The following is a 57,671-nucleotide window of genomic DNA, read 5'->3' as shown; positions in this document are numbered from 1 at the left end:
TTGACGTCCTGATCTCCGGTAGCGTGAGTAATGTTGGATAAAGTTTGGACAGTCGGCGTTTTGCCCGTGAAATAAAAGGAACCCACAGTTACTCCTCCAATAACCAAGTCCACTTTGGCCGTACTAGCATTGCTTGAAGCCCCCCGTACTGAGATATTATGCGTAGGGTTGGCAAAATACTGTGAGTATGATGCATAGTCAGCAGTGGCATACAGAGCAGCCCCGTCAAAAGGTGTACTGATCTTGCCCGCATAAGTGCCGCCAATGTTCATGTTCTCAGCTTCAACCTTTGTCCCCGTATTGCTCCCCGTGTTGGGGGTAAACTGCCAGGCATCCAAATTAAATAGATTGCCGTTTCCTGTCCCAGTAAACACCAGATAAATGTTGCGAACCCCAGTTGCATTATTGATCGTGGTCTCTACTTCTCTCCAGGTCTGCATACCTCCAGTTGAAGGTACTTTTAAGGTGCCGACTAAAGGGCCTGTCTCACTGTCAAGACGTACTTCAATACTACCACCGACACTTGTGGCAACATTGGCTTTGAACGTCTTTGCTCCGGTAGAGCCAAAATCAGCCTTCCCGACAGCGACCCAGTCCCCATTGTGAATATTGGTCACATTCAGATTACTGACCGGACCGCCAGTGGCTTGAGTGGGCTCGGTCGTAATACCCGCCTGCCACGCGATGGTTTCCGCTTCAACTCTGGTATATGGATTTAGATTGGATAGCTGAGCTATTCCAGTCATATTCCCTTGTACCTCCTGGATGCTTCCATCGGTATTGTACACCAGCTTATTAATGTGAGGAGAGCGATAGCCTTTTCCATTTCCAATTTGTGCCTTGCTGACCGTTTGGGCATGATACACGACGTACCACTCATTTTTAAAGTTAAATACAGCATGGTGGTTGTTGCCGCCAACGCCGAAGAATGTATAGGGGTTTTTCAGGAAATGGCCTTTATAAGTGAAGGGGCCCATCGGGTTATCGCCGACCATATAGCCGATTTCACCTGCAGGGTACTGTGGCGGGTGTGTCCCGGCAATGTTAATGCAGTAGGAATAATAGTATTTGCCATTGTACTTATGAATACCGGAATCTTCAAATAAGTAAGGTGCATCAATGGTGGTTGTGCTTCCAACAACACTTATCATATCGGCCCCCAACTTGATCACTCTAGCTGTTTTAGGATTAGCAATGGAAGCGGGATCGGATTCGTTAGGAATTCCCCCACCGCTATACAGGTATCCTGTGCCATCATCATCCACCAACACAGCCGGATCAAAAAGCCATGTCACGCCAGCCATTCCAGGCGTACTATGTGTCACAAGCGCTTTACCGAGGGGGTCTGTCCAAGGTCCGATCGGCGTGTCTGCTGTCAGGACTCCAATTCCTGCCCCACCATTGGCAAAATAAAGAAAGAATTTATCTTTGCCATTCAATTTTTTATGCGCAATTGCTGGAGCCCAGGAGTTAGAGGCCCATTTGGCAATGCCTCTACCGTTGTTCTTGTTGTTGGCACCTGCGACCGGTATCGTTCCGTGATCCGTCCAATTCACCATGTCCGCGGAGGAAATGACCTGGATGCGATCCAGTGCACTGAAGTCATTGTCTTTAATCGATCCATCATTGTTATAAACATACGTATCACTTGACATGTAGACATACACCCTTCCACCATATACCAATGAATAGGGATCAGCTCCCAATTTATGATCCACTAGAGGGTTGGAATTTCCAGGGAGTTTAGCCAGTGGTCGATTGGCAGCATCTACACTTAGCACGAGAGAGACACCAAGCAATAAAGTGAAGGAGAGAAATAAAGCTAGACATTTTCTAATCATAACAATAACCTCCGTTTTTTTATATGGTCCAAAGCCGAGCTATTCGTAAATTTATCAAACTCAAGAATATACTCAGACCTCTACCCGTAAGGAGAACTGCTGTGAAGAGGGCACGAGAAATAGACATGAAATCGCTTACATTTATTGAATTTAAAAGTGAACTACGAGAGGAGAGTCACCATATACTGGTCTCTGTTCATTTATTGACAACTCCAGTTATGTGTTGGAGAAAGTATAGTAATCATAAACATTGGGTTATTAAATATTAATATGTAAATTGATTGCAAATAATGGTTTTATTTGGCGCAATCATAGCATGTTCTATCAAAAATAACAATATCATTCTATTTTCTAAAAAAAGCGAATCGAAAGGAACGTAAATTACGATACCAATGGCATGCTGGACCTTTTGCAAAATCGAGATATCCGACCTGTTATTCCAAGCAAGCTCAATCGACGGGTGAAACTTTAAGTTGGCATTAGTTAAACACACTATGTCCATACGTTGTATGCTGAACATGACTGGATAAAATATACGAGTAATTAGTATGAATGATTGCAGCAGAAGAGGCAGCCCTGCAGGGATGCTTTTGCCTGTCCAGGGGAGATTGCATTAATGCAACACTGATATCCAATCCAGTATCCTAAATTAGTGCAATAAATGTTGTAAAGTTAGTATGGGCAGTTACCTGATTCATTCATTATTATAAATGCTGTAATCTACATTACCTAGACTGGGGTGACAAAGTTGAACGAAAGTAAAAAGAAGACGGATCGGCAGTCTGCTGATGGTAGGTGTGTTGACATGTCGGCCGTGTTGAACGGGTGCAGCAGCAATAGCGAGCGGTCACAAGCCGGGTGACACAAAAACTACATGTGCCAGGCTGGAGATAAGAACGGTAAATACGATCAACCGGTAACAATTACGTATTTGTGACCATGGGGTCCAGATGTTAAGTTCAAACCAGGAGAAATCATACCAAATGGACAAAAGAAAAGCTGGGAATCGAGTTGAAAAATCAGTAGGTTTCTCCATCCACAAACAATGCATTTAAGACAAAACTGCGTTTGTCTCTTGTATCAAGCGCTGACTTGCTGATATTATTTCATATCGCGGCGAATTTAATTTGGTTCGAGAACTGATTGAATCTCTGACAAATTTGTGGAAGCCGGCGAATTGTTTGATCAATATGCTGACGAGACATGGAAGGAATGTCGAGGGACAAGAACATGGCCCGATTACCAATTATCCAACAAATGGTAGTCATCTTGAACTTTCGAGTTCGTTATCCGTTTCACGGATCGACTTTATCACAAATTCAGAGAAAGCTTTTACTGTTGGAGATAACCACTTTTTCTTTTTAATCAGCATATGGGAGTATATCGGATCGAACTTTTCGGAATGACTTACGATTTTAAGTTTTCCTCTATTAGTGTATCCCAATTGCGATGCAGCCCCTGTATAACTTCCGATTTTGATAATCGTCTGAAATGTAATAAGGTGTCTAATTTCCATCGATGTTCTCCTTAGGTCTAATTTCTATCGATAAAAATGATAATGATTTTGAATATTTCAATTTTATTAATGAACAGATCCATCATACAATAGAATCCTTCTGATCGTAAAATAATCTACAAGGGAGGAAACAATGAATGGAACCGTTCAAAATTTCAATTCCAGAGCAACAACTGCATGATCTGTCTATGAGACTAAAACAGGTTCGATGTCCTTCGAATTTCTCTGTAGAACCATGGGCTCTGGGGACAGACCGTTCCTTTTTGAAGAGATTAGTTGATTATTGGAGCACGGAATACAACTGGCGTGAACAGGAAGCATGGTTAAACCGTTTCCCGCAGTTTATGGAACATGTGGATGGCTTCGATATACACTTTGTACACGTTCGGGGTGAAGGCACATCCGCACGACCACTGTTGTTGACTCATGGATGGCCAGGATCATTTGTAGAGATGTTAGAACCAATCCCTTATCTAACAACCCCATCACTATATGGTGGACATGCTGAAGAGGCTTTTGACGTGATTATTCCCTCATTGCCAGGCTTTGCATTTTCAAGTAAACCCACACGACCGGGAGTGGGGTCCAAATACGTAGCTACGCTTTGGGCAAAACTTATGGATCGTTTGGATTATGAAAGGTATTTGGTTCAGGGAGGGGATATTGGAGCAGGGGTCTCAACATGGTTAGCATTCATGTACCCTGAACGGGTGATGGGACTTCATCTCAATTATATTCCAGGAAGCTACAAGCCACCCCTCACTCCGAATACACCATCTGTTAGCGAAGAAGAGCAAGCTTACTTAGACATCGTAGCTGAGTGGTTGGACCGAGAAGGTGCTTATAGCGCCCTTCATAGAACGAAGCCGGAAACACTGGCTTTTGCACTAAGTGATTCCCCAACCGGTCTTGCCAGCTGGATGGTAGAAAAATTTCAAGGTTGGAGTGACTGTGACGGGGATATCGAAAGGTCTTTCTCACTTGATCATATCCTCACTAACATATCGATTTACTGGTTTACCAATTCGATTGCTTCTTCCATGCGAATATATACTGAAGGTACCAAAATGCCACTGCATTTCACCGAAGATCAGCGTGTTACTGTTCCAACAGGGGTTTCCTTATTTCCCAAGGAGCTGCCCACGCCTCCCCGAAGCTGGGTAGAACGCGCCTATAATATTACGTACTGGGAGAAAGCGAATAAAGGCGGTCATTTTGCCGCTATGGAAAATCCTAAATTGTTTGCCGAACATCTAAATCATTTTTTTCATTCCATAAGCATCTGATAGTCTCTATCCTTGAGAGGGTTATGAACAACCAGTACATTTTTTACCAGACATACATTTACCCCTTAAAGGGGAATGGACACAAAGTTGGCCCTCAAACTTTGTCTTAGAGATTACCACAGTGAAACTGGAGTTGACCTGACTACTAAGATCATGTGAAAAGGGGCAAATTTTAATTTTGTGTTACTGTAAAATATGTAAATGCAAAGCGGTAACACAACTCAATATTCTTCTACAAAATCACATATTGATTCATTCCGCTACGGTAGGTTCACATATTAGTCCATATAAAATGAGAAAAATATCGGGGTGTATACACTTAAATAGATACATTTATCCATACTTCTCTTAATTATAATTCAGCCAAGTATATTCACAACCTCAACCATACTACACAGCTTCGATATTGTTATATGAATAAAACTGATCGAAACCGTCAGTATCACTCACTAATCTCAAGGCAAAGGAGCATAGATGATCCAACAAAATAACCAGTACTCTTGAATGAACTTACAGGGCAAAGAGAGCTTGGAATAATTCAATGCGCAATAAAAAGCTCATGTCGTTGGCTTTGCGTCTAGTTATCGAAGAAAAAAAGGACATTGACCATTTAATTAGTCGCTTATTTAGCAGCTTTTTATATTTTGGAACGACTGCCCGAACTAAAGATGAGAGATTTTATTATATTTCCGGAAAGTGTACAGTTCATACTTTGGAAAACCTGACAAGGCCTTGATCGATATGTGGGTGAAAAGGAAAACTGAAGAGGGGGTTATTCGAAAAAATAAATGCGGTGAAACTTGGGGACACAGTCTAATAAAGCAATTTAATCGCTCTGTAAGCTTGCTAATGCTCTCAAAAGAGGGCATCGCATTTCCTTTCTCAATTTGACTAATGTAACCTCTGGTTCCAACATCTCTAGCTAGATCCTTCTGACACATTTATAAACCTTTTTGTAAGTTCTTTTTCTTCTTCCTAGTAAATAAGAATCTGTGTAGCCACGGTATTGGAAGAGGGAGAGGGCTTGGTAATTACAATCGAGCCCTTTTTATTTACAGGTGCAGGGTATGTCGTTGAGCAAACGGATGGATGGCCTTTATGTGTACCCGACAATAGCTTTGTGGCACAACATGAGCATACCATAATAAGGTGTATCAGCCGAAAAATATAAGAATAATCAAAATCTATAAAGAATGAACTGTACCCTGTCAGTCAGACATGAAGAAGAAACTATGTCTACTTGGCAGGGTACTTTCATTGGTTTCTCTGACTTAAGGAGGAAGAATTGATGTGGAAGAAATGTAGTTTGTTTTTATTAGTTCTAGCATTTGTGTCGATTTGCATTTCTGAAATGCCTGCGTCTGCTGCCAGCTCTACAATTACCAAGCATATAGGAAATTCTAACAATGAAATTTGAAATGGAAGGAGAAGATGTCAAAACGTGCTATGACAGATGAAGCCAAAGCATTGAATCCTTGTTTTTCAATCTTCTATGCCGTGAATATGAGAAAAGGCTGAACCAGCTTGTGAAAGCTTTTTATATTATTTTGTGCTGCTATCCTTCCACTGAGAAAGCTAGGACAGAATCAGGATTTTGAGGCTTCTTTAAGGATGTTATTACATAAGAGCGGATCTTAATACAATCTTAATGCTGTAGGCAAATTCGTAATACGGTACTGATTTTGCTCATGATATACTATGGATTGAGAGAGAATATAGTAGAGGGTGGGCACAGGATGGCAGCAAAACAGAACGATGCCGGGTCCATACTTGATCGAATTACTGACTTGCCGGTAAGAAAAAGTAGAGGAAGACTGAAAATTTTTGTTGGATATGCACCAGGTGTTGGGAAGACCTGTGCAATGCTTAGCGACGCTCACGAAGAGCAAAAAGAGGGTATAGATATCGTAGTTGGATATATTAAAAATTATGCCCGGCCATACACTGCGGCGTTGTTGGAAGGACTTGAACTTCTTCCTTACATCAAAATTTCAAATAAAGAATCCTCAACTAAGGAATTTGATCTGGACCAAGCGCTCCAGAGAAGTCCTGACCTTATTTTATTGGACGATTTGGCCCATACCAACGCGGCAGGATGCCGACATAAAAAAAGATATCAGGATGTGGAGGAACTTCTTCGCGCAGGAATTCATGTATATACGACGATGAATGTTCAACAGATTGAAAGTCTAACGGATATTGTCTACTCCATTACTGGCATTTCCGTTGACGAACGCATACCGGACAGTGTATTTGACAGTGCTGATCAGGTGGAATTAGTCGATATTGAACCGGATGATTTAATAGGACGTTTGAATAGGGGAAAGATTTACCCTGAGGAGGAGAATACACAGGCTCATTTATTTACCAAAGAGAAGCTGACGACTCTACGTGAAATTGCTTTGCGTAATACAGCAAGTCAGTTAAACCGAATCGCGGAGCAAATCAGTGAGCAGGCGAAAAGAAATGAATTTGATACGAAAGAACATATTCTGGTCTGTCTGTCTTCGGCTGCTTCCAATAAGAAAGTGATCCGAACAGCAGCAAGAATGGCGGCAGCTTTTCATGGTCATTTCACCGCGTTGTTTGTGGAAACACCAGAAGCGAGAGAATTGACATCAAAAAATAAAGCGGAGTTAAGGGAGAACCTTAGGCTGGCTGAGCAAATGGGTGCACAAATCGCAACGATGTATGGAGACGATATTCCAGGACAGATTGCCGAATATGTCAAAACAAGCTGTGTATCGAAAATTGTCCTAGGACGCTCCCCTTACAAGAGGAGAGGGCTTGCAAAATCCAATGTAAGTGATAAACTAACGGCCTTACTTCCTAATATTGAAATCTATATTATCCCCTATACTCAGTCTTCCTTCTATAAAAGATTGCCTTTTTACGAAAAATACCCATTGCTGTCGTTGGCAGATACTATCAAGACCATTGCTATCTTGGCTGTGTGCACAATTATTGGCTTGTGGTTTAAGTATTTGGAATTCCGAGAAGCTAACATTATCACCGTGTACATTCTGGGAGTTTTGTTAAATGCAATTGTGACCAAGGGCAGAATGTATAGCGCCATTTCTTCGGTTATGAGTGTACTTGTGTTTAATTATTTTTTTACCGAGCCTTATTATTCTTTACAGGCTTATGATTCAGGCTATCCGGTCACCTTTCTGGTCATGCTGGCTGCTTCTTTCATGACGAGTACACTGACTATGCGAGTAAGAGAGCAGGCTCGGCAATCCGCGCAAAAAGCTTACCGTACCGAGGTGCTTCTGGAAACAAGCCGGAAATTGCAACAGGCCAAAGACTCTCCGGCTATTATTAATGAAATGGCACATCAAATGGTAAAGTTGTTGGACAGAATGGTCATTTTCTATTCAGTTGACCAAGGGGTACTGTTGGCGCCGCAGTTTTTTCCAAAGAAAGAATCTGCAGTTGATCCAGGGGTCTACACAGGAGGCAACGAACGTGCAGTTGCAGAGTGGGTATATAAAAACAACAAGCGTGCAGGAGCAACGACGGATACTTTTTTTGGCGCTAAGTGTCTATATCATGCGGTGCGTGGAGGAGAACAGGTTCTTGCGGTGGCAGCTATTGTAATGGATGAGGAAGAACCTTTAGAAGTTTTTGAAAATAGCCTAATGCTTGCCATGCTGGGAGAATGCGCGCTGGCGCTAGAGAAAGAAAAACTGAACGAAAGACAACAAGAGATTTCCATGCAAATCCAGCAGGAGCAACTCCGTGCCAGTCTGCTTCGGTCCATTTCTCATGATTTACGCACTCCACTTACCAGCATCTCAGGCAATGCGGGGATTCTTCTTGGAAACCCAGAGGTACTAAACGAGGAACAGAAAAAAGGTCTATATACGGATATATATGACGATTCCATGTGGTTAATCAATTTGGTAGAAAATTTGCTGTCTATTAGTCGAATCGAAGGTGGTACTCTAAATCTGAATTTTCAGGCAGAATTAATGGAGGAAGTCATTTCGGAGGCTCTGCTTCATGTGAATCGCAACAGTGTGAAGCATGTCATTCAGACGGAACTGGATGATGAATTGATGATGGCTCGAATGGACTCCCGACTTATTGTTCAGGTATTGATCAATATGATTGATAATGCAATCAAGTATACCCAAGATGGCTCTCACATCACAATTTCAGCAAGACGCGAGAGACATATAGTCATTGTAGAAATCTCAGATGATGGCCCCGGTATTTCTTCAGAAGAAGTCAAGGTTAGACTGTTTGAGATGTTTTATACGGCAGACAACATTCATGGGGACGGACGTCGTGGATTAGGATTGGGGCTTTCTCTGTGCAAATCAATTGTGAATGCTCATGGAGGTACTATTGGTGTTAAGGACAATATCCCTAAAGGGACGGTTTTTTATTTTACCCTGCAAGCTGAGGAAGTGAATGTTCATGAATAAACCTTTTATTCTTGTTGTGGAGGACGATAAACCCATCCGCAAGCTGATTACGACAACGCTGGAGACACAGGGGTATAAATATCATACGGCTGAAACAGGGGAAGCATCGATTTTAGAAGCAGTATCCAAGCAGCCGGATCTAATGATTCTGGATTTGGGGTTGCCGGATATGGATGGTGTAGATATCATAAAAAAGTTTCGTGCATGGTCGAATATGCCTATTATTGTGGTCAGCGCACGCAGCGAAGATCGGGATAAAATAGATGCGCTGGATGCCGGAGCGGACGATTATCTAACAAAGCCCTTCAGTGTAGAAGAACTGCTGGCCAGACTTCGAGTCAGTTTACGAAGAATTCGAAATGACAGTGATAAGCTCCTGAAGGATGCTTCCATCTTTATTAATGGAAATTTGAAAATTGATTATGCAGCAGGATGCGTATGGATTGGTGAAGAAGAAATTCACCTGACCCCAAGCGAATATAAACTGCTTTGCCTGCTGGCAAAACATGTAGGCAAAGTACTGACCCATAATTTTATCCTGCATGAAATCTGGGGCAACCACAGCTATGACATTCCTGCCCTGCGTGTGTTTATGGCAACGCTGAGAAAAAAAATAGAAAAAACATCATCACAAACTAAGTTTATTCAAACACATATCGGAGTTGGTTACCGTATGCTTCAGGTTGGAGATGATGGCTAGGTAACAATACCATTATGTAATTAGAGATCATGCTCTTATGGAGCATGGTCTCTTTATTTTTCATCTGCCACTAAATCTTAAGATGATCTTTATACCTATATGAAAACCCTAATCCTAAACTAATGGTGAAAATGTTACGCTGAACTCTGAAGTAAAGAGGATAAGGAGGTTCGGCATGTGAGATGGGCACTACCTTGTTCGTCTGTTTCATCGGCTAAGCTGTCAACTGAGTGAAAGGGAAAGAGGTATGGGGAATGAATGAAATTTTAACAAGTGCGGGTCTGATCTCAATTGTGCTGGCGGTGCTGTATTCCGTTAAAAAAATATATGATTTTATCGATTTGCAGAAGGTGACACGGAAGGATCTCTATGAGAACTATGATATCTATAAAGCAGCTCAGAAGTTTGCTCTCGGTACACCCGTCGATGAGATCAGAGAAATCCTGACAAACAGCTATGAGTTAGACGATAACCAGGTTGAAGAGACAATGTTTTTGGCTCTTCCTCATCGGAACGATACCGATGGTGGTTATCTTGCCTTTATCAAGGCTGTAAATCGGGTGCTGGAACAAGAGGTTTATAGCTAAACTCCGAAAGAAGGAAAAATATGAATCGTCAGGCCGCGTTACCTGGTGTTTGCTCCCAATCTGGCCGGAGAACAATTTCTACAAGCGCTGAGTGAAGAAGAAAAATTATTTGTTGCTTTGGCATCCAATCCTGATCAACAACACCATTTGTAAGAATTAGGAGTAGAAAATGTTATTGAAAGCTTAGAAGGCTTATTCCACTTGTTGAAGACGGAGTGAGCCCTTTTTACATGCAGAAAATTCAACTACAATAAGCAATTAAAACCGGCAAGTCATATATGCAAAGAGGAAGGGAGAATAAGTTCTATAAATTCCATGAAAGCGTTTGACATATTTGAATATCAATCTATAATTATGAACAGAATTGGACCTCACTGAGATGCAAGTATCCTGATTTTTTCAATCTGAATCGGATTAAGATGTCGCCAATTTTCAAATAGGTCGCTGCCTATGAGGAATACGATAATTGATAGAGCTGTTGTTCATAAACAGCAAGCTTCATAACCAGGGGCTTGCTCTTTCATTTACCTAAGGAGAATGGGTCGGAATGACACTTAAAAAAAGAATCTTTTTATTGTTTTTTCTCAGCGCGTTTATTCCCTTTATCAGTATATTTGCAATTTCTTACTATACCATTGATTCCATTTTTGCGAATAAAATCAATGATGGAATTCGGAGCAATCTACAGCAGGTAACTTCATCACTGGAAAATTCAATTACCAACCTGAATCATGTTACTCAGCAATTATCATATAGTGGTACATTAGGGAAAAAACTGGATGAAGTCTTGAAGCCTTCCTCCAATATATTTGAATTGATTGAGGCTAGAGATGAATTAAAGAATGAGTTAAATGTCGTAACGTTTACTAATCCGAATATAGGTCTGACCTTATACTATTTCCAGAAAGAAGGCACTACACAGTTCGCTAACTTTCCCATCAAAGATCGTTTTTCTCCCGAGTCTTTGCCTGTGCTTTCCAAATCATATGGCATTGCGTACTATGGTCCCCATATGAGTATGAACCGATTTGATGATCAGCTTGTTTTATCTGCTATGCGAAAGGTACAGCTGCCTCAAAGGGACGATGTAAATATTTACGTCGAATCCGGCTTTCGTCTTACACAGGATATACTGGGTTACAATCAATACAAAGGAGCTTTATCGCATTTAATCCTGAATGGTGAGGGCAACATTGTTTACAGTGAAATTCCAGAAGCGATGAAGGTCGGAGAGAATTTCTCCAGCATATCGAAAGGTACTGCAAAAGATGGAATATCCCGTGATTACCATTGGTTTAAGGAGGACTCCAGTCAGAATTGGAGCGTCATATCGGTAATTTCGCAGGCTAAGTATCAACAGGAGAAAAACCAATGGTTGCTTCAAATATTACTGGTCGCTTTATTTTTTCTCGGCTTTACCGTATTTCTGGCTTGGCTTCTGTGGAAGATGGTTTACAAACCACTAGGTCTGTTCCATTCGGAAATTAACGGATTGTCTCAGAATCCACAAAAGGCAGGAAGCCAGACCCGCACTCAAATTCCCGAGTTTGATTTTCTGTTGGGAGAATTCTCAAATATGCAGCATCAAATCGGCGACCTGTTCAAGGAAGTGCAGCAGAAAGAGAAGATTCGTGCAGATTTGGAAGTGGAAAAATTGTTATATCAGATCAATCCTCACTTTCTAATGAATACGCTGGATACTGTGCACTGGCTGGCCGTCATGAACGGACAAGGAGAGATTGACAAGTTGGTGCAATCCTTAAACAAGCTGTTGTATTACAATTTGGGTAAATTAGGGCAAGTATCCACGATGGAAGAGGAAATTGATGCGCTAAGACAGTACCTAATCCTGCAGCAAATTCGATATGACTTTGAATTTGACGTGCGTATTTCAGCGGATGATCAAGTTCTTCAAATACCTGTGCCTCGTTTTATTCTGCAACCGTTGGTTGAAAATTCACTTTATCATGGACTGAGTGACGAAGGTTTTATTCAAATTGAAGTTACACTTGCCAAAACGCTGAATATTTTAATACAGGATAATGGAGCAGGCATGACCGAGGAAGCGATTCAAAGACTTCTGAATAATCGTATAGCTGAACATAAAAAAGTAGGGATGGGCATCGGACTCAATTATGTCCACCGCATGTTGAGGGCACAGTATGGAGATCAAGCACAACTGGTGATCGAAAGTGAATTGGGTACAGGGACAAGTATACTGCTCATACTTCCTATCAAAGGAGAAGATGTCTGAGGATGATTAAGGTATTGATAGTGGATGACGATAAATTAGTACGAAAAGGAATAAGCTCCGCGATGCCGTGGAACGAGTTCAATATGGAGGTTATAGGAGAAGCAAGTAACGGGTTGAAAGCACTGGATTTTCTGAAAGCCCAACCGGTCGATCTGATGCTGACAGATCTCGCGATGCCGGTGATGTCAGGTATTGAACTGATGCGAGCTGCAAGGCAGCTCTATCCAGAACTACATATTGTTGTATTAACACTGCATCAAGATTTCGATTATATCCAGGAAGCGCTCAGACTTGGAGCCATCGACTATATAGCCAAAGTTCAGCTCGAGAAGGAGCAATTCGAACACGTGCTGCATCGAATACATACCCGGATTGACGAGCTGGCGAATACAAGACGAAAGCTGCCTCTGCTAAGTGAGACCAATGTCCATTATCGCCATGTGTATGCACTTGTTTCACTGGATCGCAAGTCAGGACAGAGCTGGCCGATTGAACTGACATCCAATGTAGACGAGATCCGATGGGAGGTTGAACGGAACAGCTGGATGTGGACGGCACCCATGGACGTAGAGGATCAGCTGTTCCATAAACTGAAGGAATCCCTGGATCAAGTTCCCCAAGTCGCCTTGCTGGTTATGTCCGATGTACAAGAGCGAACATGGTCGCAAATCCAAAACTGGATTATGAATTATACAGAAACGTCCTTATTCTATGCATACAATCCTTATGATCCTGTCATTTCCGTTTCGATGAATGTGGAGGACTCATTTCCAATAGAACCGCAGGATGAAGACATGGATCGTATTAGGCAAAGTTGGTTCCTATCACCATGGACCCACAATGACAGTTATTACAACCAACTGATTGAACAGTTCAAATCACTAAGACTGCATAAAGGCCAGCTGATGGGATTGCTATACTCTATAGTTATGGAATGGAATCACCTTTTTGCTCAGACTACGTTGGGTAGAATCTCAATGATCCATTCTTTTCAATCCTGGTACGAGGTAGAAGATTGGATCAAGCAGACCTCTGTGGGCATTCGTAAGGCAGATGAACAGACTTCGTATTCACAAGAAATTGTAGACGCCGTGAAAAAAGCGATTATGATCATGCAAAATAATTTGGACCAAGCTTTTACAGCTTCAGGTCTGTCCCAACAACTGAACATCAGCCGAAGCTATTTCAGTCAATGCTTCAAGGATTTGATGGGGAAAACCTTTAATGAGTACTCCCGATTTATACGAATAGAGAAGTCTAAAGAGTATTTATTGAATACAACCAACACGATTTTCTGGATTGCGGAGCGAGTGGGTTATACGGATGAAAAATATTTCAGCCGAATTTTTCGCGAATTGACAGGTCTGCTGCCAAGCGAATATCGACAGCTCGGCAGAGGGGATAAATAGCGTACTCTCCCAGATGACCAATAATCCGGGCGAAAGAAGGGAAAGCGATGATTAAGAAGATGGCTGCATGTGTTCTTGTCGTCAGCTTAATTACAGTGACAGTATATTTCAGCAACCCATACTTCCGGGAATCGCCAATGGGACCAACGAAAACAATCTCGGACACTGCCGTTGCCGATCCATTGGGGAAATATGAATATCCCGTTTCCATCCGACTGGGATATGTGGTAGATCCAACAGGCGCGGATCTCTCTGTAGGAGAAACACTTGAGAAGAATATATGGAAAACGATGATTAAACAAAACCTTAACATTGATGTCCAGGTATTATGGCAGGTGTCGAAGGAAAATCTGAGTCAGAAAATCGATCTGGCTATCGCCAGCAATGATCTGCCGGATGCCATGATTGTAAATCAGCTGCAGCTGAACGAGATGATCAAGGCTGGAGAAATTGAAGACCTAACCGAGGCATACAATAGTAGCGCATCACCGGAAATAAAAAAAATTATTGATAGCACAAACGGATTGGCTATGGAACAAGTGACCTTCGATGGCAAGATGATGGCTGTTCCTTCTGTGACAGCGGAAGACTTCAGCATGCTCTGGATTCGACAGGATTGGCTGGACCGTCTTGGACTGAAGCCGCCGAAAACGGTAGATGATCTGGAAGCTATCGCCAAGGCCTTTGTAGAGAATGACCCAGATGGAAACAGTAAGCGGGATACGATTGGCCTTGCTTCAAGCACTGGACTGTATAACGATTTCAACAACAGTGCTTTTTCTTTTGATCTAACCCCAATCTTCGCAGCATATGGATCTTTCCCGGGATATTGGCTGAGCAAAGATGGAAAACCTGTATACGGTTCGGTTCTACCGGAAACGAAGGAGGCCTTGGTCAAACTGCGTGAAATGTACGCCAAAGGCCTTCTCGATCCAGAACTGGGTATCCGCAAAGAAGCGGAAGAAACAGTTATTAACGGTCAGGCGGGGATGTTCTTTCAAGGTTTTTATGCTGGGTACTGGCCCCTTCCGAGCGCTTGGCAGAACGAGCCGGAGGCGAACTGGCAAGCATACGCACTCCCGCTGGATGCAAACGGAGCATACCATGTGAAGGTGGATAATCCGTCAAGTTCATTCTTGGTGGTACGAAAAGGATATGCTCATCCCGAAGCGATCATTAAAATTAACAATCTGTACCTTCGTGATGAGTTCAAGTACGGTACGCGTTTTATGCTGGGCCGCAATTTCTTTGCTCCGGCAGATGAAGCACGATATGAATCGAAGGCAGCGCAGGATATTCTGATGGGAACCAAAACACCCGCCGATTTCAAGGACAAGTCTGAATACAAATTGCTGGAAAACTTAGTTTCGACAATAAAACAAACCAAATTGAAGCCTTATGATCAATATGGTATTTCCTATTGGAATGAACACAGCGACAGCTTTATGCGGGGTTATTCGCTTCTTGTAGGCGGAAGAAATTTTTTCGATCCAAACATCCATAAAGTTCAAAGCCTTACATATATACGAACTCCAACGATGGAGAAGGCTTGGGGTGAACTATCAAAACTGGAACATGATACATTTTTGAAAATTATTTTAGGCGCTGAACCGATCGATTCATTTGATCAATTTGTCGAGGAATGGAAGGAACAAGGGGGCGATCAAGTGACTGTGGAGGTGACCGCAGCCCATAATCATCGCTGAAGACCATCTTAAAATTCCATTAATCAAGCCGACGATTCCTGTTTCAGGAGCTGCCGGTTTTTTTGTTCTTCACTTTGATTAGTAAGTAAGGATAGACAAATGTATGTCGGTAGGTAGGATAAATGCTTACAGGCCAACTCAGGCTTTATGATCCCAGATGAAACCGCATACATTTCTCTATCCAAACAGACGTTCAATCCCTATCTCGATTTGTCTTCTCCGAGTCTTATAATGAAAGCGCAAACAACAATGATAGGGAAATATTCAGAACGAAGGGGAATCGAATGTGATGAGAACTAAACGGTTCATAAAAAGCAAAATGTTGACGAGACGTCTGGCCGTGCTGTCGATGTCTGCTCTGATGATTTCAACCCTTGCAGCCTGTGGGGGTTCCTCCAACCCTCCCACTGCGGAGGAAGCGGGCAAGTATGAGGTAACACCGGGAGACCCATTCAGTGCCTATAAAGACGAAATAACCGTAACGATGGGTCGTGTGACTACAGCCAACCCGAAACTGCCGGCTGGAGATACGTATGAGAACAACGCGTATACTCGGCTGGTCAAAGAAACATTTAACGCTCAGATTAAAGACCAATTTGAAGCCAACGGAGAAGATTACAGCCGTCAGGTTTCTCTCGCCATCGCCTCTGGGGAACTGCCTGACATGATGCGTGTCGATTCCAAGGATGAACTCAAAGAACTGGTTGATAATGATCTGATTGAAGATATGTCGGAAATTTACAAGCAGTATGCCACAGATAACATCAAGAACATTTACGAATCTTATGAGGGCCGTGCATTAGATAATGCGACGATAGATGGACGTTTAATGGGACTTCCGGCTACTTCCCTAGATTCCGCGCCAACCATGGTCTGGGTTCGTCAGGATTGGCTGGATTTACTGGGTATCCAACTTGACGCAGACGGAGACGGGGCCATCAAGCTGGATGATGTGGAGAAAACGGCCAAGGAATTCCTGAAAAGAGATCCTGGCCAATCCGGGAAACCGGTAGGTATTCCCTTTGTGAACACCCTTAATACAAGTGACTATAATGGTTCCGCCTATACCATGCTGGGAGTTGCCTCCACCAAGGGTGCATTCCCTCAATACTGGATGAAGGGAAAGGATGGCAGCATTGTTTATGGCTCGACAACAAAGGAAACCAAGCAGATGTTAGGCGTCATGGCAGATTGGTTCAAGAGAGGCATCATCGACCCGCAATTTGGAACACGCACATTTGATGATATTACGGCACTGTACACCAACGGCCAAAGCGGTATTGCTTTTGGACCATGGCATATTCCCGACTGGGGTCTGAGCAGCGTGAAGCAGATGGATAAGAATGCGAAATTCACGGCTTACACTTTGGAGGATGCAGACGGAAAGGTAAACGTGGCACACGCCAATCCAGCCAATCAGTTTATCGTTGTGAGAAAAGGATATGAACACCCGGAACTTGCCGTTAAAATAGTAAACCTTTTCTACGATAAACTGGCAAATGATAAAAATGTGGAAACATCTATGCCAGAAGCCGCCAAGTATCAAGAGAACGGCGTAGACGGTTCTACCAGACCTTTTAATATTGAAGTCAACTCGGCTACCTCGCTGCTGGATGATTACTCTGACGTTGTTCGCGGGATTAAAGGGGAGATTAGTCTGGATCAGGTCCGGACAACCGAATCAAAGAACAATATTGAAAGTATCCAAACCTACTTGAGCGATATGGATACGGATAACCTAACAGCCTGGGCGAAATATCACTCGCGTATCAACGGAGTGGGACTCATCGACAAACTGACACGGGAAAACAAATTCGTCTGGATGACACCCGCTTTCTCTGGCACTACACCAAGCATGAAACAGACATGGGCTAATCTGACCAAGATGGAGCAGGAATCTTTCATCAAAATCGTGACTGGTGCAGAATCTCTGGATTACTTCGATACTTTCGTTAGCAATTGGAAGAAACAAGGTGGGGACCAGGTAATTCAGGAAATTGAAGACGAGGCTGCATCCGAAAAATAAACAATCATGAACTGCTAGAAGGGCCGCGATAAGCAGCCTTTCTTCAGGAAAGGGGTCCATCCATGAAACAGGGAAATGATAGAGCAAAAGTTCGGTTGGGCACGGGTGCCATGTATCATATGATGATGCTTCCGGGAATTTTATTTTTACTGGTATTCAGCTATGTTCCGATGTTCGGTGTCATTACGGCGTTTCAGGATTATATACCAGCCAAGGGGATGTTTGGCTCAAAATTTGTAGGGCTGAAGCATTTTATTTATATGTTTAAGCTGCCGGACATCGCACAGGTTTTTAGTAATACGTTGGTGATTGCCATTGCCAAGATTCTATTGGGAACAATGATGGCTATCATTTTTTCCATTTTGTTAAATGAGATCCGCATCAAATTCGTTAAAAAATCCGTACAGACAATTGTTTATCTGCCACACTTTCTATCCTGGGTAGTTCTAGCATCCGTGGTTGTTAACATGTTCAGTTTGGATGGAATTGTGAATCAAATTTTGGCTTTTTTCGGTCTGGAGAATATTAATTTTCTCGGCAGCAACACCTGGTTCCAGCCGCTGATTATTGGGACAGACGTGTGGAAGGAGTTCGGTTACAGTTCCATCGTCTATTTGGCTGCAATTACTTCGATTGATCCGGGTCTGTATGAAGCGGCAGGAATGGATGGAGCCAGCTGGTGGAGAAAAGTATGGCATATTACATTGCCAGGTATGCTGCCTATTATCCTGCTCATGGGAGTGATGAGTCTGACCAATATTTTGAGTGCCGGCTTCGATCAAATTTATAATCTGTATAATCCGGTTGTCTATGAGTCGGGAGATATTCTGGATACTTATGTATATCGGATTGGACTCGTTGGGCGACAGTATAGCTTCGGTACGGCTGTTGGCCTGTTCAAGTCAGTGATCGGTATTGTTTTGCTATTGTCCGCCAACCATTTGGCCAAGAAATACACCGACCGAAAAATATTCTAAGGAGGCAAAGCCTATGTCATATTCTGTAAGCCTAAAAGATCGAATTGGCCGGTTTGTCATCAATGCCATCGTCATATTGCTGGCATTGATCTGCCTTCTTCCGTTATGGAATATCGTTGCGATTTCATTCAGCAGCAGCGAGGCCGTGTCAGCTAATGCTGTAGGTCTCGTACCGGTCAATTTTACAACAGCAGCGTATACGAAAATTATCGATGATGCTCAGTTCTGGCGTTCCTTTGGCATATCTGTTCTACGTGTTGTGCTCACACTTATTCTCAACATGATTCTTATTATTTTAATGGCATACCCGCTCTCCAAGTCGAAAAGGGAATTTAGGGGCAGAAACATTTATATGAATGTTATGATTTTTGCCATGTTGTTCAGCGGCGGGATGATCCCGAGTTATCTACTGATCAAAAACCTCGATATGCTTAATACAATTTGGTCGCTTGTTCTACCGGGAGCTGTCCCTATATTCAGTGTCATCCTTGTCATGAACTTCTTCTCTGCTGTACCTAAGGCGCTAGAAGAAGCAGCATTCATCGATGGGGCGAATCCGCTCCAGGTTCTGTTCAAAGTGTATGTTCCCGTGTCCATCCCTGCGCTGGCGACGGTAGCACTATTCAGTATCGTGGGAACGTGGAATGATTTTTTTAGCGGTTTGATCTATATGACCCAAGTCAGCAATTATCCGCTAATGACTTATATTCAGTCCCTTAACGTGAATATTGCCGAACTTCTTCAATCCGGCACCAACTCAGCACAACTCAGCAACCTGACTGAAATATCAAACAAAAATCTAAATGCTGCCAAAATCGTAGTCGCTGTCATCCCGCTACTGCTGATTTATCCGCTGCTTCAAAAATATTTTGTGACTGGAATTGTTGTAGGATCGGTAAAAGAGTAATTGTATGATGCGACTTGATTAAGATAAAAACATTATGCGTCTATTGGAAAGGTTGTAATGAACAATGGAAAATAAAAATTGGTGGAAAGAAATCGTTGTATACCAGATATATCCACGGAGCTTTCAAGATAGTAATGGTGATGGAATCGGCGATTTGAAAGGAATTGTTTCCCGTCTGGACTATTTGCAGCAACTCGGTGTCGGTGCGATTTGGCTATCACCAGTTTGTAAATCCCCTCAGGATGATTTCGGTTATGATATTTCGGACTATCGGGATATTGATCCGATGTTCGGGTCTTTGGATGATATGGGGATGTTAATTCATGAAGCTGGGAAACGTGACATTCGAATCATAATGGATTTGGTGTTGAACCATACTTCCGATGAGCACCCATGGTTTCAAGAAGCAAAAAAAAGTAAAGAAAATCCGTACCATGACTATTATGTCTGGAGAGATGGCGTTGAAGGAATGCCACCAAACGACTTGGGTTCCATCTTTGGTGGTTCAGCTTGGGAATGGGTACCCGAGATAGGACAATATTATTTACATCTTTTTTCTGTAAAACAGCCGGATCTCAACTGGGAAAACCCAAAAGTCCGACAAGAGATTTACGAAATGATCAATTGGTGGATAAGCAAGGGTGTAGGCGGTTTTCGGCTTGACGTAATTGACTTAATCGGAAAAGAGCCAGATTTGAAAATTACCAGCAACGGGCCGAATCTGCATAAGTATATCAGGGAACTCAGCAAGGAGACGTTTCAAAAAGCAGGAGACCTGCTGACGGTTGGAGAAACATGGGGCGCTACGCCAGAGATCGCCAAATTGTATAGCAACCCGGACGGCAGTGAGTTTTCAATGGTATTTCAATTTGAACATATTAGTTTGGACGAACAAGAGGGGAAAGGGAAGTGGGATCTTAAGCCTCTAGATTTTCAAGAATTAAAAAAAGTGTTATCTAAATGGCAGACAGAGCTGAAGGGGGATGCCTGGAACAGTTTGTTTTGGAATAATCACGACTTACCCCGAATCGTTTCTCGTTGGGGAGATGACGGAGAATACAGGATAGAATCGGCTAAAATGTTGGCAACCCTTCTTCATGGCATGCGAGGCACACCATACATTTATCAGGGGGAAGAATTAGGAATGACGAATGTTCAATATCCAATTGAAGACTATCGGGATATTGAGTTACTAAATTTCTACAAAGATAGAATTGAGAAAGGATACCCTGAAGATAAAGTTATGGAGTCAGTCTTTGCAAAGGGGCGTGATAACGCTCGAACACCAATGCAGTGGGACGCTTCCGACAACGCTGGTTTTACATTAGGGAACCCTTGGATTAAAGTAAACCCGAATTATAAGGATATCCATGCACAAGAAAGTTTAAATAACCCTGAATCCATATTCCATTATTATCGGAAACTAATCCGATTAAGGAAAGATCATGAAGTGATCATATATGGGGATTATGAGCTGATGTATCCCGAGAATAAAGATTTGTTCGCATACACTCGAACGCTGAAAGGAACCAAACTACTTGTAGTATGTAATTTTCAAAAATACACAACCCATCTCCCACTTCAGAAAGAGCTGGCAGAGACTAAACAGCTGCTAATATCCAATTATCCAAATAACATGTCTGAAGTAGAAATGCGCCCTTATGAAGCGAGGATGTACCTTATCGATACACTCAATAAATGAAAATGAATATCGTACAAAAGTGTATGATCAATAAATTTCTGATCTTAACTGGTTGAAAAATATTTATGAATTGAATTTAGAATAAGGGAAGAAGGATCAAGCAATATGAAAAGGGCATGGTGGAAAGAAGCTGTGGCTTATCAAATTTATCCGAGAAGCTTTATGGACTCCAATGGGGATGGCATTGGTGATATAAAGGGAATGATTCCTTTCATAGTCGAGGTATGAAAGGAATCATGGATTTGTTGATCAATCACACAAGCGACGAACACCCGTGGTTTATCGAATCAAGATCTCTTCGCTAGATTTGATTACTTACAGAATAAAGCTGAGACAAGTGACCTAAAGCCATATATCCAGCGCAATGTTATGGCCAAAATGGATTTAAATGTAGTTAAAGAAAGCCAAGAAACCATTGCCAATCGTATGGATGGGAAAATTCTCAGGGAAGACGATTTTGAGTCATTTAGGCAGTTTATATCTCATGATTTCGGAGAAATCAATAAAGAGAATAAACGTATTATCAATTTCCATCAGTTTAATCGTGAACGGGATACAGCCATTGTTTCCCTCATTTTAGGATCTGGTCTTAGGCTCTCTGAGGTAGCAGGTATTAACATTGAAGATCTGGATATAAATAAAGCTTTAGTGCGTGTTATACGCAAAGGTAATAAAGAACAATATGTATATTTCAGCAAGCGTTACTGGATTTAGAAAATTATCTGCAGATCAGAGAATCTAGATATATCCCAGAAAAAAACGAACCTTTTTTGTTTATTGCAGCTCCCATAGGTCGTAAAGGAAAAAGCAGACGCTTAACTCAGCGATCCATAGAGAAACTGATCGAAAAATATGCTACAGCTTTTGGAAAACCAGCTTTAACCGTGCATTCTCTGAGACATTCATTTGCAACGCGTTATCACCTGGAGAATAATGATGTACCTAGATTAAAAAATCAATTAGGGCATTCATCCATTCAAACAACAATGATTTATACTCATTTAACTGATGAAGAGATGAAGAATGCAGTGAATAATATGGATAAGTAATGTAAACCTCGAAAGAAATCAAAAGTAGTTTTATAACTACTTGTAATGATATATTTTACTGAAACAAGAGAATGAACATGAGAATGTGACAACAAGTTTACCCCTCAGAAGGAAAATGACAACAAGTTTATCCCTTTCAAAGAAAATGGTATCAGAAATATGATATTCAAAAATGCTTTAGGCTTATTCCAACAGAAGTCATATAAGAAATGGGGTAAACTTGTTGTCACTGAACATCAACGGACAAATATCACGTGTCGGATGATAAAAACATTATCTCATTAATTGCTGCGGAAATCGCGGCTTTTTTATTTTATGAGATAAAGTTCTTGTCAAAACCAAATGACAAGAACTTTATCTCATCACCGATTTTGACAAGAATATTATCCCATTTCCAACAAACCAATTCGGGTTATTGTACCATTTCACGATAGGAGCACCCCTTGAGTCACGGGCTTGATCGTTCACAGCCGAAAGTGGAAGATCTATAATCTTAGGATCATCATCGGAAGTATTGAGAAGCACATAGACGAATTGAAGACTTTATACATTTTTACAATAAGATACGTGCCTGTTATCTTCTGTCGCAATTTCTATTTTAGCGGCTTTTTTATGTTATCGGTACAAGTTCTTGTCCCGAGCCAAGGACAAGAACATGTTCCGATTGCCGATTTGATGATGATCTAAACAGATAACTTACAGTCCACTATTCACCACAACACACAAACTGATGTTCATTCGAAGGTCATGTTTGATTTTCGTGTGTAAAACTGGGTGGAGAGTTGGCTATTTCTGATGAGACGAGCGAATACAGGTGGGTTCCAAAGGAAAATGTTCAATTCAGTAAGCCCATTAATATACGGGTGAAACCTTCTTCCAAGATGAGCCACTATACAATCCAACGTTTGCTTTCTTCAGGCACAACAGGCTTGGTTTCATCTGAACGGGCAGGATAGAGCAATAGCGACAAGACCTATCCCAGTAGTTCTTTGGCTCCGTTCATCATTAAGGGCATAGCCTGTTTAACAAATGATTCCGCACTTATTGGGCACCCCTCATTGTTCCAAACGTAAGCAGCCCCATACATCCCCCAACTTAACATGATAGAAGCTGTATTTATTAAGAAGTGCGCGTTTGGACTCGATGGCATCTTGTCTTTGTCTATAAAGGAAAGAAGTATCGTTTGAATTTTTTCCTTTATTTGAATTTCGAATACAAGTCCAAGCGATGTATACCTTCTTTTGCACATCGTGCTTAGACCCTTGTGAAAATCGCACACACCCAGAAAAATACTCTGAATTGTTTCTTCATTTAGAACTTCGTGACCGTTTATTCTACGATTTATGATTGTCATAAATGATTCCATTAGTTTGGCCTCAAGAATTTCGAATTTATCTACAAAGTGCGCATAAAAAGTCGCTCTGTTAACAGTAGCCCGCTCTGCAATATCCCTAACGGTTATCGATTCAAAGTCTTTTTCTTGAATTAATGAAGCAAAAGCGTCTTGAAGGAGTCGCCGTGTACGTATCACACGAGGATCAGCTTCATTCTTTTTAATGGTCATCGTTAAGATCTCCCCTAATAAAACGACATTATAGAAATGGTGTTGTCTATACAACGGTTTATGGTTATTGATGATTGCGTACCATTCGGTTGGTATTATAACATATAAATACAACAAGTGTTGTTCAAACTACTAATGTTGTATTGAAACAAAATGCAGAATGCTGCTTTTCCAAAAGGAGGAGAGAACCATGTCGGTTTCACAACCGTCACTAACGATGGAGCACCAACTTTTTTTTGATGTTATTGGAGAACGCCGGTCAGTTCGTAGCTATGATCCCGAGATCAAGATTTCGCGGGAGGAATTGACCGAAATATTGCGGCAAGCCACGCTCGCTCCTTCAGCCGCTAACCTGCAGCCGTGGCGTTTTCTAGTTATCGACTCGCCGGAGCTGAAGCAGAAGCTGCTTCCGATCGCATTCACTCAACAGCAAGTGGTCGAGGCTTCGGCTGTCATTGCGCTACTCGGAGATTTGGAGTGTTATAAATCGGCCGAGAAAATCTACGGAATGGCGGTCGATGCGGGTTACATGCCTGCAGAGACGGCTAAATCGTTCGTGGAACGCTATACCGGGATGTATTCGAGCATGCCGCCCGAGGCCATCCGCGAAAAAGTTTATACCGACGGCGGGCTAGTATCGATGCAACTCATGCTTGTCGCCCGCGCTAAAGGCTACGACACGGTATCGATGGGCGGCTACAACAAACAAAAGTTCATGGAAGCGTTCCGGATATCAGAACGCTACGTTCCGATTATGCTGATCGCCATCGGCAAGGCGGCGAAGCCCGGTCATCCGACGGTGAGGCTGGCAGTTGATGATGTAGCTTTCTTTAACGAAATGCCTAGAGAATAACAAAATGAAAAAGACTTGGCGCCCGCATAATCAACGGCCAGCAGAGACTTGAGGGATACCATCGTTAATTTCAATTCTTGTTTTGCTCGATTGCTCGGGACGGTAGTACAAAAAGATACCAGCTTGAAGCGCTCGCAAAGATTGAACAGCAGATGCTAATGTTGTAATCGTTCCTTTCGAATAACAACGAAGTTATTGGTGGTATTCAGCTTACAATTAATTATTCCGAGGTTTTCGAGATTAGGTACAGAGGTTAAATTGAGGGTGTTCGTGTAGACAGGATTATTATGGCAAAGGAATTGGAGAGTCCCCATTTTGTTATACTATTAATGAGGCTAAAACAATGGGTTACGAAATAATCTAACTGACAACCATACACACCGTAAAGATGCTACAGATTCAATAAACGACTTGGATTTGTTGCTAGTCAAGATAGTATGAAATTCACTCAGTAATTAGTCCATACAACTAACGCGAAACGTTAGTTGTACAACAGTATGGAGCAGTTTTGCCAGTTGGCAGCTGCTCCATTTTTATTAAGCTAACCAGGTTAGCGCAGCCGGCCAAACGATCGGCTGATCTTTTCATTACGCTTATGGGCAGGTTAGTGGAATTAATGTAAAGAAGGGAACACTTCATAACCGTGGCCTAGAATTGCCGAACCCCATTAGGTAGCGTTTGCGTAAAAGCGAAAGGATAAAGTTCTGAGATACATTCAATGCTACTTCGGATAAACTTGATTCTTTTCAAATAAATTCCTAACCTGATCGGCCATAAATTGTGTGGAATGCGGCATTTGATGACGTACCCACCACTCCACAATGCCAATAAAAGCAGAGGCCATGAATTGGGCTTTTAACTCATTGTCGATAACGGGCTTATTGTCAGTACTTTCCATTTTATTCATAAGATTGACTGAGATGAAATTCAGCAATCGGTCCCGGAATAGAAAGGCTCTTTGATTGGAAAACATAGCAGAGAAAAACTGGAAATTGTCACGCAAATAATCAAAAACCGGTTTGGGCTCTTGTACCATTCCTTGGCTAAGCGGATTGGCCTCCCGTTTCTTGCACAACGAAATCAATTCGTTGATGTGATCTTCAATGCATTTATCCAAAAGGTCGTATTTGTCACTGTAATGCAGATAAACGGTGCCGCGGTTAACATTGGCACGCTCCGCTATCTCGTTAATAGTGATTTGTTCAAAGTCTTTTTCCGAAAAAAGCTCCAGAAACGACTTCGTTATGGACTGCTTGGTTCGGAGAATGCGTCGGTCGGTTTTAACAGCGTTTTCCATTCCTTTCGTTACCTCCTTCAGTTAATCAACAATTCTTAGGGTGTTGTTGTATATAAAACAAATACGCATCCATTAACCATTGAGTAATCGGGGCTTCTGTCTATAATATTAATCAACGACCGTTAAATATTCAACACACGTCACCAAGAAAAATTTTGGGTAAAGGAGCATTTAACAATGGAAAATATACGAGATAAAGTGGTGATTATAACTGGAGCCTCCAGCGGAATAGGGGAAGCTACAGCGAAGTTGTTGGCACAAAATGGCGCAAAGGTGGTATTGGCAGCCAGAAGAGAGGAACGTCTGCATGCGATTGCTAATGAAATTAAACAGGGTGGCGGCGAGGCCGTTTCTGTAAAAGCAGACGTCGTTTCTGCCGAAGATATGCAGAATTTGGCCAAGTTTACCTTAAGTGTGTATGGCCGAATTGATGTATTGGTGAACAATGCAGGGGTCATGCCGAGTTCCAGGCTGAATGAATTAAGAGTAGAAGAGTGGGATCAAATGATCGATGTGAACATCAAAGGCGTTTTATACGGTATCGCAGCGGTATTGCCTACCATGCGGGAGCAGCAGTCCGGTAATATCATTAACCTATCCTCTACAGCCGGTTATCATGTGTCCCCTACAAATGCCGTATACGCGGCCACCAAGTTCGCAGTTAGAGCCATCTCGGAAGGGCTGCGCTTGGAAGAGTCTTCGACTTCGCGTATTAGATCTACCTTGATTGCTCCTGGTCTGACGAAGACCGAACTTTTTGACAGCATTACCAGCCCGGAAGTGCAGACGATCGCCAATCAAATAAGCGGCATAGGGATTTCTCCTTACAGTATTGCTAGAGCCATCGCGTTTGCCATTAATGAACCTGATGACACCCTAATCAGTGAAATTATGGTTAGGCCGACCGCGTTGCCTTGAACATTTCCAAACAAGATGATAGGGAATTTTCCTTATGGCTGAAAATCAAAATACTGGTCATCTACCATCTAAGGCTATTATCCAACTGTAAGCTGATAACGGAAAGATGAATTTACTTTATATATAACAAGAGCTATCATGTTAAATTGTTTTTTGAACTAACTGGGAACGTTAGTTCAATGAAACAGCGACAGTCTAGGACTTTATTTTCTGTCGCTGTTTCAATTTCTAGGGTAAGTCTAAAACTTATTTTATGGAGTCTGACGGTATGACAATTCAAAAAGCCGCGCGGAATAAGAACATCCAGTCTAATCGGGAGACAAGAACATGGTCCCATTGAAAGTCACTATTATAGCGGCTTTTTTGTTTTATCGGTACAGGTTCTTGTCCCGATTGCCGTAATGAACACAAACATGATCCAATTAACAATTAGACATTTATCTATACATTTGTAAAATAGCAAATGTCGTTATGCTTACCTCAGAAATTTCAGAGTAAGACTTTAAATTTCATCAGTGGGGAGACGATTGCCCCTGATCCGCCCCAAATGCTCTTCTACTGCCATCTGCAGGAGCGCTAGAAGCTTTACTACAAAACCGCAGTGAAAGAAACAGACCACTTCAGATTGAAGTAAAAGTAATTTAAGTAATTTAGTTTAAGAAAAAGGAATGCTTAAAGTCGATCTGAAAAATGCCTGTTAGTGGTCGTGGAGCACTTAGTGATCTTAATGCACCTTCATATCTATTCTCTATATTAACTGACCCTCGCATCAAAAACATCGAATAAGATTGATCAAGGAGTGGATTTTGAATAATGATGTCTTTAACCCACAGTAACAACCATCATCAGATTCCAAGTGGTTTTTCGAGCACATTTTAACAACCTGCGAAAATGATCGTCAATCGAATTGATGTAATTTGACATAGGCTTAACAATTAATAAAATTCTTGGTTTCGAGGGGGGATTGGAGAAATGTAGCTGTAGTTCAGCAAACCTGGAGCTGTCATATATACGAGTGAGACAAAATGGAATCAACCCGGGCAATACCAAATCTGCACTGCTAAGTGTCATTTCCTCCGTTGTGGCAGATGTGGGTTCCTCTCCATAGGACGTCATGTACCAGAATTCATCACCTCTCACGTCTACATGTTGCAGCTCAGCCTCGTCTACCGTTGTACCCAACCCGGAACTCGTTGATACGATTGAATTCATTGGAATAGATGGATTTTAACCTGAAAAATATCGAGGGAAAATCATTTTTTTCATCACTATATTGTACAACCTGTTGTCTATAAAGTGGGATGTAAACGAATACAACAATTGAATTCATCATGTTATTATGAATCCACAGCAAGAAAGAAGTTAATCCTGCTGAGTAAAAGGAAATATAAAACAATTTGCAAGGAGGATTTTTTCAACCCTTTGGGATTGGAAATGGATTTAAAACTAGCTTCGAAAACTAACATACCAGGAGGAATTAACATGTCAAATTCAAAAATTAAAATCGCCGTAGCTTGTGGAAGCGGAGTAGCAACTTCTACTATCGCAGCAGATGGAGTGAAAGAGGTATTAAAAGAAGCAGGAATTGAACATTACGATATCATTAAAACGAGTATGACGGAATTACCGAATATTATTGACAACGTCGATATTGTTCTGACAACTAATAATTTTAAAACCGATGAAAAGCCATATATGAATATCATGGGATTTGTAACAGGGCTTAATGAAGAAAAATTGAAAAATCAATTGGCTGAAAAACTGCTGGATTTAAAAAATAGTTAAGGTGGTAGATCATAATGGATACTGTGCATAATATTATTAAATCTATTACTGATATGGGAGCAACAGCTATTTTACCAATAATAATCACCGTATTAGGTCTAGTTTTTCGAATGAAAATTGGAAACGCTATCAAATCAGGCCTTTTAGTTGGGGTAGGCTTCTTAGGTTTAACATTAGTTGTTGGCTTGCTCAATTCCTCCCTAAAACCGGCAGTTGATTATTATGCAAAAATCGGTTCTGGATTTACAATTGCAGATATTGGATGGCCAGCTGTAGGGGCGGCATCTTGGGTGCCTCCTTTTGCAGCATTAGCAATTCCTCTTGGTTTAATTATTAATCTAGTATTAGTTCGACTTAGATGGACAAAAACGTTAAATGTGGATATATGGAATTACATGCATTTTCTAATTCCAGGAGCTTTGGCTTACTTTCTTTTTGACAGTTTCTGGTTAGGGTTGGTAGTAACATTGGTGATGTCTGTTATTGCTCTATTCGTTGGTGATTTAATTGCTTCAAAATGGCAAGAATACTTTGGTTTAGAAGGTACAACCTGCACAACTATTATTTATTCAGCTTGGGGTTATCCGATTGCCTGGCTGGTAAATAGAATCATTGATTTCATTCCTGGTTTAAATAAATTGGAGTTTTCTCTGAGTAAAATTAATAAAAAAATAGGCGTTCTCGGGGACCCAGTTATTATTGGATTTATTGTTGGATTAGTTTTAGGGGCAATTACTAAAAGACCTGTTACAGAGATAGTGACTATGGCCACAGGGATAGCTGGAGTTATGGTATTAATGCCTAAAGTTGTTGGAGTGATGATGGACGGGCTATCTCCAATTGGGAAATCGGCAAAAGACTTTATGATTAAACGCATGGGGAATAACTCCAATCTAAATGTGGGGATGGATATTGCGCTAGGCTTAGGCGATCCGACTACTATTACAACTACAGTCGTTTCTATTCCAATTGTTATGTTATTGGCACTCATTTTACCTGGAGTTCAGTTCTTTCCAATAGGACTGTTAATGTCTGTTACCTATATTTCTGTAATGTGTACGTTAACAAGTAAAGGAAATCTATTCCGTTCTATTGTGTCGACAGTAGTATTTTGTATTATCACATTTTATTTGGCAGGATTTGTTGCACCAGGTGCAACACAGATGCTTAACAGCGCAGGTGTCGAGTTAAAAGGTTTAGGGACAGATGTTACTTTTTCTGAGATATGGAACTTATTAATTTATTGGGTAAGCACTTTAGTTAAATAAAGACTAGAGAAGAGGAAAAATAATGAATCTGATTTTACCTTCAATATTTGCAGCAGATTTAATGAACTTAAAAAGTGAATGCGATGTTTTATATGAAGAAGGATTTCAAGTACTTCATGTAGATATGATGGACGGAAACTTCGTCCCTCATATCGCATTTGGACCAGAACAAATTAAAAATATAAAAAAACAAGTGAATATGAAATTAGATGTTCACATGATGGTATCAGCCCCAGAGCAGCATATAGCGAGTGTATTGGACACTGGAGCAGAAATGATATCAGTTCACTATGAATCAACTCCTCATATTCGTTTTGTCATTGATCAGATTAAGCAACATGGAAGGAAAGCAGGGATCGTCATTAATCCTGGGACGGACACCTTTATATTGAAACCTTTTCTAAACATCATTGACTATGTTCTAGTTATGTCGATCAATCCAGGAAGACCTAATCAAGTTTTTATGGAAGAAACGATTGATAGAATAAGAGAACTGAAAGTAATGATAGGTCAACGAGATATTCAGATCGAAGTTGATGGTGGAGTAGATGAGAGTATAGCTAGTCAATGTATCGAAGCTGGAGCATCTTTGGTTGTCATCGGATCATATTTATTTTCGAATAACAAAGCACATGTGAAGAATTTGAAAAGTCTAGAACATGGAGAGAGAAAGGATGAGAGAAAATGAAATCATTAAAACTGTATGGTGCCAGAGACATACGTTTTGGAGGAGCGGAAAAACCTCAAATACTGGATGGAAAAGATGTCATTGTAAAAATAAAAGCATGTGGCATTTGTGGATCTGATATCTCTCGATATAAAAAATTGGGTGCAGTCACACCTGGTCAGGTATGGGGACATGAATTTGCAGGTGTTGTAGAACAAGTTGGCGATCAAGTAACAGATCTAAAAGTTGGAGACCATGTTGCTGGATGTCCAGCACTAATTGAAGAAGATGATTATTATTATCGAGCAGGTCAACCAGCTAGAGCGAATTCATTGCATGCAATAGGTGCTAAGGAACCTGGTGGATTCGCCGAATACATTAAACTCCCAGAGAAGAATTTAGTTAAAGTACCTGATGATTTGGATTTCGAATCAGCTTCTATGGTAGAACCTTCTACTGTAGTTTTACATGGGTATTATCGAACCAATCTATCGGTGGGCGACGATGTGGTCATTGTTGGAGCAGGGGGAACCATTGGGTTGTTTGCTGTTCAATGGGCAAAAATATTTGGCGCGAAAAAAGTAATTGCGGTTGATATTGATGATGAAAAACTTCAAATTGCGAAGGAATTAGGCGCCGATTATACGATAAATTCTCTGAATGAAGATGTTCTGACAAAGGTCGCTGAATATACGGATGGCATGAATGCAGATATTGTAGTTGAAGCAGCTGGAACGCCCCATACAGCAGCAACTGTGTTTGGTTACGCCAAAAAAGGCGGCGGAGTTGTGTTCCTAGGTATCCCTTATGCAGACGTTGCGATGGAAAGATTTTATTTTGAAAAAATCCTAAGAAGTGAGTTAACCGTGTGGGGATCATGGAGTTGTGTATCCGCACCATTCCCAGGTAAGGAATGGGCAACGACTGTTCACTTTATGCACAATAACAGATTAAATACTAAAAAAATGATTACACATCGTATACCGCTTGAAGAAGGTTCAGAAATGTTTGAACGATTAATGGAAAGAAAAGAACTTATCGGCAAGGTAATCATGTATCCAGAAAGCTGAAGGTGAACTTATGGACAAATTAATTAAACAAATGGAAGTCATTATGAAAGAATTAGAAAGAAGTATTTCCTTAATGAATGTTGGTGAAAGTGAACAAATTCTACAAGTCTTGTATAATACAAAGCGGATTTTCCTTGCTGGTTCAGGGAGATCAGGTTTAGCGATCCGTGCTTTCGCTAATCGACTGTTGCACTTAGGTAAAACGGTTTATATTGTTGGTGATATTACTACTCCAAGCATTCAAGCAGAGGATATTTTATTTATTGGTTCTGGTTCAGGAGAAACCGCTGGTCTAATAGTAAATGCAAAAAAAGCAAAGCAATCAGGAGCAAAGGTAATTCTTAATACAACGAATTCGCAGTCGACTTTGGGGAAACTAGCTGATTACATGCTTTTAATTAATATTGACAATAAAGAAACGGATACTGATTTAATGGAATCTTCTATTCAACCAATGGGATCGGCATTTGAGCAATTAAGTCTTCTCTTGTATGATGCGATTGTTTTGGAATGGGTAGCTAATTTTAATGAAACCTATGATGACATGAAATTAAGACATGCTAATTTGGAATAAACGTTTGATTTGAGCAAAACAAAATTTCGATTCTTCACAGAGCGCCTCCAAGACCAAAGATTAAATTGAGTAATTTGAATACGACCTAAACTTGAAGCCTCTTATATAATCCTCTGGAGCTGTCAATATTATTATTAACAAGGAAGGAGGAGAGAGAGCCATGCAGCTTGATGATAGAAGCAGCAGCTTGCTGCAAGAATTGTTATCAAATCCAAGTGTGAAGAGTAAGAACTTGGAACATAAGTATGGTTTAAGCCGCAGGCAAATCAGTTACAGCCTTGAAAAAATCAATGACTGGTTAGAGGGCCAACGCCTACCAAAAATTGAACGGAATAAACAGGGTGTTTTTATTGTTGATGCTACTCTCTTCTCTGCTGTGCTTAATGAAGTAAACAAGCCTTCGACAAAAAAATATATTTTTTCTGAAGCAGAGCGAGTAGAACTTATTATTCTGATCCTACTGAGTCGTAGTGAAGAATTATCTTTATTTCATTTTACCAGTTCCATTTACGTAAGCAAGAATACCATACTAAATGATCTAAAAGCAGCACAAGAATTAGTCGAACCTTATGATCTTAGTATCCGTTATTCCCGGTTATCTGGTTACTCAATTGAGGGTGTTGAATTTCAAAAAAGAAAGTTATTGATTGATGTCGTTAACAAAATTCATCACATGTACAATGGGGAAAAATGGGTTCAACAGTTAGCAGAGATCACTGAAAAAGAAGTGCAACAGATTCATGAACGTCTTGAAAAGATTGAAAGCCATCTGAGCTTGAAATTTACAGATGATAAGATGAAGACTTTGCCACATATCCTACTGATCTTGCTGCGAAGAATCAAACTTGGGAAAACAATAAATTCCTTTCATATTAGCTATGAAGAATTATCGGATACCAAGGAGTACCAAGCGGTTCAAGAACTACTATCGGATTTGGTGCATATCCCGACCGAGGAAAGATTATTCATAACGCTGCAAATTCTTACGACGAATGTTTCCTCATCTGAGCTCCTTGGGGAAGACATTGTATCAGATTTAAATCAGGCATTGAAAAAGATGCTGGAGCGATTCGAGAAAATGTCCTGCATCCTCTTACAAGACAAAAAGCAGTTGTTGCATATGATCATGCTGCATATAAAACCTGCATATTATCGCATTAAATACAAACTTACTATTACTAATCCACTACAAGAAACAATTAATAGTGAATTCATAGAACTGCACCACCTTGTAAAAAAGTCAGCAAAACCTTTAGCTGATTACATTGGCTGTGATATTCCAGATAGTGATTGCACTTATTTAACGATGCTGATAGGCGGTTGGTTAACAAAGCAAGGAGACAGCATTCTGAGTAAAACAAAAGCAGTAGTGGTTTGTGCTAACGGAGTATCCGTTTCTAAGCTTTTACTAATTACTTTGAATGATTTATTTCCTGAATTTATTTTTTTGGATTCCTTATCTGTGAGAGAATTCAAGATGTATGATTTGGAATATGACATTGTTTTTTCTTCCGTATATCTGCAAACGAACAAACGACTATTTATAGTCAAGCCAATATTACAAAAGGAAGAAAAGATCTCTCTACGAAAACAAGTGATGGAATTATTGCATGGATTCACTCCATCTGAATTAAGTTTGAAAAATATTCTGGAGATCGTTGAGAAATATGCAACCGTTCAGAACAGGCAACTTCTTGCAAAGGAATTACAACACTACTTTACAAGCCATCACTCGTTGTCTTTCAAATCACAACCCGAATTACAAAAGACAAATTTGCATGACCTGATAACGCCGGAGAATATTACATTGCTTCCTTCAGTATCATCTTGGGAAGAGGCTATACGATTAGGGGCGCTACCGCTGCTGCTTCAAGGGAGTATCCAACCTTCTTATGTAGAAGCTATGATCCAACATTACGATGTGGAAGATCCGTATATCATTATTAGCCCAAATGTGGCAATTCCTCATGATAGTCCCGAAAGTGGGGTAAACGAAGTAGCTATGAGCTTGCTCCGTTTAGAGCAAGGCGTTGAATTTGCAAGAAATAGGCCGATAAACATCGTTATTATCATAGCCGCTGTCGATAAACAACAGCACTTAAGGGCATTGGTTCAGTTAATGAAACTTGTTGAAAGTAAAGATGATTGTGAAGCTATCATTCAAGCCCAAAGTGCAATGGATATCCATAGTATCATCAAAAAATATGGTACGGATTATTAAAAAGATATCTATGTTTTCCGATTTTTATAAAAGGGAGTAATTATTATGAGCGCAAAAACGATAAATGGACTCGTGTTTGATCAGGATTTAATTCAACTGCACGCACGTTACGATTCGAGGGAAGAGCTTATCAAAAGCTTTGGAAAAAAGATAGAAGAGAAAAATTATGCCAAAAAAGGATATACAGAATCTTTGCTTCAACGTGAAATCGAATATCCGACCGGAATCAACATGGGGACAATTGGTATAGCAATTCCACATACAAATAAAGAATTCGTTAACGAAACTGCTATTGCCGTTGCAGTTTTAGATAATAGCATAGAGTTCGAGGATATGGGGGGATCTGATGTAACTGTCAACGCAGAAATTGTGATGGTACTTGTAGTAAAAAATCCTAAGATGCACATCTCATTTTTAAAGAACTTAACAAGTTTGTTTCAAGAAGAAAAATTCGTTAAACGTTTTCAAAATGCAACTAATCCTGCCGAAATCGAGGAAATACTCTTGAAGTTGCTTTAATAGAGACACATAAAATAATGTTGTAAAATTAATTAAATTGGTTGATGGGACCGGATATGAAATTGCGACATATAACAATGATGGAAAACTGGATTTACAGCCAAATACAGATTATCATCTCAAAGTAGAAGCGCAAGGCAATATCACTAAGGTTTATTTGAACAATAAATTAGTTATCGACACAAAAGATCAAACTTATAAAGAAGGATACTTTGGTCTCAATGTATGGAATACAACGGCTTTTTTTAATGATGTTAAAGTGAAACTAAAACATAAAGATGAATGATTAAGAAAAGTTAAATAATGATATTTGTATCTCTATGGATTTAGTTTGTGTCGCCGCACAGCGACACAAACTTTTTTTAATTATTTGATCCATTTTCAGAGACAGAATACTTAATCCTGTTTGGTTCAATGTACATCGACACAAAGTTTCCAATCAAAACTACCTTATAAAATCCAAGCTTAAGCAGGAAATTTGCAGAAACGGTTATGATTGAAGACGATACCTTCTATATATGGGGTGAAGAATGCATTGTAAGCAAAATATCAAGTGAGAAAGGCATAAAGTTGGAAGAGCAATTTTTGTTTGTATTTAATCGAATTGAACAAACCAAACATAACTTAATGATGGGGGCATTATCAATGAATAAGGAAGATGAGAAATTACTGCAATATTATCTGGAACTCAAAGGTCCGAATGCGGGGGAATGGAACTCTTCTCCACAGTGCCTTCACACACAGTTGGTGACAAGAGATTACGTAAGAAGACATTCGATATTTTTGATGAAATCCAAGTATGTAATGTTGGTATCGGAACTGGAGATTGGGACGATTACCTTGGATATTGGCTTAAGGGAAGAGGTGGTTTAACCAGCATTGATATTGACGAAAGTATTTGCGAGATATTTGAGTATAGACAACAGAGGGAGCAGCATCCGAATCCATCAAAAGTTTTATGCAGGAGCATATTCGATTCCGATTTGCCTCAAGAAGCCTTTGATATTGTAACCCTAATTGGGTCCGCTATTAATGAAACAGGGGACTTCAAAAAATGCTTAGATTCGTGTTTTAGTTTAATCAAGCATGGGGGATATTTGATGTTTATGGCAAGTTTAAAATATACACCCGTTGAAATGTTAGAGGAATACATAAGTAATACTAAGTATCATATTGTGCAAAAAACTGTATACGAAGTGTTCCTTGAATATCCGTTTTTCATCAGCAAAATCAGAAAATAATCAGGCTAAGTGTAAATTGACTTACTGTAACCACTCTATTTGTATAGGCTTGGTTGCACAATCTTTGGTACTTCGCGAATAATTTTTTCTTTTATTTGCGATATAAAAGTTTTCATTTGTAAAGTGATTATTTATATTCTTACCTTCAGTCAGTCATTTTCGTTGAAAGTTCTTTACCTCGGTTGGTGACGGTAAAGAACTTGCCAACGAGATCTGAAGGGGTTACCTATGAGAGCGATACCTTGCCCCGCTCCGATGCAGTTCGGCATATTTCTGCGTGTTTGTCCCATATAATTTCCACCTTAGGCTTAGATTTTGTTCAATCAAGAATGAGGGTTGACACCTATATCGGGAACAAATATAATAAGGCTAATCAAAACACATGAACAGTTGATCATATGTTTATATAAATTCAATTCGTTTCTTTCAAACTGTATAGAGAGGGAATGAAAAGTCGATCGAAACAGTGGAAAGGTATTATGACAAACCATTCAATTAGTTTAAGGAGAGGATAACGGTGTCCGTAAACAATCATGGTCATGACCATGGAAATAACCATAAGCATGTACATACCAACAATAAAAAAGTACTCCTGATTTCATTCATCATTATTACGGTGTATATGATTATCGAAGCGGTTGGAGGTGTGATTACCAACAGTTTGGCTCTGCTTTCCGATGCGGGTCATATGTTGTCCGATTCCATCGCTTTAGGGGTGGCTTTGCTTGCATTCACATTTGGCTCCAAAGCTGTAAACACAGGGAAAACATACGGCTACAGGAGATTTGAAATTTTAGCTGCAGCCCTTAACGGTGTTACGTTGATCGGCATTTCACTTTACATTTTTTACGAGGCGATTGAGCGGTTTATGAATCCTCCGGAAGTAGCCACATTTGGCATGTTGATTATCAGTACCATCGGATTGCTTATAAATCTGTTGGTTGCGTGGATTATGATGCGTGGAAGTGACACCAAGGAAAACCTGAATATGCGCAGTGCCTATTTGCACGTACTCAGTGATATGATGGGGTCAGTTGGCGCCATTGCCGCAGCTCTTATGATGATGTTTTTTGGCTTGGGCTGGGCAGATCCGCTTGCTAGTGTCGTTGTCGCGGGACTTGTTTTACGTAGCGGTTACTTTGTCACAAAATCGTCCTTGCATGTTTTGATGGAAGGGACGCCCGAAAATGTTGATATGAACGAAATTGTCAATTCGATCCGAAGGATAGATGGTGTTAAGGGAGTCCATGATGTACACATTTGGTCCATTACAAGCAGCATGAACGCTCTTACTGCTCATGTTGTCGTTAACGGAGAAAAATCGATCTATGAAACCGAAGTGATTCTAAAAAAAATCAAACACATGCTGGAACACAAAGAAATCTGGCACGTGACCTTACAAGTTATGTCGTCCGAACGGCATGCTCACGATAGCTCGATTTTATGTACCGTCAAAGCCGATGTGACGGATGCGCATGCTCATCATCACCATTGATGGACACGGAATCGTCAACATCAACCGCTGTAGACGAAATGAATTTATTCCCCCACAAGCGGCCTCTCCACTCCATAGTGTGATGAGGCTGTTCTGCTACTTATGGAAACTAAATTTAAAATGCCGCCAAATGAGGCGAAAAAACTGCATTCATTGCTCTTTAAGAAAGCAAAGGCATACTTTCGTGAACAGTCTAAAGAGAAGCCTAATCCAACTAATGCAGAAGTGCTTTGTTATATTTTAAGTGGGGAGGTAAAGTAAATTGGCTCGTCCGGTTTCTTTCAGTAGCAGCGACTTGGCATGGGAATGTGCACAAGTAAAAAGAAAGCTTTTAAATGATGTCAAAAAGGGGCGATTATCGCGTCTTTCAAAATCAGATGTGTACGATATGATTGCAAAACGCCCGCGAATCAGATTGAAAAGCTCGCGAATGTTGTGGACGGGTTCCTATAAGGAATATTTGGAAAAATGGTTCACCAAATTGAATGAGGAAATACAATTAATCCTAGACTCGGCCTCTGAAGGAGAACCAACGATTACAAGTCCTGAGATTGTAGCCCAGGAGCACCGGGAATTGCAAGCCAAGGTTACTCATTTACACAGCTTATAAGTACGTATAAAGATGCTTTGGACGAATTACGCATAGAGAACGGACAGTACCGAGAATTAATCAGCCAGCATTTCGGAGATATTGACTTATTCTAATGATCCTGAATGTCCCGTGTACTGATACCCTTCGCATACATATGTGCTCCTCAATGCCGGTCACATTCGTTTGATTTTTCTTCACGACTACAGGTTCAAATTCTACATCACCGTATTCGGAGGTTACGGTTTTCTTACTGTTGTAGCCGTCGCGGCTGTTTCTCGTTTGTTTGTTTTTACATCATGTTTCTCATAACCGGGATGCGTATCCAGTTCGGCTTCTAATGCTTCTTGAAGTACATCTGCAAATAATTCCTTTAATGTCCATTGAATATCTTCTGCCGATTGAAAATTATGCTCTTTTACGAATTGACGTAATTCTTGTTTTGACAATAATCCGCTTCAGGTCACCATGTGCTTATTCCTCCAACTTTGATCTAGTAGTCAGTATTGACAAATTTATCTCAGTTGAAGTAAAGATTATGTCCAAACTAAATTGTTACTTCAAGCCTTGTACGGAATTGAATTACAAATGGGTGAATCTCTCCCGGAGCGACTATTCTTTGGTGTGACGGTTCACTCGCAATTAATGAAAGCAGGCCGCGTGATAGATTTGAGGGCTGAACGCATTCTTATCATTGGAAATAAAACTGTATTTCATGAATATATCCAATCGTTATCGAGAATTGGTAATTTGTTAGAGAAGAAGATCATTGTTGTTTATCTTGGAGGTTTTCCAGGACCGGATAAACGATTTTTTCTTCGGCAAATCCAAGATAAATTTGATAAAAATGGTCTTCAGATTGAAGTTCAGTTTTGGGGCGACATCGATTGGGGAGGGTTCCAAATATTCCGGCATTTGCAAAAATCAGTGTTTCCACAACTACGACCCTATCGTATGGATAAGACTACTTTCCATCAGCATTTGGATTGGGCAGAAACCTTCACTGCAGATTATCAAGTCAAATTGGAGCAGCTACTGGAAAACACGGATAATTCCTAGTTTCACGGATTAATTCGAGAGATGTTGTGTACGGGCAAGCGTTTAGAGCAAGAAGCTATACTATTATAAACTGTATTTCAGCCACTGGTTGTTGCCGAATTCTATAAGATTCGTGGTAATACTTTGTATTGACAGTGTATTTCACAATAGCCGCGACTTTTGCGGCTTTTTTCATTTATTGTTATTAGTTGTTTTCTTGGACTGGGACAAAAATCAAAATTGAGCCTTCTATTTTTACCATAAAAATGCAAGTAAATCCGTAACTGGCCGATCAAGGAAACAAGGTTGTTACCAGGTTGGTGTAGAGCAAGGTAACGTCTGGGTATCTTGGCGGCTTATTTAAATGGGGGATGAAGAGCCAGTTGCAGACTACATTCTCAGTTCCCGGCTACAGCAAGCGATCAAATCGTCCCGGAAATGCGGGTCGCCGAAACAGACCACATCATTACTAAAAAGCAATGGGGAGCTTTTTACGGAACGGAGCTCGACCTGCAGTTGCGTCGCCGGGGAATCGACACCATCGTCTTATGCGGCATCGCTACCGGGCTTGGCGTGGATACGACCGCGCGGGAAGCGTTTATGAATGGGTATCAGCTGATTTTGGCGATCGATGCCATGACCGGGTTTTCTCAAGCCGAGCACGATCACGTGAAAAATTTTATTTTTCCACGCATCGGGCGTGTTCGGACAACACAGGAAATCATTTCTGCCTTTGCTGAAGTTTGAACCCAAAGGAGATGTGCCCTTGGATTTATCAGGTTCCAGGGGTCGTTTTTTTATTTCAGGAGGTTGGTCTCTATGACCCAAAAGAGAAGTCCCAAGTCCGATAGGATGTACCCCTGGTATGTCTTATCTGTAACCAGTCTCGGAGCGTTCCTGGTTCTGGTCAATATCGGAACGCTTAATGTCGCATTGCCGGAATTAAGCCAGCAATTTCATGCGAATGCGGCAGCTTCCAGCTGGATTTTACTTTCCTATATGCTGGTAAACACTATCCTGATTTTAATCTTCGGACAAATTTCGGATATTTTCGGAAGAAGCCGAATGTATTTAATAGGAATGGCCATCTTTACCGTATCCAGTTTACTACTCGGTTATGCTTTTAATGTAGAGGTACTAATCCTTCTTCGGATCGTACAGGCTGCCGGAGGAGCGCTCGTAGTGACGAACACAACACCGCTGATTACCGATGCGTTTCCCCAATCGCAGCTGGGCACCGGTCTCGGTCTGAATTTATTGTCCGCTTCCGTCGCGCAGGTGCTTGGCCCGGTCGTCGGCGGCGTGGTCACGACCGCCTGAGGCTGGAGGTGGGTGTTCTGGTCTAATGTTCCCTTCGGGATCATTGCTCTCATCTGGGGGCTCTGGATTCTAAGGGTGAAGCCCCTAGCGCAGCTCCATAAAAAAGTGGACGGATATGGAGGCATCATGATCTTTGTCGCTTTAGCGGGTCTAATCATTGCTTTATCCAAGGGGGGAGAACTGGGCTGGGGAGACAAGCAGGTGATCGGAGGTTTTGCGATATTCGCCATATTTACTACTATATTTTTATGGCATGAGCATCGTTCAGCATCACCTCTACTAGATTTAAGCCTTTTTGAAAGCTGGACGTTCAGTATGGGGAACATCGCTACATTCTTTAATTCTTTTGCCCGTACGGCGGTTGCTCTGCTCTTCGCTCTCTATTACCAATTTGCCTTCCACCAAAACGCGCTTAATGCCGGTCTAAGGATCCTTCCAATTACGATAGGGATGTTGGTCATTTCTCCGATTGCTGGCATGTTGACTAAGAAGGCGGCCATTCGAGTTCTGGCCTCACTTGGAATTCTTATTTCTATAGCAGGACTACTACTACTCCTATTCGTGGTCGGTGGAAATTTCTCTTACGGGGTCACCGCTTGCGGCATGTTGTTAATCGGGGTCGGGACCGGTTTATTCCTTACCCCCAATACGACGGAGATCATGTCAAGCGTTCCGGAGCAAAGCCGCGGGGTGGCGAATGGACTGCGGTCCATGCTATATAACTTGGGTCAAGTGCTGAGTACGGCTCTTTCTTTAACCATCGTCGGCGCAGCGCTGCCAGCCCACCTGAAGAACGTGCTGTATTCCGGAAAGAACAATGTGATTTCTGCCGTTGATTTTGCTTTCGTCATTCACGGTTACCGCTGGGTCATCATCGCACTAATAGGGACTTCTCTACTCGCTCTTGCTGCCTCGTGGTTCCGTCCGCAACAGAAAAAAGCTTACGAAAGCTCTTCAGCGGCCTCTTGACTTTGACGCATTGATGCCGCGTCAATCCGTCCGATCCTCATCGATCGGTCCTGCGGCTGCCGCCATAACCCCAGCGCGTCCGGTAAGCCCAAACTTCTGGAGCTAGCGATATATATCCGGCGGGTAGTGGAGCGTTGCGATATACTTTCACACGACAACAAGATATCCTCTTCTCCTAAATTCCGCCTTTTGGAGGCGCGAAAAAGATGAGAGTTCTAAAGTTAGAACATGTAGGTGTTCTAACACATAACGAACATTGTTCTTTACGAACAATGTTCGTTATGGTATAAATATTGTATGAACGTCCAAATACTGCATATGCGGTAAATGATACAGTAACATATAGTGGAAGTACTTATACCTGTCTTCAGGCACATACTTCCCTTGTAGGCTGGGAACCATCCAATGTTCCTGCTTTATGGAAGAAAGGCGGCAGCGGAACTACGCCACCTACAACACCGCCAACAACGCCACCAACAGGTCCTTCAGTAACAAAGCCTTCCGAAGTTCCAAGCCACATATGGACATACACAATGAATGCGGGCGATAAATTCGGTAAAGGCGGAGATTTTGCTTTATTGCTGAGTGCTGTGATCAAAAAGGAAAGCAGCTTTGGAGCAGGCTTACCAGGCAGTCCATCAGCCGGCGACGGATTGATGCAGGTAGAACCAAACACACGTAATGCTTATTTATCTCAATTCAGCTCAAAATTTGGCCGTGCTTATAATCACGGCAGTGAACAAGATCAGGTATGCTTGGGCGGACTGATTTTAAATGAAAAGATTACTAGATTCGGCAACATATATAATGGCTTATTACACTATAACGGAGGAGATAACTGGTATCCGGGAGCTACAGACTCTTATGGCCGTCCTACTCTGGCCAATCAATATGCAGATGCAGTTTACGCTACTTATAAGGGCTATGGCGGTAAGAACTAAGATGTTATTTATTTTCCACCCTTGCAGGTTTTACAATCCTACCGTACATGTACACCCAGTTTTGTAAGTAATACCGGGAGTGGGCGGGGGAGGACAAAGGCAACGATGCACATCCACCACAAGCCGGGAGAGAACATGGATGTGGATTGGGCCGGAAAAATAAACTGAAGTTAGTGTTTAAACACTAACTTCAGTTTAAGGGAGGAATTATGAGTATGGAAATTTTTGAGCAGTATGAATCCAACGTAAGAGCATATTGTAGAAACTTCTACGATGTGTTTGACCGGGCTAAAGGTGCACTGATTTATTCAGAATCCGGAAAGAAATTTGTTGATTTTTTTGCAGGAGCAGGAGCTTTAAATTATGGACATAACAACGAATACATCAAACAAAAGATACTCGCTTATCTTGAATCGGACAGTATTACTCATGGGCTTGATATGTACACAAAAGCGAAACGTGAATTTATCGAAAAATTCTCGCAGATCATATTGGAACCCCGAAAGTTAAACTATAAAATTCAATTTTGCGGGCCTACAGGTACAAACGCTGTAGAAGCATCGCTGAAGCTTGCCCGAAAGATCACTAAACGGACTGGTATATTTGCGTTTATGGGAGGATTTCACGGAATGTCGCTGGGGAGTCTGGCTGTTACCAGCAACATTCAGAAAAGATCTTCCTCCGGCATAGCATTATCCGATGTTACCTTTTTCCCATACTCCGAGAGTCCAATTGACTCATTCGATACTATTGAATACATGGAAGCCGTTCTAAACGACGGTCACTCGGGAATCGAAAAACCGGCGGCTATTATATTTGAAACCATTCAGGCGGAAGGCGGCGTAAATATAGCTTCACCCGAATGGATGCTCAGGCTGAGGGAACTTAGCGACAGACACGGTATTCTACTGATTTGCGATGACATTCAGGTTGGCTGCGGACGCACCGGACCGTTCTTTTCATTTGAACGTGCCGGGATGATCCCTGATATTGTACTGCTTTCCAAGTCAATCAGCGGGTATGGCCTTCCCATGTCTATTCTGCTGATGAAACCGGAACTTGATGTCTGGAAGCCTGGTGAGCATAACGGTACGTTCCGGGGAAACCAGCTTGCTTTCATTGGAGCTACAGCTGCGTTGGAATATTGGGAAATGAATAATTTGGAACAGTCTGTGAAATATAAGGAAGCATTTGTAAGAGAATATTTAACCAAGCAGATTTTGTCATTACATAAGGGCCTGACCATTCGGGGTGCAGGTTTGATTTGGGGTATTGATTTTTCCAATGTGGAGGATGAGCGAATCACGCAAAAAGTAGTAGAGGAATGTTACCAAAACGGTTTAATCATCGAAAGCGCAGGAAGAAAAGACAGTGTTATAAAACTTATGCCTCCGTTAACCATCGAGCTTGAACTTTTGCAGCAGGGTTGTTCAATTATCAGACAAGCTATTCAAGAGAATATAAATAAAGTATTGGAGGTCGAAAGTTATGGATAAAATCGCCATTATAGGAATAGGATGCCGTTTGCCAGGAGGAATAAGGGGGCCTGAGGAGTTCTGGGAAGCATTGACTGCGGGAAAAGATATGACTTCCGATTTACCCGAAGGCCGCTGGGATTTAGAAAAGTTTTATGATCCTGACAAATCAAAGCCAGGCAAGCATTACACCTGTCATGGTGGATTTTTAGATAAAATAGATGAGTTTGACCCTTTGTTTTTTGGTATTTCTCCAAGGGAAGCGGCCTTTCTTGATCCACAGCAAAGACTGATGCTGGAGACATCATGGGAAGCAATGGAAGATGGAGGCTTGGATCCGGCCAAGCTAGCAGGAACCAATACCGGTGTCTTTGTAGCGGGCTTCACCCTTGACTATCAAGCAATACAATTTAAAAACGAATCGGTTGAAAGTTTAGATACACATTCGGCAACGGGTATGATGATGACAATGTTGTCCAACAGGATTTCATATATATATGATTTCAGAGGTCCAAGTTTGTCTGTAGATACAGCGTGTTCGGGCTCTTTGGTTGCAACACACCTTGCATGCGGGAGTTTATTGAATAATGAATGTAATCTCGCAATAGCAGGCGGAGTAAGTGTTATAGCTACACCTGAGTATACCATAGCGGAAAGTAAGGGTGGTTTTTTATCTCCCGATGGACGGTGCAAAACTTTCGATTCCAGTGCAAACGGTTATGCAAGAGGAGAAGGAGCCGGCGTTGTGGTTTTAAAACGCCTGTCAGATGCTATCGAAGACGGAGATAGGATTTATGCCGTAATAAGTGGATCGGGTGTAAACCAGGACGGCCACACAGACGGGATTACTGTTCCAAACGGGCAGGCTCAGGAAAACTTAATGAAGGAGGTATACAAAAAGGCAGGAATATCACCTTCAGATATAACATATATTGAAGCTCACGGCACCGGCACTCCGGTTGGAGACCCTATTGAGGCTAATGCAATAGCACGAGTGGTTTCAACAGACAGGCCAAAAGATAAAAAGTGTATTGTCGGATCTGTTAAGACAAACATTGCCCACCTTGAGGCCGCTGCAGGAGTTGCCGCACTGATAAAAGCTTCACTAATCATAAAGCATAAGCAAATACCTCCACATCTGCACTTTAAGAATCCAAACCCTAAAATTCCCTTTGACGATTTATGTATACGAATTCCTCAGACCCTGGAGCCTTTGCCGCAACCCGCATTGGTTGGCATAAATTCATTCGGTTTTGGAGGAACAAATGCCCATATCCTCTTGGAGGAAGCTACAGATCTCCAAAAAGAGGGTACTCCTGAAGTTAATGTAAATACCGGATGGCCATATATGATTCCCATATCTGCGCGCTCAGAAAAGGCGCTAAAAAACTATGCGCAAAAGTATGTTGATTTTATTAATGGAAGTGGAGAAAGTATTTCTTTATATGATATTGGAAGCATGATGAGCAAAAAGCGCACCCATCATGACTATAGACTAGCGGTTTCGGCATCTTCAAAGGAAGAACTTGCAGGAAACCTGGAAGCGTATATTAAAGGACAAGCACGCCAGGGGATGTCTGCGGGAAATGTTGAGGCAGGAAAGTACAATAAAGCTGTTTTTGTATATACAGGTATGGGGCCCATATGGTGGGCTATGGGTAGACAGCTCCTTGAAAAAGACCCTGTGTTTAGAAATATGATAGAAAAATGCGATAAACTTACACGTCAGTATGCTGGATGGTCTCTACTGGAGGAACTTCTCGCCGATGAGGAGAATTCACGTCTGGACCAGCCCCAGTTTGCTCAACCTGCCAATTTTGCTGTTCAGGTGGGTTTGACTGAAGTATGGAAATCCTTGGGTATTATACCCCATGCGGTGGTAGGACACAGTGTTGGAGAAGTGGCTTCTACATATGTTGCAGGAATTTACAGCCTTGAAGATGCCATGTTGGTAAGTATTCACAGAAGCCGTGCACAGCAAAAAGCAGTAAACAAGGGCACAATGCTGGCGGTAGGTTTACCAGAAAAAGAAGTTGTGGCCCTGCTGGATGAGAACATAAAAGGTGTTTCAATGGCAGCAATCAATAGCCCAAATTCGGTAACTTTGTCAGGTGATCCTGATGCCCTTGAGCAGATCCAAAAACAGTTGCAGGATAAGGGGGTTTTTGCGCGGCTTTTAAAGGTCAATGTAGCGTATCACAGTTACCAAATGGAACCATATGAGCAGGAGCTATTGGAGGCATTAAAAGGAATAAAGTCCCAGCCTGCCGGGATACCGATATATTCCACGGTTACAGGGAAAATGCTGACGGGTACAGAGTGTGATGGACATTACTGGTATAAAAATGTAAGAGAGCCGGTACGTTTTGAAGCAGCAATGTATGAAATGATTTCGTTGAATTATAACTTATTTATTGAGGTGGGCCCTCACCCTGTTTTAGCAGCTTCTATTTCTGATTGTCTGTCAGCTAAAAACGTTGAAGGTAAGAAGTTGTTCTCTATAAAAAGAAATGAAAACGAACAGGTTTCAATACTGGAGAACTTAGGGAATCTATATGCACTGGGATACCCTATAGATTGGAACAAGATTTACCGGTACCAAGGTGAGTTTGTAAGTCTCCCTCTTTATCCATGGCAATGGGATAAATACTGGATGGAAACGCAGGAATCAAGTGAATTTAGGCAGGGAAAAAATAAGCACAAGTTTTTAGGACGCCGTTTGAAAACTTCCAGCCCTATATGGGAGATTGAACTTAATACTACCTATATGACGTATCTTTCTGATCATAAAATACAAGGTATAGAAGTTTTCCCCGGAGCAGGGTATGTAGAGCTGGGAATGGCTTGTGCCAGAAGCTATTTTGGAGAGGGTTTTTATACAGTTGAAGATATAAAGTTTGAAAATGCTTTATTTTTAAATCAAGGAGTATCACCTGTGGTGCAGGTGGTTTTGGATCCAAAAACCGCAAAATTCGAGATTTCAAGCAGGATACCGGGACAAGATAAGACTTGGACATGCAATGCATCCGGCACAATAAGAAAACGGCAAAACATAAAGATCACTGCTAAAGATGAGTTGATTCAAATACTTGGCAATTGTACCAAAGAATACGGAAAAGAAGTATGTTATAAAACCTTCTATCAAATGGGTTTCCATTATGGTCCTTATTTCCAAGGTATAGACAAGATATGGAAAGGTGATAACGAAGCTCTTGGCAGGATCGAGATCCCTAAAATACTGGAGATTGATAGCTCTATCTACGGTCTTCACCCGGCGGTATTGGACGCCTGTTTCCAGGTTACCATTGCGGCAGTTGCACCACTTAATGAAGATGAAAATAACGAAGGCCAATCATTCCTACCTGTAGGAATAGACAGGGTGCAGCTTTATGGAAGGCCGGAGCCTGTCATGCTTTGTCATACGCAGATGGTAGATAGGAAAGATAATAATTTGAACGCCAACATCCGTCTATATAGTGAGGACGGAAATCTAATCGCCGAAATACTGGGCATAAGAACTAAGGAACTTGGAAATAGTGGAGGGTCTGATGCTGGAAGAGTTAAGGATTATCTTTATGAGATAAACTGGGAGCTTCTAAAAAGTGAAGAAGTTGATACCCGCACAGCTGCTGCTAACTCTGGAGCATGGCTTATTTTTGTGGATCATAAAGCAGCAGGAAAAGAACTGGCAAATCTCCTTGAAAAAAGGGGAGAAGAATGCTTTATGGTATATCCTGGTGAGAATTTTGGTTGGCAGTATGAAGAGCGTGAGATATATATAAACCCTCGAAGCATTGAGGATCTTAGAGCGTTGTTTGATGAATTCTCAAAAATTAAAACGAAGCTAACAGGTATTGTATATATGTGGAGCCTCAATATCCTTGAGATCCAGGAAGTTAGTAATACAGCTATAGAAAAAGCTTGTTTTGAAAACCTGTTTGTATTAAAACACCTGGTACAAGCAACCACAAATCTGGGATTAAATTTTAAGCTGTGGGTTATTACAAGAGGAGCCCAAATGATCAACAGGGCTACTCCAAATTCTGCATTCTTACAGTCGTTGGTATGGGGCCTTGGCACCGTCATAGGTTACCATGAGTTGCCTTCAAATTGGGGAGGCCTTGTAGACCTTGACATAGAGGCTAATGCGGGTGAAATGGAAATGCTGTTAAAAGAAGTCTTAGGTAATGGAGAGAACCAAATTGCTTTCCGTAATGGGAATAGACTTGCAGCAAGAATCGATAAACTGCGGATTGATATGCAGCATCAAGTACCCGTACATCTTCGCCCCGATGGAAGTTATGTTATTACAGGTGCTTTTGGTGGCATAGGTATGATTACAGCCCAGTGGATGGTTGCCAAGGGAGCAAGACATCTGGTACTGCTTGGACGCGGAGAATTTCCAAAACGTTCTGAATGGAACAATGTAGAGCCAGGCAGCAGCCTTGCAGAGAGGATTGAGTTTGTTCGTAAGCTGGAGTCCCAGGGGGCAACAGTATATATTGGATCAGTGGATGTAACTGATGAGGAAAAGCTTGCTGGATTTTTTAAAGATTTTGATAAGGAAGAAAGGCCTCCTATTCGAGGTGTTGTACATTCTGCTGGTATTACGGATGATCAATTTCTTGAGGTTAGTAAAGATGAGACTTTTTATAGGGTCCTTTCGCCTAAGGTAAATGGTGCATGGAACCTTCACCGTATGACAGAGGGACGGCCTATTGACTTCTTTATTTTATTTTCTTCAGTTGCTTCTGTATTTGGTTCACCAGGCCAGGGAGCATATGCAACTGGGAATGCCTTTTTGGACTCACTTGCACATTACCGTTTATCGAGAGGACTTCCTGCACTGAGTATCAATTGGGGACCATGGTCAGAGGTTGGAATGGCTGCAAGGTTTATGGAACGTGATCCGGAGTATTATATACAAAAATCCATAGAATCTGTAACGGTAGAAAAGGGAATTAGGGCTATGGAGCACCTTGTTGGAGAAGCTGTTGCACAGTCTGTGGTTCTACCTATACTCTCGTGGCAAACGTTTGGGGAAAAATGGTTCTCACCCATGAGTTCTCCACATGTGCTTAAAACTCTTTTGCAAGATGAGTCAGGACAACAAAAGAATATAAATAAATCAAAGGTGGATGTTGATATCCTGGAGGATATTATTTCATCTCCAATACAGAGCAGGCAGAATATCGTTGAAATGCATATTAAAACAATAGTAGCGAAGGTTTTGCGTTATAATCCTGAGGATCTAAGTACCAAACAACCACTAACTGTTTTTGGGATGGATTCATTAATGGCCACCGAAATAAAAAACAGGATGGAGGTTGCCTTTAAAACACCTGTTTCCATAGTAGAACTTCTTAAGGGTTCCAGCATATACGATCTTTCCGAGCAAATGATATCAAAGCTATACGAATCGGGAAAGATTTCAGAACAGGATTCCCTAAATATGGGTAAGGCTGAGCTTGAAAGAATACCTAAAGTTTCTGAAAAAGAGTACTATGAAACCTCATCTGCACAAAAGATGATGTATATCATTAATAATCTTGAGGGTAACAACATTGGGTATAACATACCTGTGGGAATTTTATTTGAAGGTGGGATTGAAAGGGTTGCCCTTGGGGAAGCATTAAAAACATTGATACAAAGGCATGAAGCATTTAGGACATCCTTTGAGATGATTGATGGGGAGCTTGTGCAAAGGATACAAGATGAAGTTGATTTTACTATAGAATATTTTGAGTCTGAGGAAGACGGAGTAGAGAAAATAATCGATGAATTTGTAAGACCGTTCGATTTAAGCAAAGCACCCTTAATAAGAGTAGGTCTTATAGAAATCCATGCTAGCAGGCAAATACTTTTGCTTGATGTACATCATATAGTCTCGGATGGAACTTCAATAATCAGGACTTTTGATGAAATAGTTTCTATATTAAGTGGTGAAAGCCTTCCGGCAATGGAGGTGCAATATAAGGATTTTGCCCAGTGGCAGAATGGCTTGTTTAGCACTGAGGTTTACAAAAAGCAGGAAGAATACTGGCTTAATAGGTTCAAGGGTGAAATTCCTATCCTTGATATGCCTACAGATTATCCTAGGCCTGTCCTTCAAAGCTTTGAAGGAAATAGGTTGCTATTTGATTTAGACAGTCATTTGATGGATAAATTAAATGTACTTTCCTCCCAAACAGGAGCCACCGTGTATATGATACTTCTTGCGGCATTAAATACACTAATGTATAAATACTCAGGACAGGAAGACATAATTATTGGTACTCCTATAGCGGCAAGAACTCATTTTGATACTGAAAGAATACTGGGGATGTTTATAAATACCCTGGCATTAAGGAATTTCCCAGAGGGAAATAAGGCCTTTACTGAGTTCTTGGAAGAAGTAAAAGAAAGCTCCTTAGAAGCATATGAAAATCAGGAATACAGGTTTGATCAGTTTGTGACAAAACTTAACGTAAAGAGAGATTCAAGCAGAAATCCTTTATTTACTGTTATGTTTAATATTGTTCCTTCTGATGAGCATATTATGGAACATCGTGGTGAATTAAAGTATTCCAAATATCCGGTTGAAAGTAAAACATCAAAATTTGACCTAACATTCCAGTTGATACCAGATGGTCATAATATAATATTATGGATGGAATATGCTACACGTCTGTTTAAGAAGGAGACGGTAGAAAGGCTTGTTCAGCATTACTTTAATATCCTTGAAGAGATAACCTCAAACCCTGAAAAAAAACTATCAGAAATCAATATGTTATCCCAAGAAGAAAAGGAGCGAATAATATACGGCTTTAACGATACGAAGGTTGAATTTGAACATCACCTGACGGTACACCACCTGTTTGAGCAGCAGACGAAAGTACGTCCAGACAATATAGCAGTAGCGTATGAAGGCCGTAGATTTACATATGGCCAGATCAACCAAAGGGCAAACAGGATAGCAAGGTACATGCTAAAGGCTGGCACTGGTAGAGAAGAAGCCGTAGTTGTCATGCTGGAGAGGGGACCCTTATTTGTAGAATCGGTACTTGGTATATGGAAAGCAGGGGGGGCTTACATACCTGTAAATCCAAAATACCCTACACAAAGGGTGCTTGATATATTTAAGGAATCTAAAGCTGCCTATGTGTTGACCTTATCAGATTATGTGACCCAGCAGCTTAGTGAGAACTATAAAGGCCGAATTATATACCTTGACCAGTGTGAAAAAGAGATTGAGGCTGAAAGTGGCGAAAACCTAGATCTAGATATAGACATAAATAGTTTGGCCTATGTTATATATACATCTGGTTCAACTGGTGTACCAAAGGGAGCTATGATAGAGCATCTTGGCATGATAAACCACATCCATGCGGAAATAAAGGAACTTTGTATAACTAACAACAGCATAATATCCCAGAACTCGCCTCAATACTTTGATGTATCTGTATGGCAGTTCTTTGCAGCCCTAACCATAGGAGCTCAAATTATCATCTATCCAGATGAAATAGTAAAGGATGTTGCAAGGTTTACGAATCGGATCATAGAAGATGGCATAACGGTCCTTGAGGTGGTACCTTCATACCTTGCTTTAATGCTTGAGTATGTGGAAAATACAGGGAATAAACCGGAAAAACTTCATTACTTGCTGATAACGGGAGAAACCGTAAAATCCGGCATAGTAAGGAAATGGTTTGACCTATGTCCAAATACTAAAGTAGTTAATGCCTACGGACCTGCAGAGGCAGCGGACGATATTACTCTATATACTATGGAAGCTGCTCATGAAGGAGAGAACATTCCTGTAGGCAAGCCTATACAAAATATGAATCTATATATAACAGATAAAAACATGAACCTGTGCCCTATCGGAGTAAAAGGAGAGATCTGCGTCTCTGGAACAGGTGTAGGAAGGGGTTATTTAAATGACCCTGAAAAAACAGCCCATGTATTCCTTGAAGATCCTTTCAGAGAAGAAAAGGGGATAAGGCTGTACAAAACAGGAGACCTGGGAAGATGGCTGCCTGACGGGAATATCGAATTCCTGGGCAGAATAGACCATCAGGTTAAGATCCGCGGATACCGAATAGAGCTTGGAGAAATAGAAGCTCAGCTTCTAAAACATTCTTCAATAAAAGAAGTTGTGGCAGCAACAAGGGAAGACCCCCAAGGGAACAAGTACATCTGTGCATATATAGTTGGAGAAAGTGAATTGACAATACCGGAATTAAGGGAGTATCTCTCCAAAGATCTGCCAGACTACATGATCCCTTCATATTTTGTACAGTTGGAAAAACTGCCTTTATCAGCGAATGGCAAGGTAGATAGAAATGCCCTGCCTGCCCCTGATGGAAATATTAATACAGGGGTAGACTATGCTGCACCATTCGGTGAAATTGAGGAGAAGCTTGTACTGATATGGAGCCAAATCCTTGGAGTCCAGAAGATTGGAGTAAATGATAACTTCTTTGAATTAGGAGGAGACTCATTAAAGGCAACCAATCTTGTATCAAGGGTTCATAAAGAATTTGACATAGAATTTGCATTAAAAGAAGTGTTTATGGGTCCTACAATTTCGGCAATAGCAAAAAGTATTAAAAATAGACTTAACGATACAGTGGAAATCGAAGAAATTTTAAGCATGATTGAAAATCTATAAATAGGAATTAAAAGAGATGAAATAGAGAAGAGGGACGAAGTTATGGATAATTTGATGAAAAGAATAGAATCTCTTTCTCCAGAAAAAAGAAAGCTATTTGAGACGATGCTAAAAGAAAAAGGAAAAGATGTTTCAAAATATACGCCAAATGCCTTTTCTGGAATACCTTCTGCCAGAGAGCAGGAATTTTACCCTATGTCATCTGCCCAGAAAAGGCTGTATATACTAAACGAGCTTGAAGGAGCAGGTACTGCATATAACATGCCAGGCGTCGTACTGCTGGAAGGAAACATTGATGCAGTACGCTTCGAACAGGCATTCAAGGAGCTAGTAAAAAGACATGAGGCTCTGCGCACATCATTTCATATGGTTGAGGGTGAACCAGTACAAAAGGTTCATGATTACGTGGATTTCAGTATTACGTACCTGGAACTGGATGAAGAAAAAGCAGCAGAAATAGTCAAAGAATTCATAACGCCCTTTGATCTTAGCCAAGTTCCATTACTGAGAGTAGGACTTGTAAAAACGAACGAAGACAGGCGTGTTATGATGTTTGACATGCACCACATAGTATCAGATGGTATATCAGTCAATATACTTATGAGTGAGTTTTTGGATTTGTACCAAGGGAAGACCCTTTTGCCACTACGGATACAGTACAAGGATTTTTCTGTATGGCAGAAGGAGATGTTTGCCGGAGACTCAATAAAGAAGCAGGAAGAATACTGGCTCCAGACATTTAAGGGTGATATACCGGTACTGGATATGCCTACTGACTATCCAAGACCGGCGGTACAAAGTTTTGAAGGAGATGCTGTAAGCTTTGAAATAAACCCTGAACTTTCAGTCAAACTAAATAAGCTTGCAACAGATAATGGAGCTACCTTATACATGGTACTGATGGCTGCATATAACGTACTCCTGTCCAGATACACTGGACAGGAAGACATCATAGTTGGAAGTCCTGTAGCCGGAAGGCCCCATGCTGACCTGCAGGGTATCATTGGTATGTTTATAAATACCTTGGCCATAAGGAACTATCCTGAGGGAGAAAAGACCTTCGTCCAATTCTTGCAGGAAGTAAGGGAAAATGCGTTTTTGGCTTTTGAAAATCAGAACTACCAGTTTGAAGAACTTGTAGAAAAACTTAATCTCATGAGGGACATGAGCAGGAATCCTCTTTTTGACACTATGTTTGCACTGCGCACTTCAAACAAGACAGAATTTGCAGCATCGGGTATAAACTTCAAACAATACAACAACTGGCTGGAAGGCAGAAAGGCAAAATTTGACCTTATGCTTGAAGTGGTAGAGGGTCAAGAAGGTATAACATTTAACCTTGAATATTGTACCAGGCTGTTTAAGAAGGAGACAATAAAAAGGTTTGGAACCCATTACATTACCGTTCTTGAAGAGATAACGGCATGCCCTGAAAAAAGGTTGTGGGAAATTGATGTACTGTTACAGGAAGAAAAACAGCAAATCCTATATACCTTTAACGCTACAGAGGCACAGTATCCTAAAAACAAGACTATCCATCAGCTTTTTGAAGAGCAGGCAGAGAAGAACCCTGATCATGTAGCTGTGGTATTTGAGGGTAAAAAGCTTACATTTAGTGAACTCAATAAAAAATCAAATGGGTTGGCCCATGTATTAAGGGCTAAAGGAGTCAAACCGGACAGTATCGTAGGTATTCTGGCAGAACGCTCACTTGAGATGATAGTAGCAATCCTAGGGGTATTAAAAGCAGGAGGGGCATATCTTCCCATAGATCCAGATTATCCTGAGGAAAGAATAAGTCATATGCTGGAAGACAGCCGGGCAGTGATCCTGTTGACCCAATCACATTTTATAGACAAATATACATCAATAGGTACAGTAATAAATTTAGAAGATGAGCAGGAATATTCAGATGAACAATATAACTTATCGGAGGTAAATAAACCTTCCGATCTAGCTTACTTAATATATACCTCAGGCTCTACAGGTAAACCCAAAGGGGCAATGATAGAGCATAGAAACATAGTAAGGCTGTTATTTAACAGTAAAATGCAGTTTGATTTTAACGAAAATGATGTATGGACTATGTTTCATTCTATGAGTTTCGATTTTTCCGTATGGGAGATGTACGGGGCGTTGTTATATGGGGGCAGATTGGTGGTAGTTCCTAAAATGACAGCACGCAGCAATGTAGAGTATCTGAGACTTCTAAGGAATGAGAAGGTGACCGTATTAAATCAGACACCTTCAGCCTTCTATAATATAGCCAATGAAGAAGTATCATATGAAGAAAAAGAACTTAAGATAAGATATGTCATATTCGGAGGGGAAGCATTAAAGCCTGCATTGTTGAAGGAATGGAGAAAGAAGTACCCGCAGACTAGACTCATCAATATGTATGGAATAACCGAGACAACAGTGCATGTCACATATAAAGAGATAGAAGAGGAAGAAATTAGATCTAATGTGAGCAGCATAGGAAGGCCTATACCAACCCTTACAACATATGTAATGGATAAGAACATGAAAGTTGTTCCCATTGGAGTAGCCGGAGAGCTTTGTGTAGGAGGAGACGGAGTTTGCAGAGGATATCTTGGAAGACCGGAGCTTACAAAGGAAAAGTTCGTTCAAAATCCGTACAAGCCGGAAGAGAGGTTATATAGATCTGGAGACCTGGTCCGGTTATTATCTGATGGAGAAATGGAATACCTGGGTAGAATAGACCACCAGGTAAAGATAAGAGGCTTTAGGATAGAGCTTGGTGAAATAGAAGCACAACTGCTAAAGCATCCTTCAATTGAGGAATCTTTGGTGATTGCAAAGGAAGACCATCAGGGCAGTAAATACCTGTGTGCATATATAGCGGGAGAAAATGAGCTGACAATATCAGAACTAAGGGAGCATCTCTTAAAAGAACTGCCCGAATACATGGTACCATCATACTTTGTGCAGCTTGAAAAAATGCCATTGACAGCTAATGGCAAGATAGACAGGAAGGCATTGCCTGAACCCGAAGGTAATATAAATACGGGAATAGAGTATGAAGCGCCTATAGGCGAATTTGAAGAGAAGCTTGCACTGATTTGGCAAGACATCCTTGGAATTAAGAAGATAGGAAGAAATGACAACTTCTTTATGTTAGGTGGACACTCTTTAAAGGCTACAAGCCTTGTAGCGAGAATTCACAAAGAGTTCAATATAGACATGCCTCTTAAGGAAATATTTAAGGCTCCAATTATAGCGGAAATAGCAAGGTATATGAAGGAAGCAAAGGAGAGTATATATCAATCCATCCAAACTGCTAAAGAGATGGAATACTACCCTATGTCATCAGCCCAAAGAAGGCTGTATATATTAAATCAGTTTGAAGGAGCAGGGACAGCATACAATATGCCAGGCAGCTTGCTGGTTGAAGGCAGTATTGATCTGGAGCTTTTTCAGAAGACCTTCCAACAGCTTATAAATAGGCATGAGACCCTTCGAACATCTTTCCATTTCATAGAGGGTGAACCCGTCCAGAAGATCAATGATCCTGTGGGTTTTAGTGTAGTGTATCTAGAATCTGACGAAGAAAAAGTGGGGGAAATCGTAAAAGAATTTATAAAGCCGTTTGATCTTGGAATTGCTCCGCTGCTAAGAGTAGGCCTTGTGAAAACGGGAAAAGACAAGCATGTCATGATGTTTGACATGCACCATATCATATCTGACGGTACGTCCATGGATATACTGGTACATGAGTTCATGGATATGTATGGAGGAAATAACCCTTCTTCCCTCCGTATACAGTACAAGGACTATTCTGTTTGGCAGAAGGAACTATTTGCTGGGGACAAAATAAAGAAGCAGGAGGAATACTGGCTCCAGGAATTTAATGGAGAAATTCCTGTGCTGAATATGCCAGTAGATTACCAAAGGCCTGCGGTTCAAAGCTTTGACGGAGGTTTTATCCGTTTTGAAGCAGGCAGTGAGCTTACGGGAAAACTTATTAAGCTTGCAAGGGATAATGGGGCTACTCTTTACATGACATTGCTTGCTTCATACAACATACTGCTGTCTAAGTATACGGGGCAGGAAGATATTATAGTGGGAAGCCCTATAGCTGGAAGACCTCATACAGATTTACAAGACATAATAGGTATGTTTGTAAATACTTTAGCCATGAGGAACTATCCCCAGGGAGAAAAGACCTTTGCTGAGTTTCTAAAGGAAGTAAGGGAAAACTCTATAAGGGCTTATGAAAATCAGGACTACCAGTTTGAAGAACTGGTGGAAAAGCTTAATGTAAAGAGGGATATGAGCAGGAATCCTCTTTTTGATACTATGTTTGTATTGCAAAATACCGGCTCATCAGAATTGAAGATAGATAGGCTTAAGTTTATACCCTATACAAATGAATTTAGAATATCCAAATTTGACTTGACATTAAATGCTCGGGAAACCCAGGAAGGTATTGCATTTGATTTGGAATATGCCACAAGGCTGTTCAAGAAAGAGACTGTAGAAAGGTTTGCAGCCCATTACCTTAATGTTCTGGAAGAGATAACGGTTTATCCTGGAAAAAGGTTGTCAGAAATTGATATGCTTTCACAGGAAGAAAAGCAGAAAATACTATATGACTTTAACGATACAAAGGTCCGGTATCCTAAGGATAAGACTATACATCAACTGTTTGAAGAGCAGGTAGAAAAGACACCCAATAATATTGCTGTAGTGTTTGAAGATAAACAGCTGACTTATAAGGAAGTAAACGAAAAGGCAAACCAACTGGCCAGAAAATTAAGAGAAAAGGGAATAAAACCTGATAGTGTAGTGGGAATTATG

At 41.1% G+C, this 57,671-nt stretch carries 34 protein-coding genes and 5 pseudogenes (1 of these 39 running past the window's edge); 34 read left to right on the top strand and 5 right to left on the bottom strand.

All coding sequences use genetic code 11. The features are described 5' to 3' along the window. Positions 1–1,841, bottom strand: the 5' portion of a protein-coding gene (locus NLX82_RS00190; RefSeq protein ID WP_254347390.1) for a carbohydrate-binding protein. The gene continues 67 nt to the left of window position 1, outside the view; the window shows 1,841 of its 1,908 coding nt (coding positions 1–1,841); its start codon is at positions 1,839–1,841; the stop codon falls past the left edge of the window. A 1,653-nt stretch (positions 1,842–3,494) separates the two neighbouring features. On the opposite strand from NLX82_RS00190, the gene NLX82_RS00185 reads away from it, so the two are divergent. Next, the gene (locus NLX82_RS00185) at positions 3,495–4,643 is read left to right on the top strand and encodes an epoxide hydrolase family protein (protein ID WP_254347389.1); all 1,149 of its coding nucleotides are present in this window, start codon (positions 3,495–3,497) and stop codon (positions 4,641–4,643) included. Positions 4,644–5,305: 662 nt separating this feature from the next. On the opposite strand, the gene NLX82_RS27685 is transcribed toward NLX82_RS00185, so the two are convergent. Then, positions 5,306–5,584, bottom strand: coding sequence for a helix-turn-helix domain-containing protein (locus tag NLX82_RS27685; protein WP_367995866.1), 279 nt, complete (start codon positions 5,582–5,584; stop codon positions 5,306–5,308). Between the two features lie 795 nt (positions 5,585–6,379). Between NLX82_RS27685 and NLX82_RS00180 the strand changes: the two genes are divergently transcribed. From NLX82_RS00180 to xerS, 12 genes and pseudogenes are all read left to right on the top strand, one after another. Further along, the gene (locus tag NLX82_RS00180; RefSeq protein WP_254347388.1) at positions 6,380–9,076 is read left to right on the top strand and encodes a sensor histidine kinase; all 2,697 of its coding nucleotides are present in this window, start codon (positions 6,380–6,382) and stop codon (positions 9,074–9,076) included. Beyond that, positions 9,069–9,776, top strand: coding sequence for a response regulator (locus tag NLX82_RS00175; RefSeq protein WP_028541596.1), 708 nt, complete (start codon positions 9,069–9,071; stop codon positions 9,774–9,776). The genes NLX82_RS00180 and NLX82_RS00175 overlap by 8 nt, the downstream gene beginning before the upstream one ends. A gap of 254 nt (positions 9,777–10,030) precedes the next feature. Next, positions 10,031–10,363, top strand: coding sequence for a hypothetical protein (locus tag NLX82_RS00170; RefSeq protein ID WP_023988804.1), 333 nt, complete (start codon positions 10,031–10,033; stop codon positions 10,361–10,363). Between the two features lie 547 nt (positions 10,364–10,910). Continuing rightward, positions 10,911–12,617, top strand: coding sequence for a sensor histidine kinase (locus NLX82_RS00165; RefSeq protein WP_075154229.1), 1,707 nt, complete (start codon positions 10,911–10,913; stop codon positions 12,615–12,617). A gap of 2 nt (positions 12,618–12,619) precedes the next feature. Then, positions 12,620–14,026 (top strand): response regulator transcription factor, encoded by a 1,407-nt coding sequence (locus NLX82_RS00160; protein ID WP_028541594.1) that lies wholly within the window; start codon positions 12,620–12,622, stop codon positions 14,024–14,026. A gap of 47 nt (positions 14,027–14,073) precedes the next feature. Then, positions 14,074–15,732: an extracellular solute-binding protein gene (locus tag NLX82_RS00155; RefSeq protein WP_254347387.1), complete on the top strand. Its 1,659-nt coding sequence runs from the start codon at positions 14,074–14,076 to the stop codon at positions 15,730–15,732. A gap of 289 nt (positions 15,733–16,021) precedes the next feature. Further along, entirely contained in the window at positions 16,022–17,758 is a 1,737-nt protein-coding gene (locus tag NLX82_RS00150; protein WP_254347633.1) for a type 2 periplasmic-binding domain-containing protein, read from the top strand. A gap of 62 nt (positions 17,759–17,820) precedes the next feature. Then, positions 17,821–18,735, top strand: a complete 915-nt coding sequence (locus NLX82_RS00145) for an ABC transporter permease (RefSeq protein WP_075154227.1) — start codon at positions 17,821–17,823, stop codon at positions 18,733–18,735. A 13-nt stretch (positions 18,736–18,748) separates the two neighbouring features. After that, the gene (locus NLX82_RS00140; RefSeq protein WP_023988798.1) at positions 18,749–19,642 is read left to right on the top strand and encodes a carbohydrate ABC transporter permease; all 894 of its coding nucleotides are present in this window, start codon (positions 18,749–18,751) and stop codon (positions 19,640–19,642) included. A 64-nt stretch (positions 19,643–19,706) separates the two neighbouring features. Next, complete coding sequence (locus NLX82_RS00135) at positions 19,707–21,344, top strand: glycoside hydrolase family 13 protein (protein WP_254347386.1); 1,638 nt, start codon at positions 19,707–19,709, stop codon at positions 21,342–21,344. 105 nt (positions 21,345–21,449) lie between these two features. Then, a pseudogene (locus NLX82_RS00130) lies at positions 21,450–21,640 on the top strand (alpha-amylase family glycosyl hydrolase); the annotation flags it as partial. Positions 21,641–21,647: 7 nt separating this feature from the next. Further along, a pseudogene (xerS, locus tag NLX82_RS00125) lies at positions 21,648–22,393 on the top strand (tyrosine recombinase XerS); the annotation flags it as partial. Positions 22,394–23,366: 973 nt separating this feature from the next. Here xerS and NLX82_RS00120 read toward each other — a convergent pair. Next, on the bottom strand, positions 23,367–23,957 hold the full coding sequence (locus NLX82_RS00120; protein WP_023988795.1) for a TetR/AcrR family transcriptional regulator: 591 nt from the start codon (positions 23,955–23,957) through the stop codon (positions 23,367–23,369). A gap of 190 nt (positions 23,958–24,147) precedes the next feature. Between NLX82_RS00120 and NLX82_RS00115 the strand changes: the two genes are divergently transcribed. Next, positions 24,148–24,810 (top strand): nitroreductase family protein, encoded by a 663-nt coding sequence (locus NLX82_RS00115; protein WP_023988794.1) that lies wholly within the window; start codon positions 24,148–24,150, stop codon positions 24,808–24,810. Between the two features lie 721 nt (positions 24,811–25,531). Here the strand turns inward: NLX82_RS00115 and NLX82_RS00110 are convergent. Then, positions 25,532–26,107 carry a TetR/AcrR family transcriptional regulator gene (locus tag NLX82_RS00110; protein ID WP_068939620.1) on the bottom strand — a complete coding sequence of 192 codons (576 nt, stop codon included), beginning with the start codon at positions 26,105–26,107 and terminating at the stop codon, positions 25,532–25,534. Positions 26,108–26,284: 177 nt separating this feature from the next. On the opposite strand from NLX82_RS00110, the gene NLX82_RS00105 reads away from it, so the two are divergent. The 13 genes from NLX82_RS00105 to NLX82_RS00045 all read left to right on the top strand — a co-directional run bounded on the left by NLX82_RS00105 (position 26,285) and on the right by NLX82_RS00045 (position 38,475). Beyond that, the gene (locus NLX82_RS00105) at positions 26,285–27,025 is read left to right on the top strand and encodes an SDR family oxidoreductase (RefSeq protein ID WP_075154225.1); all 741 of its coding nucleotides are present in this window, start codon (positions 26,285–26,287) and stop codon (positions 27,023–27,025) included. A gap of 1,482 nt (positions 27,026–28,507) precedes the next feature. Beyond that, entirely contained in the window at positions 28,508–28,810 is a 303-nt protein-coding gene (locus NLX82_RS00100; RefSeq protein WP_034095039.1) for a PTS sugar transporter subunit IIB, read from the top strand. Between the two features lie 14 nt (positions 28,811–28,824). Further along, positions 28,825–30,078, top strand: a complete 1,254-nt coding sequence (locus tag NLX82_RS00095) for a PTS transporter subunit IIC (protein ID WP_023988790.1) — start codon at positions 28,825–28,827, stop codon at positions 30,076–30,078. A gap of 22 nt (positions 30,079–30,100) precedes the next feature. Beyond that, positions 30,101–30,766: a ribulose-phosphate 3-epimerase gene (gene rpe, locus NLX82_RS00090; RefSeq protein ID WP_023988789.1), complete on the top strand. Its 666-nt coding sequence runs from the start codon at positions 30,101–30,103 to the stop codon at positions 30,764–30,766. After that, entirely contained in the window at positions 30,763–31,815 is a 1,053-nt protein-coding gene (locus NLX82_RS00085) for a galactitol-1-phosphate 5-dehydrogenase (protein WP_023988788.1), read from the top strand. Before rpe ends, NLX82_RS00085 begins: the two co-directional genes overlap by 4 nt. Positions 31,816–31,825: 10 nt before the next feature. Further along, entirely contained in the window at positions 31,826–32,389 is a 564-nt protein-coding gene (hxlB, locus tag NLX82_RS00080; protein ID WP_048481506.1) for a 6-phospho-3-hexuloisomerase, read from the top strand. A 160-nt stretch (positions 32,390–32,549) separates the two neighbouring features. Then, a complete protein-coding gene (locus NLX82_RS00075; RefSeq protein WP_254347385.1) occupies positions 32,550–34,610 on the top strand; it encodes a BglG family transcription antiterminator in 2,061 nt (686 codons plus the stop codon). Positions 34,611–34,655: 45 nt separating this feature from the next. Next, positions 34,656–35,129: a PTS sugar transporter subunit IIA gene (locus NLX82_RS00070; protein WP_023988785.1), complete on the top strand. Its 474-nt coding sequence runs from the start codon at positions 34,656–34,658 to the stop codon at positions 35,127–35,129. 37 nt (positions 35,130–35,166) lie between these two features. Beyond that, positions 35,167–35,415, top strand: coding sequence for a DUF6250 domain-containing protein (locus tag NLX82_RS00065; protein ID WP_028541584.1), 249 nt, complete (start codon positions 35,167–35,169; stop codon positions 35,413–35,415). Between the two features lie 359 nt (positions 35,416–35,774). Next, the gene (locus NLX82_RS27680; protein ID WP_226887820.1) at positions 35,775–36,002 is read left to right on the top strand and encodes a hypothetical protein; all 228 of its coding nucleotides are present in this window, start codon (positions 35,775–35,777) and stop codon (positions 36,000–36,002) included. Then, on the top strand, positions 35,909–36,370 hold the full coding sequence (locus NLX82_RS00055; protein ID WP_231118765.1) for a class I SAM-dependent methyltransferase: 462 nt from the start codon (positions 35,909–35,911) through the stop codon (positions 36,368–36,370). Before NLX82_RS27680 ends, NLX82_RS00055 begins: the two co-directional genes overlap by 94 nt. A gap of 517 nt (positions 36,371–36,887) precedes the next feature. Continuing rightward, the gene (locus NLX82_RS00050) at positions 36,888–37,865 is read left to right on the top strand and encodes a cation diffusion facilitator family transporter (RefSeq protein ID WP_254347384.1); all 978 of its coding nucleotides are present in this window, start codon (positions 36,888–36,890) and stop codon (positions 37,863–37,865) included. 262 nt (positions 37,866–38,127) lie between these two features. Beyond that, positions 38,128–38,475, top strand: a complete 348-nt coding sequence (locus NLX82_RS00045) for a hypothetical protein (RefSeq protein ID WP_028541583.1) — start codon at positions 38,128–38,130, stop codon at positions 38,473–38,475. A 94-nt stretch (positions 38,476–38,569) separates the two neighbouring features. On the opposite strand, the pseudogene NLX82_RS00040 reads toward NLX82_RS00045, so the two are convergent. Continuing rightward, positions 38,570–38,903: pseudogene (locus tag NLX82_RS00040) on the bottom strand (transposase); the annotation flags it as partial. Between the two features lie 139 nt (positions 38,904–39,042). Between NLX82_RS00040 and NLX82_RS00035 the strand changes: the two are divergent. The 7 genes and pseudogenes from NLX82_RS00035 to NLX82_RS00005 all read left to right on the top strand — a co-directional run. Then, positions 39,043–39,513, top strand: a complete 471-nt coding sequence (locus tag NLX82_RS00035) for a Wadjet anti-phage system protein JetD domain-containing protein (protein WP_023988778.1) — start codon at positions 39,043–39,045, stop codon at positions 39,511–39,513. A gap of 372 nt (positions 39,514–39,885) precedes the next feature. Continuing rightward, positions 39,886–40,239 (top strand): annotated as a pseudogene (locus tag NLX82_RS00030) (isochorismatase family protein); the annotation flags it as partial. 72 nt (positions 40,240–40,311) lie between these two features. After that, positions 40,312–41,781 (top strand): annotated as a pseudogene (locus NLX82_RS00025) (MFS transporter). Positions 41,782–42,074: 293 nt separating this feature from the next. Continuing rightward, the gene (locus NLX82_RS27870; RefSeq protein ID WP_233903715.1) at positions 42,075–42,722 is read left to right on the top strand and encodes a carbohydrate-binding protein; all 648 of its coding nucleotides are present in this window, start codon (positions 42,075–42,077) and stop codon (positions 42,720–42,722) included. 215 nt (positions 42,723–42,937) lie between these two features. After that, positions 42,938–44,218 carry a diaminobutyrate--2-oxoglutarate transaminase gene (gene ectB, locus NLX82_RS00015; RefSeq protein WP_025719505.1) on the top strand — a complete coding sequence of 427 codons (1,281 nt, stop codon included), beginning with the start codon at positions 42,938–42,940 and terminating at the stop codon, positions 44,216–44,218. After that, positions 44,211–52,850 carry a non-ribosomal peptide synthetase/type I polyketide synthase gene (locus tag NLX82_RS00010; RefSeq protein ID WP_254347383.1) on the top strand — a complete coding sequence of 2,880 codons (8,640 nt, stop codon included), beginning with the start codon at positions 44,211–44,213 and terminating at the stop codon, positions 52,848–52,850. Before ectB ends, NLX82_RS00010 begins: the two co-directional genes overlap by 8 nt. Positions 52,851–52,892: 42 nt before the next feature. Continuing rightward, on the top strand, positions 52,893–57,671 hold a 4,779-nt coding region (locus NLX82_RS00005), incomplete at its 3' end, for a non-ribosomal peptide synthetase (protein ID WP_254347382.1).

This window comes from Paenibacillus sp. A3M_27_13, from assembly GCF_024213315.1.
GTDB lineage: Bacteria > Bacillota > Bacilli > Paenibacillales > Paenibacillaceae > Paenibacillus > Paenibacillus polymyxa_B.
This window is presented reverse-complemented; position numbering and strand designations above follow the sequence as displayed.

What these genes read in the sequence shown, in the direction of transcription:
- NLX82_RS00105 (WP_075154225.1), top strand. Translation starts at nt 26,285, where the DNA reads ATGGAAAATATACGAGATAAAGTGGTGATTATAACTGGAGCCTCCAGC.
- NLX82_RS00010 (WP_254347383.1), top strand. Translation starts at nt 44,211, where the DNA reads ATGGATAAAATCGCCATTATAGGAATAGGATGCCGTTTGCCAGGAGGA.
- NLX82_RS00150 (WP_254347633.1), top strand. Translation starts at nt 16,022, where the DNA reads ATGAGAACTAAACGGTTCATAAAAAGCAAAATGTTGACGAGACGTCTG.
- NLX82_RS00135 (WP_254347386.1), top strand. Translation starts at nt 19,707, where the DNA reads ATGGAAAATAAAAATTGGTGGAAAGAAATCGTTGTATACCAGATATAT.
- NLX82_RS00120 (WP_023988795.1), bottom strand. Translation starts at nt 23,957, where the DNA reads ATGACCATTAAAAAGAATGAAGCTGATCCTCGTGTGATACGTACACGG.
- rpe (WP_023988789.1), top strand. Translation starts at nt 30,101, where the DNA reads ATGAATCTGATTTTACCTTCAATATTTGCAGCAGATTTAATGAACTTA.
- NLX82_RS00160 (WP_028541594.1), top strand. Translation starts at nt 12,620, where the DNA reads ATGATTAAGGTATTGATAGTGGATGACGATAAATTAGTACGAAAAGGA.
- NLX82_RS00185 (WP_254347389.1), top strand. Translation starts at nt 3,495, where the DNA reads ATGGAACCGTTCAAAATTTCAATTCCAGAGCAACAACTGCATGATCTG.
- NLX82_RS00070 (WP_023988785.1), top strand. Translation starts at nt 34,656, where the DNA reads ATGAGCGCAAAAACGATAAATGGACTCGTGTTTGATCAGGATTTAATT.
- NLX82_RS27685 (WP_367995866.1), bottom strand. Translation starts at nt 5,584, where the DNA reads ATGTGTCAGAAGGATCTAGCTAGAGATGTTGGAACCAGAGGTTACATT.
- NLX82_RS00095 (WP_023988790.1), top strand. Translation starts at nt 28,825, where the DNA reads ATGGATACTGTGCATAATATTATTAAATCTATTACTGATATGGGAGCA.
- NLX82_RS00170 (WP_023988804.1), top strand. Translation starts at nt 10,031, where the DNA reads ATGAATGAAATTTTAACAAGTGCGGGTCTGATCTCAATTGTGCTGGCG.
- NLX82_RS27680 (WP_226887820.1), top strand. Translation starts at nt 35,775, where the DNA reads ATGAATAAGGAAGATGAGAAATTACTGCAATATTATCTGGAACTCAAA.
- NLX82_RS00175 (WP_028541596.1), top strand. Translation starts at nt 9,069, where the DNA reads ATGAATAAACCTTTTATTCTTGTTGTGGAGGACGATAAACCCATCCGC.
- NLX82_RS00115 (WP_023988794.1), top strand. Translation starts at nt 24,148, where the DNA reads ATGTCGGTTTCACAACCGTCACTAACGATGGAGCACCAACTTTTTTTT.
- hxlB (WP_048481506.1), top strand. Translation starts at nt 31,826, where the DNA reads ATGGACAAATTAATTAAACAAATGGAAGTCATTATGAAAGAATTAGAA.
- NLX82_RS00035 (WP_023988778.1), top strand. Translation starts at nt 39,043, where the DNA reads ATGGGTGAATCTCTCCCGGAGCGACTATTCTTTGGTGTGACGGTTCAC.
- NLX82_RS00145 (WP_075154227.1), top strand. Translation starts at nt 17,821, where the DNA reads ATGAAACAGGGAAATGATAGAGCAAAAGTTCGGTTGGGCACGGGTGCC.
- NLX82_RS00165 (WP_075154229.1), top strand. Translation starts at nt 10,911, where the DNA reads ATGACACTTAAAAAAAGAATCTTTTTATTGTTTTTTCTCAGCGCGTTT.
- NLX82_RS00110 (WP_068939620.1), bottom strand. Translation starts at nt 26,107, where the DNA reads ATGGAAAACGCTGTTAAAACCGACCGACGCATTCTCCGAACCAAGCAG.
- NLX82_RS00180 (WP_254347388.1), top strand. Translation starts at nt 6,380, where the DNA reads ATGGCAGCAAAACAGAACGATGCCGGGTCCATACTTGATCGAATTACT.
- NLX82_RS00075 (WP_254347385.1), top strand. Translation starts at nt 32,550, where the DNA reads ATGCAGCTTGATGATAGAAGCAGCAGCTTGCTGCAAGAATTGTTATCA.
- NLX82_RS00085 (WP_023988788.1), top strand. Translation starts at nt 30,763, where the DNA reads ATGAAATCATTAAAACTGTATGGTGCCAGAGACATACGTTTTGGAGGA.
- NLX82_RS00155 (WP_254347387.1), top strand. Translation starts at nt 14,074, where the DNA reads ATGATTAAGAAGATGGCTGCATGTGTTCTTGTCGTCAGCTTAATTACA.
- NLX82_RS00100 (WP_034095039.1), top strand. Translation starts at nt 28,508, where the DNA reads ATGTCAAATTCAAAAATTAAAATCGCCGTAGCTTGTGGAAGCGGAGTA.
- NLX82_RS00140 (WP_023988798.1), top strand. Translation starts at nt 18,749, where the DNA reads ATGTCATATTCTGTAAGCCTAAAAGATCGAATTGGCCGGTTTGTCATC.
- ectB (WP_025719505.1), top strand. Translation starts at nt 42,938, where the DNA reads ATGGAAATTTTTGAGCAGTATGAATCCAACGTAAGAGCATATTGTAGA.